Below are 47,114 nucleotides of genomic sequence, written 5' to 3' on the forward strand. Positions count from 1 at the left end.
AAAATGCTGAGGCGATAGCCGCTTATAACCAGCAAATAGCAGAGCAAGGCACATTTGCTGAGCGGTTAGGGCAGATTTAGTGTTAGCGCAATTTAGCGTGGCCTGCGTTGAACAGCAGTTAGTCGTGGTATTAACCAATACCCTGTTCCACGATATTGACAGGTTATTAGTTGCGCTAATTAAACCTGATACAGGCAATGCCTTACTGACATCTTTTCATTTACCTGTGAGTATCAATGGGCAGGCTTATTTTATCGATCTGCTGGATATCGCTTCTGTATCCGCCAAGCGGCTAAAAGCCAACGGAATTAACTTACAACACTGTAGCGGGCAAATTAAAGCCGGTATCGACTTACTTATCGACGGTTTTTGACATTTCAAATTACGTTATCGGCTCTTAACCAAGGCTAAGTTGTGAAGAAATTATTTTGGGCTGCACTTTTACTTATCACTGTACCGCTAATCGATAGCCTGTTTCTTGGCAATGCTTTTGGCATTAACTGGCACAGCCCCAAGTTGATGTATCAGGTAAGCGTGTATCTGGTTCCGATTAAACTGTTGTTAACCATAACGGGTATAGTGCTGCTGTTAAAAATTCCTGCGCAAGGTTGGGCCAAAGCTGGCAAATATAGTGTTGTAACTGTTGGGGTTTTACATTGCTGCCTGCTGGCATTGATATGTCTGGCGTATTTGGTTTTTGGTGATAAAACTAAGTTTTATCAGGAAAATGGCAATATTCATTTGTACACCGCGGATACTGGCGCTATGGGTAAGTCGTACCATTATTTTGATTTTATCTGCCGTGGTAAGTTTGGTTTTTTCACACCTATACCTATCAGCCGGGAAGATTGGCTCGGACAGTTTAGTTTTGAACAAAGCGGTAATCAGTTAGTGATCCGCCAACTTAATAATGACGAGACAAACGTGATTACCCGCGATATACCCACAAATAGCTGTAAATAACCGACTGAGAGCCAACGCTTTGGCTTCTCCTAGCTAAACGTAAGTGTAAGGCATTGAAGCGTACTCTGATGTGTAAACAAAACCCAGTTCAGATACTTAAGGTTGGTAGTTGCCAGACAAATTAAGCGTACAGACAGCTACAAGCCGGATACTGGCTTACTTGCCCAACTTTGGACTGTTTTGAACAACAAGGTGACCGTAAAAGATGCTGAATTCAAAAACACTATCTGCAGACACCTGGCTAGAGCGGCTGGAAAGCTCTAATTACACCTATTTACTGTTGTTTGCGCTGTCGATGGGCGAAACGCTGATTTTACCGATACCAATTGAGGCGATTTTAATTCCGTGGATGCTACGCAAGCCGGAAAAGCGCTGGGTGATTGCCGCTGTTGCACTGGCTGGCAATATTACAGCGGCGTCGCTTGGCTACTGGCTGGGAGCGCTGGCGATGGATCAATGGGGCGACAGCCTGATTCAGCTGTTTGGCGGTGCCGAGGTGTACGACAGTTTTGCCACTGAGCTAAAAGAGAACGGTTTTATGTCGGTGCTGGCGGTCGGTATTACGCCGACGCCCTTGCAAATTGCCATGCTGGCCGCCGGTGCTACCGGCTTTTCATTTGTATTGTTTTTGCTGGCGGTGGCGTTGTCACGCTCGGTACGCTACTTTGGGCTGGCGCTGCTGGTACAATTTGCCGGTGATGCGGCAATGAAGCTGTGGCGGCGTTATTCACGCCAGCTTGGCGCAGTGCTGCTGGTGCTGGCGGGCGTTTGGGTTTGGTTTACCTTCTTCAGGTAAAATGCCAGTGAGTTCATAGCGTTGTAATATTAATTGATGTTAAATGCTGCAGTTGCTGCTAGCATAAGTTGTTCATAGTTCAGGGATGATTTATGCGCTACCTGTTGTTTACCATAACATTACTGCTAACCTCATTACCGCTCGCGGCGCAGCAGCAATATACTGACGGTGCCTGTATTTTACTGCAGCAGCAAATAGATCGTTTTGATCAACAGCGGCAGAACAGTAACTACCGCAGTGCCAAACGCGAATATGACCGCTATTGCCAAAAGCCGGTACACGCCGTGCCGCGTGGCAGCCAGGCGCGCCAGGCCGTGCCGGTAACCACTGCCCCAGCTGAGCCAACAGAAAACGTTACTACGCCGCCCACGCCGGTAAAGGTTGTAACACAAGCTGAAGCTGAGCGCAGCGCTACAGTTTCTGCAGAAGCCCGTGTAAACGGCGCTGACAGCATAAAGCCGGCAGAAATCACCTCAGCAGACGTTTCAGCAGTAGAAGTTAGCCCTAAGCCGGTGATCACGTTACCAGAGCCTGCTAAAGCGGAACCGGTGCAGGCGCAACCTGAAACTGCAGCGCCTGAGCTGGTTTCGCCTGCCGCTGAAACCGTTGCGCTGCCGCACGCTACTGAGCCGGCAGCGCAGCAAGACATGCTTGGACTGGTGTTAAATAGCATACCGCTGATTGCAGCTAACATTGTTGCACTGCTACTGGTGATATTTTTACTAACCTCGTGGCTTGGCTATAACCTGCCAGGGTTTAAAGGGGTGTTTGCCGAGTACAAGTTAAACCAGCTGCTGCGCTGGCGTTTATCTAAGCAATATCTGCATTTTCGCAAGCTTAAATTGTTTACCGCCAAAGATGAGCTTACCGAAATTGACCATCTGGTGTTGTGCCCATACGGTATTTTTGTCATTGCTGTCAGAAGCGATCGTGGCCGTATCGGTGGCAGCGAAACGGCTGCCAACTGGAACCGGCACTACTTTGGTGCTACCAAACAGTTGATGAACCCGCTGCATCAGAACTTTAAAAACGTTGAGGCGGTTAAACACCTGTTGCAGTTGCAGGGCACGGACACCGCACAGGCTGTGCATTCGGTCATTGCCTTTAACCGGGTAGCCCAGTTTGCCAGCAGCATGCCCGCCAATGTGATGTTTGTAGATTCGGCGGCAGATTATATCAAGCAATTTACCGATGTGGTGTTAACCGAAGAGCAGGTAAGCCGCTTTGCTGCTGTGCTAAAACAAGCCAGCACGGCTTAGTGGTTATGTCAGTGACTGCTGGCTTTTAGCGCCGGGCGGCGTTTACGCGGCCTGAAGCGCTGCCACAACAGTACTATGCCGCTTAATGTAAACATCAGCGCCGCGGCGGAAAAGCTGATCAACAGCGGGTTGTTAAAGTTGCTGCGATCCTGGTAATCCATAATGTGTAACATCCAGAGAAAATCAAACAGCCGCCAGCTGTCGGTACGCACCCGTGTCACCGCGCCGGTGGCCGGGTCCAGATAAAAGCGACTGTGCTCGCTGTCATTAAACTGCAGTTGCCACAGCGGGGCCTTCAGATGCTGCACTTCTTGTGGCAATTGCTGCAGCAGCGTAGCGGCGACGATTTCACTGTTGCCGCTGTACTGTGCCAGTGCCAGCTGCCGGATATTCTGCTCGGATAAACTCTCAAGCGGCTCACCATCGACCGCACTGTAGCGGGATAAGCTGTTACCCTCTTCAACCAGATAAACCGGCAGGGCGCTAAGCTGATTGTTTTGCCAGGCCAGGCGCTGACTTAAACTTAAGCTGGCATGCGCACTGTGTTGTTGCAGTACCTGTTGCGGGCTGACACCGGCCTGCTGCCATTGCACTGCTGCCGTTTGGCGCAGATGTTCGCCGCGCACCTGTTCAATCGGTAAAATGGCCATCACCAGGCCACTTAAAAACCACAGCGTAATTTGTACTACCAGAATAAGCCCCAGCCAGTTATGCAGGGTACGGCACAGTTTTAACATGCAATATTGTTCAGCAGATGGTGGATGGGCTATCAAAACAGAAAAGCGCCACCGCTGTAAAGTGGCAAATTGCCGCAGCCGGTGGCGTGATCAGAGGTGTAACGCTTAACCATGGTGGCTACGGCGGTTATCACGTACCAGCCACCAGACCAGATACGCCAGAATAATGTAAGGCAGCAGGCTAAATACCAGCGATACGCCAACGCCAAACAAAGTAGCGGCAATACCAACGGCTACACCAAAAGCGGTGGCAACCACACCTATTAAGGTTGGAAAGCAGTAAAGGCCTAAAACAATAACTAAGATGATGGCGATGGTTCTGTTCATAACGGCTTCCTTTTAAGTGACGCCCTGGGCGTTTACTTAACGCCATCAAATGTTATGCCAGATTTTTTATTGTATTAAATCAATGTCTTGTGGTTTGCCTGGGCGCTAACGAGTGTGCCAGCCCCCAGATATTAGTGTTTTTAACCATTAGTTGGTAAAAAATGGCTATAGCTGTCAGAGCGGCGTAAAGCGTAGCTCCAGCTCACGGTAATACAGCCGGGTTAAGCCTTCAAAGCCAGAGTCGGTGCCAAGAAACACCCAGATGCTGCCATCGGCGTTACTGGTAAATTGCAAAGGTGTATTGCCTGAGCCAGTGACAATTTTGCTGGCAAACTTATCGCTATCACAGCTGATTTCGCCAGAGGCAATGTTACCTATCACACGCGCATTGCTGCCATCCTGGCTTTGATTGCCTTTATCCACGTTCAGATAGTAACCCGATTGCTGTGGCTCCTGGCTGGCATAACCGAACTTCAGATACACTGACTCGCCCGGGGCACCGCCTACGCCCATGCAGTCTGAAGCAGCGTCGGTCAGAAACCGTACTGATACCGACAGCTGATAACGGGTTGCCGGTTCCAGCCCGGTAATTTTGCGTTTGATGTACATAAACAAGTCATCGCTGCGGTTCATGCCCTGCAGATAAAAGCCCTGGCCGGTAAAGCCGGTTGGCAGGTTGCGCACACCGCTTTGTAGCTGATAAATAGTGGCGTTGTCGGTAGGGTAATCTGAAAAGCCTGCCTGCCACTGCTGGTTGCCCTGGCGAAAATCGTAGTAGTGGGCCGGTGAGGTGCCGGTGTCCAATTCACAACCATTGAGTAATAACAGGCTGCTGGTCAGCAGCGCAAGCGCTGGTAGTTTCATGCTGCAGTTTTCCTTATTGCGGGTACTGCAGGAAGCTTAACGTTGCTGCCAGCGCCGAAGTGTAACTGATTGCAACCAAATTGAAGTTAAGTGTTAAATGCTGTGCTGATAGCGGCAGCAGGGCACAGAAAAGGCGCCACAGTATAATAGCTGTGGCGCCTAGAGGCAGAGTTACAATGTCAGGTTATTGCAGGATAACGCGGGCATTGACCGCTTGCAGCGGGCGGTTGTTTTCGTGGTGAATATGATGCACCAGCTGTTTTAACTGTGCGTTACTGGCGGTGACCGGTTGTTTTAACACTAACCAGCGCACGCCCTCAGAGCACGGCGGCGTAGTCAGTGAACCGTTAAAACGGTAGTAGTCACGCTCGGATGGTAGAAGTGCAGCTGCGGGCAGATCTGTTGTCAGCGATGCTTTGCCACCGATGTCGGGGGCTTGTTGCCACACTTTGTCCAGTAACGCATTAGGCTGACCCGCTTCAAACATCACAGCAACAACGGCCAGATGGTTGTCTTTGTCGGCATGAACCAGGTGTGCCTCCATCGGATAGGATTTACCGTTGATATGGTTTTCGCTCGGCACATGAAAATGAAACTGCTTCAGTTCAAAGCTGACACCATCGACCACAATACTGTTACCGGCTTTGGCATTGACCTGCACGGTGTGGCCGTTATTGATAATGTCACTGCTACCGGCCGGGTAATTAAAGCTGATAGGTGCAAGTTCAGCGTCAACAAAGCCAGTCAGATTAACCGGTGACTGGTTGCTGCCGTTACACATACTGAATTCTGCACTCAGTTGTGCCCAGTTTGCCGGGCCTTTGTCGCCGCTGTAATCCCATTCAGTGGCCTGCACCGCTGTTACCAGCGCCGCCGAAGCCAGCATGGCCAATAAAGTAAAAGAATTTTTCACGTTGTGTTCCAGATTGTTGGTGATGTCGGCCAACAGCATAACGCCGCGGGCGTTAAGAACACGTTAAGACGATACCGGGCCTGATGCTGCAGGAAAAGTAATGACAAAACGACTGCCGCCACTATCTGCATCCTGCAGCACTATGTGCCAGCCGGCATGGTCTGCCACGCGTTTTACAATCGCCAGGCCGAGCCCTGTACCTTCGTGTGGCGGCTGAGTGTCGCCATGCACAAAACGCTCAAACAAACGTGCGCGGATTTGGACTGGTATGCCACTGCCGCTGTCTTCAATGATCAGTTGCTGCTGGCTTAACTGCACGCTGATATAGCCCGACTCTGTATGCCGGCAGGCATTACGCAACAGGTTACCAATCATAATGGCGGCCAGTTCCGGGTGTACCGCGACACTGACATTGCTGGTGTCCTGCCGCTGCCAGCTCACCTCTTTACCGGCCAGTAATGGCTGACAACGGCTGATTTCAGCCTCAATAATGGCATTGAGCAAAGTTTGCGGCGCTGACACCGTGTCTGGTGCGCGCGACAACAGCAGCAGTGCACTGACACGCTCGGCTGTTTCTGCCGCAACCCGGCGAATGCGCTCTGCCGCCGCATGCTGCATCGGCTGAGCGGCGGGCAAAGCCGCGAGTAACTCGGCCGCGCCTAGAATAATTGTCAGCGGGGTTCTCAGTTCATGACTAACATCCGCGGTAAATAATTGTTCCCGCGCCAGTACTTGCTGTAACGCGTCAGTTCGCCGGGCAAATGCACGTGACAACACGCCGATTTCATCCGGCGCTTTTAATGATGGCAGGGCGGCGGGCGCCGCGTCACGTCGCACCGCATCGGCCAACGCGGCGACAGGGGCAATGATGCGCCGGCTGCTCCATCTGCCCAGTGCCAGCGCCAGCAGCAAACTGGCGACAAAACCGCAGGCCATGGCAATAAATGCCGCCCGTTCGGTATGTTCCAGCTCGCCCAGATCCTGCACTATGGCATAACGGTGGCCATCCTGCTGTCGTAGCAATGCATAAACCTGGCGCTGGGCAACTTCCAATTTATGCAGGCCATCGGGCAGTTCGCGTAGCGCTAAGGGAATATTGTTGTCAGCCAGTAATGCTGCGCCCGCCGGTTCGGCTCTGTGTGGCGCAGTGACCTGCTTGGGCAGTAACTGCCCGGCAATATTGTTAAGCCTGGCCTGTATCACCTGTTGTTCGATGATATTGATCGTTGTGTACGACACCAGACTGAACGTCGTAGCAACGGCGAATGCCAGCATTAGGTAGGTAAAGGCGATTTGCTGTTTAAGTGTCAGTCTTGGTTTCATCGGCAGTGACCAGGCGGTAGCCTACGGCAGGTAAAGTTAACAGCATCGGATAGGCAAAAGGTTTATCCAGTACCCGGCGCAGCGAGTGGATATGGGTTCTTAACGCATCACTGTCTGGCTGGTTATCCCCCCATACCTGCCGTACCAGTTCATCACGCGTCAAGATCCGCGGTGCCACCCGCAGCAGTGCCAGCAAAATTTTATAAGCGGTGGGTGTCAGTTCCAGTATTTTACCGTCACGGCTGGCCTGACCCAGGCTGGGGTCCAGTTTCAATTCGGCAAACTGCAGTGAGTTTTGTACATGTTCGTTACGTGCGCGCCTGAGTAACGCTTTGAGCCGGGCATCAAGTTCAGGTAGCGAGTAAGGTTTTACCAAATAATCATCGGCACCGGCGGCAAAACCACTGACCTTATCCTGCACGGTGTCGCGGGCTGTTAGCATCAGCACCGGTGTGCTGAGGTGATACTGCTGGCGTAGCAGGCGGCAGACATCCAGGCCATCGGTACCGGGTAACGACAAATCTAGTACGATAGCGTCGTACGATGCGGTCGTTGCGGCGCGCAGCCCGGCAGTGCCGCTGCGGGCGACGTCCAGGGTGTAGCCGTTCGGCTCCAGATAAGCGTACAAATTAGCAATAATATCCGGGTTATCTTCAATGATCAGTATATGCATTGCCGACTCAGTGTTACGGTTGCCGGTTTGTTATAAGGTAAAAACCGGCTGCAGGCAAGGTGTTAGCTACATACCGCCTTGCTGATAGCGGCTTTGCGCTGTTATGGAGGTACAGCTAAGGCCTGCGGTTGTGGCATACTGCCCGCTGATGACATCAGCCAAATTGTTTTACAGAGAGCAGCAATGAAACCCAGCACTGATTTAACTACCACACTGCAACAGATGCTGGCGCAGTGCCAGCCGCTATACACGCAGGGCAAGGTGGCCGATTATATTCCTGCACTGGCACAGGTAGATGGCCGGCAGGCGGCGGTGGCGGTGGCAACACTGGATGGCCAGGTATTCAGTGCTGGCGCGGCTGAGCAGAATTTCTCGCTGCAGAGCATCTCTAAAATATTTGGTCTGGTAATGGCGATGAACCGGCTGGGCGATGAGTTATGGCAGCGGGTAAATATGGAACCTTCCGGCCAGCCGTTTAATTCGATAGTGCAGCTGGAATGGGAAAAAGGTATACCGCGCAATCCGGTAATTAACGCCGGCGCTATTTTGGTAGCCGATGTGCTGGTAAGCCATTACTCAGCCAGTAAAACGGCATTTTTAACCTTTTTGCGTCGCCTGACCGGGGTTGAAGCCATTTATGCTGACCCTCTGGTATATCAATCTGAGCTTGAGCATGGTAACCGCAATGCGGCGCTGGCCTACCTGATGAAAAGTTTTGGCAATATAGAAGCCGAAGTGCCGCAGGTGCTGGAGCATTATTTTCATCAATGCGCCACGGCGATCAACTGTAAGCAGCTGGCGCAGTCGTTGCTGTTTCTGGCCAACCGTGGCGTGCAGCCTGGCTGCAACGAGCAAATATGCAGCCGGCGTGATGCACACCGCGTAAATGCCATTTTATCCACCAGCGGCATGTATGATCAGTCTGGCGAGTTTGCATTTAAAGTGGGGCTGCCAGCGAAAAGCGGTGTCGGTGGCGCCATAGTGGCGATAGTGCCGCAGTTTGGTGTGATTACCGCCTGGAGCCCGCCACTTAACCGCTTTGGTAACTCTGTTGTGGCGATGCAGCTTATTAGCCAACTGGCCGAGGAGCTGGGCTTGTCATTGTTCTGAGGCGACTTGCTTAATCGTCGCCGAAGGTTGAGTTTTTCTCGCTGTGCTGAATACGGTCTATCACGATAACTGCGGCAAGCAGTTGCGCTGTCCATTGCGGGGCGAAGATGTCTACGCCGTAACTGTCAGACCAGCTGAACCATTTTTTTGAGATGCTGGCCAGCAGCTGATCCTGCTGCCGGATTTGGTACTCGTGCTGCCAAAAATTGCCAGTCATTTCCAGCATGCCCTCTGGTGTACTGATGCTGAAACGGCTGGTCCAGAATGGCCAGAACTTCTTTTTAATCAGCCACTCGCTGCCATCGTTATTCAGCAAACGACAGGCTGGCATGATGGTTATGTATTTGCGCTTGATTTTCAACAGCGCAGTGCCGCTTGCATCAGACAAGGTCTGGCTGCTGGATAAGCTAAACAGCTTACCACTGACACTGTAGGCGTTATCGCCGTTTTCATCTTCAATTGAAAAGCTGTCAGTTAAGCTGAAAATTTTCTGTTTAATACGATATTTCATCAGCAAATGTGCCTGTTATTAGCGCTTTGTGCCTTCGCCATGGCATGTACGCCGGTTCTGTTCTAACCATAACGTACTCTATTAAGCAACATTGTTACACTGTTTGTACCTTCTGTTAAAGCGGTTCTTGCTGCAATAGTGTACTTGTACGATTGTTGTAATGGTTCAAGTGATTTTTCTGTACATAAGCGTGGGCATTGATGCAAACAAGTGATGGTAGCTGCTGCGTAAAGGGCTATAGTTTAACTATGTCCTGACAGGAGGTCGTAGCTATGGATAGCTATACTGCACGACAGCGTATACGCCGGTGGCTGCTTTGGCATAGCGCTTTTTTATTGATAGGTCTAATGCTGATGTTGTGCCAACTGCAAGCACAGGCCCTGCGCGTTGCCATTTCGGCAGAAGATTACCCGCCTTTTTATTACCAGCAAGCTGGCAAGCTGACGGGACTATCGGTAGACATATTACAGGTGGTTGCTTCTGAGCTGGGTCTGACGATTCAGTGGCAGCGTTTACCCTGGAGCCGGGTGGTACAGCACGTCGCCAGTGGTAAAGCCGATGTGATTACCGTATTTTATAAAACCGATGCCAGAGCACTGCAGTTTTATTACAGCAACGAAAGTTATTTACGCGATGCGATAGTACTTTTATGTGCGGAGCCCTGCCAACTGAACTTTGACGGTGACCTGGCCAGCCTGGCGCAACAACCGGTTGCAGTAGTAAGGGATTTTTCGTATGGCCCCCGACTAGACCAGGCAGCGTTTAGCAAGATAGCAGTGGCGGAATCGGATCCTATGTTGTTTAAATTGTTGCTGAACCGGCGTTTACCTCAGGGCATCGCCTCGTTAACTACGGTACTACACTCGGCAGAGTTAAAATGGGCTAAAGATAAGATTAAGGTTTTGCATCCTCCACTGGATTATGTCGATATCTATTTTGCCTTTAGCAAGCAAAGTGCTACCACGCCAGAGTTCGTCGCTAAGTTTGATCAAGCTCTGCGTCGCTACAAAAGCTCCGCTGCTTACACTGCTTTGTTACAGCGTTATCAGTTGTACTGAAATAATGCGAACCTGGTTGCCCCGTCCCGTCATAACAAGCGATACCAGTTAATCAACACCGTGCTGGCGGTTAATTAATTTGCTGTCACCTGCTCATAAATGCCGCTAGGCTATTAATCATCTGGTTAATTAAGGCAGTTTTGTTATGGCAAATGCATCCGGACGCCCCTTGTCTGCTGACGACACTCAAAGCCGAGAGCGTTTATTGTGCGCTGCGCGCGGCCAATTCAGTAAGCGTGGTTATGCTGCGACAACTACCCGCGATATTGCCAGAGTAGCAGGCATAAACCCGGCCATGATCCGTTATTACTTTAATAACAAAGCCGGTTTGTTTCAGGCCGTGTTGCACGAGACTATTCAGCCGATGCTGAGCCTGATGCACTCTGCGCCGATGCAAAGTGAGCAGCCGGATATGCTGGCGCTGGTGCAGCAGTATCATCGTATGATGGCGCCGTATCCTGAGCTGCCGCGCATGATCTTTCGTGCGTTGCATAACCCGGCCTCGGCTGAGTATCAGATGGTGAATGATACCTTTAACAGCGTGATCCGCTCTGCGGTTGAACACTTGCTGGCTCAGATGGCAAAAGGCGCCGCGCAGGCCAGCGCTGCTCAGCGCCAGGCGCTGGTTATCAGTGCACTGGCACTGGCGGTGTTTCCGTTTTTAATACCGGATGTGGTGCGGCAGATCTTGCAGTTCAGTGCTACGCCCGACGAGCTGGCGGCAATCGCCAGTTGTGCCGCACCGCTGTTTGCCTGCGCGGTATCCGATACGGCCGGAGGTCAGCATGCGTAAGCTACTGCTATTGAGTATGGTGATTGCTCTGTGCGCCTGTCAGGGGCAGGAGCCCAAAGCTGCCTTTGGTACTGTAGAGCGCGAAGTGGTACTGGTTACTGCCGCTGCCGATGGCCTGATCACTGATGTGACCGTAAAAAAAGGTGAGCAGGTAACGGCAGGCCAACTGCTGGTGCAGCAGGAAACCACAGAGCAGCGGTTGTTGCTGGCACAAGTGCAGGCTGAACTTGCCGCTGCGCAGGCAAAGCTGGAACTGATGCAGCTGGGCAGCCGCACCGAGCAACGTGAACTGGCTAAAGCGAACCTGGCAAGGGCCGAGGCAAAACTGGTTGACGCCAGGTTAACCCAGCGGCGGCAGGCAGAATTATTGGCGCAGCAGTTAAATTCGCAATCCGCTGTGCAGCAGGCTGATGCAGCACTTGCGGTAGCGCTGGCGGAACAGCGGGCAGCACAGCAGCAACTGGCTGAAACACTGGCCGGTAACCGGCAACAGGATATCGAGCAAGCGTCCTGGCAGGTTGCGCAGCTCAAGGCAAGGGAAGAGCAGTTGCAGTGGCAACTGCAGCAAAGCAGTACCTATGCTGGTCGCGATGGTGTTATTGACGATGTGCTGCGTTACCAGGGGGAGCGTGTGCAGCCAGGCAGCACTCTGATGACGCTGGCGGTGTCTGATACTGCATACGCCAGGGTGTATTTACCCGCCAGTGCTATTGCACACTGGCAAGTCGGGCAGCAGCTGAGTGTCTGGTTGCAAGGCCGTGAAACAGCGCTTAGTGGTACTGTGCGTTATATCAGCGCAGAGGCCGCTTTTACGCCGCATTTTGCATTGCATCAGCAAGAGCGCAGCCGGCTGGTGTATCTGACTGAAATCAGCCTGACAGACAGTAAAGATCTTATCAGCGGCACGCCGGTGCGGGTTGAACTGCCATGACTGAGATCGTGATTGAAACCCGTGGCCTGACCAAATACTTCGGCGATTATTGCGCGGTAAATAACCTCGATCTTAGCATTCGCCGTGGTGCTATTTATGGTTTTCTCGGGCCGAATGGCTGCGGTAAGTCGACCACTATGCGGTTATTAACCGGGCTATTAACACCCTGCGCCGGTGAAGTGCGGGTGCTGGGCAATGAACTGCCGCAACAAGCCGAAGCACTGCGGCGCAAAATCGGCTATATGACACAGAAATTTTCACTGTACGACAACCTGAGCGTAATGGAAAACCTGCAGTTCGTAGCGCAAATTTATGGCCTGACAAAACGGCAAAGCCCGCAGCGGATAGCACAGCTATTGGCGTTATATCATCTTGAAGATAAGCAGAAAGTACGCGCCGGCGCCTTAAGTGGTGGGCAGAAACAGCGCCTGGCCTTGGCTGCTGCCACCTTGCATGAACCACCATTACTGCTGCTGGATGAACCGACATCAGCGGTGGATCCGGAGAACCGGCGAGAATTCTGGGAACGGTTATTTGATCTCAGTGACGCGGGTACCACGATATTAGTGTCTACGCACTATATGGATGAGGCAGAGCGCTGCCACGGCCTGGCCATTCTTGAGCTTGGCCAAAAGCGCGCTGATGCCAGCCCGCAGCAACTGATGCGCCAGCTTAAAGCCAGTGTGTTTTTATTACAGGGCGACAACCTGCGCCAGTTAGGCAAACAGCTGGCACCAATGTCTGAGGTGATTTCTACCGCTCAGATTGGCAATACGTTGCGGGTGCTGCTGGCCCCAGCGCTGGCTGAACCACAACAGTGGCTGCAGCGGCAACTGCCGGGCACTTCGCTGCAGCGGGTAGAGCCGAATCTGGAAGATGTGTTTGTTGCGACAACCGGAGTGGGTTATGCCAAGTCTGCGCAGAATTAATGCCATTATGTTTAAAGAGTTGCGTCAACTGGCCCGCGACAGAATCACTTTTGCCATGATAGTGATGATACCGCTGATTCAGCTGGTGCTATTTGGCTATGCCATTAATACCGACGTGCGGCAGGTACCGTCTGCGGTGGTCGATTTGGCGGGTACAGCACAAAGCCGGCAGCTGATATATGACCTGGAAGCGTCGCAGGTTGTGCAGTTTAGCCACCGCTTTGACAGCGTCGTGCAAGCCGAGCAGGCAATGACCAGTGGCGTGGTGGCCGCCGTGCTGGTGCTACCGGCTGATTTTCAGCGCAGGTTAGCACTGCGGCAACAAGGTGTGCTGCTACAGCCTGTTGCGCAGTGGATCACAGACGGCAGCGACCCTTTACTAAGCGGTGCTGTAAGTGTGCTTAGTCAGTTGCCACTCACTCTGCAGGGGATCGATAGCAGTAACAACCCCGCAGCAGTAATGCAGGTAGTGCGTTATTTTAACCCTGAGCAGCGTACAGCCGTGAATATAGTGCCGGGATTAATTGCTGTTATCCTGACGATGACAATGGTGTTGTTTACCTCGGCAGCGGTGGTAAGGGAGCGTGAGCAGGGTAATATGGAGTTTCTGATCACCACGCCGATGCAACCGCTGGAGCTGATGCTGGGGAAAATTGTGCCTTATATTGCCGTAGGCTGCATTCAAACCGGCATCATACTCGGCCTGGGGCATCTGTTGTTTGCGGTGCCATTACCGTTGCATTGGTTGTCACTGCTGGTGGTAACGCTGCTGTTTATTCTGGCCAGCCTGACGTTAGGGCTGATTATTTCGACCCGTGCCACCACGCAATTGCAGGCGATGCAGGTGACGGTGTTTATCTTATTGCCGTCTATATTGCTGTCGGGTTTTATGTTTCCTTATGCGGCTATGCCGTTGGCCGCGCAGTGGCTGGCAGAAGTACTGCCCGCGACACATTTTGTGCGGATGATACGTGCCGTAGTGCTGCGCGATGCGCAGTGGTGGACGCTCAGCTACGATGTGGTGTATCTGGCTGGCTTTACGCTGGTTGGCTTAGTTATCGCCACGCTGCGCTTTAAAAAGCGGTTGGATTAACGCAGCTTTTGTTTAAGCAGGCTACAGCTGGTGAAAACTGACTACAGCGTTCCGGCCACTCTGCTTGGCCTGATACAGCGCGGTGTCGGCCTGTTCTATCAGAGTGTCAGGCTCAGTAAACTGGTGGGTACTGCTGACACCGATACTGACTGTCATTTGTATCAGCTGCCCGGCTGTAAGCGGGTTGGCTTCAATCGCATTCTTTAATCTGTTGGCAATCAGCAAGACGGTGTCTTCTGATGTGTCCGGCAGGCAAATCAGAAATTCCTCGCCACCATAGCGGAATAGCAGGTCGTAATCGCGTAATTGCTGGCTGGCAATGTCTACCACGTGTTGTATTGCCTTATCGCCAGCTCTGTGGCCAAAGGTATCATTCACCTGTTTAAAATAATCGATATCAAACATCAATATGCTTAACGTGGTGTGGTTGCGCTCTGTCCGGTTCAGCTCGGCCAGTAAACGTGGTGACAGGGAGCGGCGGTTTAGTAATCCGGTCAGGGCATCGCGTTCGGAAATATGCAGTAAGGCCAGCCGCTGTTGCGAATGGCTTAACATTATAACACAGCCAAACACCAGTATAGCAAAGGCAGTCAGGCTAAAATAACCAACACTGTGGATCAGCGCACTGTAATGGGTCTGCACCAGCTGATAGTGTTCGGCCAGCATGTAAGCCGAGCGCAGAATAAACTGGATGATATTAAAGGCAAATACGCCGATAAATGCCAGATACACCGGGCCTAGTTCGGTATCACGGTGTCGTGACAACATACGGATGCTCCACAGGTTAAGCATGATAACCGGCGGAATAGCTAACAGCATGCGATTGGCAATGGTTGCAGCGGCAAAGTCGCTCAGCTGTGCCAGATAAAGTGGAACAATTGCCAACAGTAACCACTGCCGTTTCCCCGGTAACTGTAAATGGCGGTGAATACCGCAGGCCAGGGCCAGATGGGCACCAACACTGCTGGTATTAGACAGCGCCGGGCTCAGCCAGTACGGCACTGCATGGGTTGTGAAGCTAAAGGCGCTGATCAGTGCATTTAGCAGCATAAAAATGGCTGCCAGAATAAAGTAACGCTGATACCTAAGCTGGCGCTCTGCTTTATATTGCAGCGCCAGTAAGATAGTAAAAGTGCAGGCAATAAACACATTTACATAGGTGAGCGTCAGTACATCCATTATTATTTTTTAATCTGGCACCGGGCAAAGGGGGGGCAGAAAATAGCACAAAATTTCAGCAGCGGCAATTACCCGGACAGGCAGTCAGACCAGCTGTCCGGGAGGTGATTACGCCAAAGAGTAGGGTAAACCGTCTTTGCAGGTAAATTGCTTATTACCTTTATGTGCACAGCTGACCTGACGGCCTGTCACCATGCTGAACCAGATGCAATCGGGCTCAGAGGTTTGCAGCTGGATATCATCAATGCTGGCCTTGTCCTGGCAGCCATTAATGCCACTGCGGTTTAAAATCAGCTCAACATGGCGACCATTATTGTTCAGCACGATAGAGCAGGGCGCTTCACGGTGGCCGCTTAAAGCCACAAACTGGGCCGGATTTTGTAACCCGCTGGTGCTGCCGTCGGCAAAAAATGCCAGCAGTTGCTGGTAATACACCACGTAGCTGCATACGTCTTTATGCGAGCCTTGCTGCAGCGGAAAGGTTTTATCTAAAAAGCCTTTAGAGTAGTCCATCACCTGCTTAACGTGGCGCTGATTCAGCTCGTTAATCACGCTAAGCTCGGTCGCCATCCAGGCGGTTTGGCTCTGTGATGGGGTGCTGTGTTGTTGGGCCAGTGTTGTCATGATGTCATCCTCGTCTCTTTTTTGTCGGGTACTTTGTTGTACAACCGATATTCAGCTACTGCCATGCTCGGTGCAGCGGGATTTCAGGCAATCCTGCCTTCAATCTGGCGGACCTGCTGGAGCAGGTCACATTCGTTCCTGACGAATGTGGTGTCCGCCTTCGCTATCGCGAAAGTGGTCTGCACCTGTGCTGTCAGCAGTTGAATATCTGTTCTCAGGGTCATCAGTGTTAAACGTCAGACCAGTTGCTATCGGTTAAAAACTAGTCTAGGCTAAAAATCAGCATAATTTCACAATAGAAATTTCACAGTGTGAATTTTACAAAATGAAACTAAACAAAAGCCTGCTCAGAAAGTCGCATTTTCTCGGTACAAAGATCAGAAACCTGAGAAAACGTAATAACTTAACCATGGAAGATCTGTCGACACGCTGCATCAGGGTAAACCCGGAACAGGCGCCGTCGGTGTCTTACTTATCGATGATTGAGCGTGGTAAACGAACGCCGGGTATTGAAATGCTGGAGGTCATTGCCGAAGTATTTCAAAAAGATCTGGACTGGTTTTTAGACGGAGAAGATGCCGGTGAAGACTTAACACCGGAAAAAGGCAGCCGTGGCGGCATCAGCGGCATGGCACTGGAGCCGGGTTTTTTGTTTTCTAACGACATTCTGCAGATTGCTATTCCGGAAATGCTGTCGCAAACCGGAACCAGTGGTAAGCAGTTTGCGCAGTTGTTGATCCGTGCGCATCAGGAGCATAACCAAAACCACTTTCCGGAGCTGGAGCGGGCAGCTGAGGAAGTGGGGCAAAAACGTATGCCACTGAGCGTAGAAGAACTGCTGGCAATAGTGAAACAACTGGGGTTAACGCTGCGCTGGTATGACGAAGCCCCAAAAGAGTTGCTGGACGAGCTGGGCGTACTGTCAAAAAATGTCTCGACATCGTTTTTCAGTCCACCGGCGACATTGCACCTGAATAGCTTGTTAAAAGCTTATCCGACCCGGTTAAAGTACGAGCTGGCGGTACATATCGGCCATGCGGTGCTGCACAATAAAGACGGTGTTAAAAGCAGTATGACAGTGGGCGGCGCTCAGGATGATGAATTATCGCAATCTACTGCTGTGCAGCCGCAGGACATTTTGCATGCCTGGCGTGATTTTGAATCCAGCTTTTTTGCCGGCGCACTGCTGTGCCCCAAGTTGCCGTTTCGGCAGTTGCTGGACCGGCAGGGCTATGAAATCAGCTCTCACCTGCAAGCTGGTGTGTCGGCATCAGTCGCCATGCGCCGGATGACAGCCGTGTCGCCTTATACCCACTGGCATTATTTTGATGCTTATACGCCTGGCAAACTGAAAGCCGTGTACCGCGGCAATGGCATTCCGCTGCCGTGGGGCAATATGCGTAAAGTCGAAGATCCCTGTCAGCACTGGGCGGTATTTCGGATGTTTGATGTTGAAGGGGTAAACAGCAGTGCGCAGTTATCCTTGCTGGATGTAAACGGTGCGCCGCGTATTTATTGCTGTGAATCGACCAAGGTACAGGATCTGGCAGGCAATACGCATGTGTTGTGTGCTGGTATCGACTTAAACCCGGCTTTACTGGCGCAAGGGGTAGATGCCGATAGCATGGCGGGCGAGTTAAAGCAGCTTTGTGTGGGCAGCAGCGGTGGTGCTAAAGTGCCGAAAACCATTCAAACGGCGCTGACCAGTGTGGCGAATATTCTGAACATTAACTGGGTCGCGCGCAGCCTGCAAAAACCGGCGCAGCTGATTTGTGCCCGCGGTAATAGTTGCCCGCGACAACCCAGTTGTTATCAGTGTGAGGGTTATGGCAGAACCACCTAACGAGAGCCGGTTTGCTCTAAGCTAACCGTTGCAGGCCAGGATGGCCGAATCGAGCCTACAGGGACGTATTTACGGCGTGTTAGCGTGAGCAAACCGGCTCGATGCAAGAGCAACACACCGTCAGCGTAAGTTCTCACCCAGCAACTGCAGCTCTCCATCTAATAAAGACGTTAGCAGGGCTTTACCGCTGCTATCTACCTTAAACTGCCCATAGCGCGCGGCTTCGTAAACGGCGGCTGTACCCTCAGCAAAGAAAAAGCCATTTGGGCCAACACTGTAAATGCCATTACGCTGGCGCAGTAACACACCAATCAAACCTTGCTGCTGTGGTAAATCGTTACTCAGGCTATGCAGGCTGGCAATACCCTGGTCAGACAGACTAAGCCAGACGTATATGAACTTACCGGCTTCGTCCGGTAATTCACGGTCTATCGCATAAGCCAGCGCCATATAGTCACCCTGCATAATAGAGCGGGGGTCAACCGGTGCCAGCTGCAGTATCATGTCCTTGCCGCGGCTTAACGTGTGTTCAAAACGCCAGATAGCTGCTGTGGCGGCCAGCAGTATGATCAATAACGCTGCGCCAATTGCCAGACGCTGTGTCGTGCGGTTCATGCAAACCTCCGCTGATAACGCTGCAGTAACAGCCAGGCAGCCAGCAGTACCAAACCACTTAATGCCAGAATGCCCGCTTTGTACAGCAGGGTAAGGTTCAGGCTGTAATAAAACTGACTGGTAGTAAACAGCATGCTAAGCAGGCATAGCCCATACCACAGCCTGCTACAACCATAAAAACACGCCAGCATCAGCGCGGCACTTATCAGCAAGCCCGATGCGCTGTACAGCACAATACTCAGCAACAGCGCCATGCTAAGCAGCGCCAGCCGGCTTGGCACTGTGGCCTGGCGGCTTAGCCAAAACACTGAACTGATAAACATTATTGCGCCTGAGATACTGTAAAAAGCTGAGGCATAGGCGGCAGTATTTTCCAGCCAGAGCAGATTGTCGAACCAGAACAGGCTCTGGCCGGATATTGCCAGTAGCAATGCCGCTAAGGTAGCAACCTCCAGCATACTTTTTACGGTTTGCGCATAGCGCCAGCGAGCCCAGTGTTGTCTGTTGTACCACAGCAAAACAGCAGTGGCAGTGAGACTGGCGCCAGAGACTGATAACACAACCGGAGAGGTAATAAGCGACAGCAGACAAGCCAGCGCAATACTGATACTAAGCCGCTGATGTAATGGTGTTAACGGGCTGAACAACAGTAATACAGCGATTACAGCGCAGCTGTATCGTGCCACGTCATCATTGAATAAGTCATAGCTGACGTACACCAGCATGCCCTGGCCGGCCAGCGCAACAGCAACAGACATCTGTTGCAAGAACTCCAGCGGCTTTACTGCCAGCCAGATAGCGGCACTGATTAACAGCAAGGCAATGACAGCCCTGACCGCATTATGATCCGCCAGTGCCAACACCGGGCCGATAAAAGAGCTGATGATCAGCAATGAGGCTATCCAGGCCGCGATAGCCAGTAAAATCTGCAACCACCAGGGGCTGGCACTGCGTTGCAGTTGCCCTGCCGTTGTCTGGTTAATAATACCGGCTTGTTGTAATTGCAGTGCCAGTTCAGTCTGATTCATGCTGACACTCCTGCTTGCCGCCGTAATTGTTTTTTAAGCCAAAGAGCGGCGGCAACGCTGCTGCCAATGACAAATAACGCCAGCAGGTTCATGGCGAAAAAGCCATCGCTGAGTTCCAGCAGGCGCGCCAGTAGGCTGGTAACCACTGCAATAGCGCTATAGAGCAGTAGCGCCAGCACAAAGATATCACGTCGGTAGCGGTAGTATCTCAGCGCTAAACCGACACTCAGCAGCAGGTAACACAGCAGGTTGGCCTGATAGTGGTTATCCCAGGCGCCGAGCATGCCGCCATAAGTATGTGGCACGATAAACATCACCGCGCTAACGCGCAGTAGCAGGTTGTCAGGTTTTACACCAAGACGTGGCAGGGCAACATCGGCAAACAACATTAGCAGCAGGTTTACCAGTGTCAGGTTAAGTATCATGGGGGCGCTGGCAAACAGCCAGAAAAATTCAGAGCGGGTATGCAGGTAGCGGCTGGCCGCCAGCTCCAGAATAACAAACCACAGCAGGTAGCAGGCGCGGCTTTTCGACACTAATACCAGCAGGGTGATTAACGCTGCCCAACTGGCGAATAACTGCCAGATATCCGCTCCGGTCTGATAGGTTTGGCCGATTAACGCCAGCAAAGCGCCGGTTAAAATACTGGCAGCAAGCAACGCTGAATGTTGCATCAGGCTTTGCGGTGCGCTGCAGACAGCCACCAGGCCAGAGAGTAAAACCGCAGTGCCAGCCAGTGCAAATTTGGTGAAGTAGTGCATATGCGGCCAGTTGTAGGCGAAGAAAAAAATCACTGCTGAACTTAGCAGCACTGTCGTGCCAAAAAGCAGAATAAGGTTTGCCTGTGCCAGCCAGTCGGCGGGGGCCGGTTGCAGCGGGTAGCGTTCAGAAGCTTGCTGCAACTGAGCGGCATTTAGCTGGCGCTGCTCGCTCCATTGCAATAACTGATTGGCGTGGCGCAATTTTTCCATTTGCTTTGTCACCCGGATAACTGAAGGTTGGCTAGCATCATAGCGTTTTTATAACTTGTTACAACTTCGTTGGGTTTGACGTTTGTACTCGTGCTAAAGCTCAGGTTAGTATGTACAAGCGTTAAAGTTTGTAACCTTATCAGGAAAACTACAATGAAAAAGCTTACCTTAGCCGCTGCGTCTGTCGCTTTGGCTCTTGGCCTTACGGCTTGCAACAAGCAGGAACCCACACAAACCGCTCAACAACCCGTCGCCGCAGAAGTGGCTGCGCCACTGGTGTCTGGTATTGACCAACAGTATTTCGACCCGGCTGTTAAATTCAGCGAAGACTTCTTCCTGGCGGTAAACGGCAAATGGCTGGCCGATACGCCTATTCCGGCTGACAAATCATCTTATGGTTCCTTTAACGTGCTGCGTGACAATTCGCAGCAGGCTGTAAAGGACATTATTGATGAAGTGTCCGCCCGCACAGATTTAGTGCCTGGCTCAGATGAGCAGAAGCTTGGCGACTTATTTAAAAGTTATATGGATGAAGCTAAGGTTGAAAGCCTGGGCCTGACACCACTGCAACCACAACTGGATGCAGTGAAAGCATTAAAAGACAAAGAGGGTTTACCAGCTTTATTTGCCAGCTTACAGCGTGACGGCGTCTCTATTCCGTTTGGCTGGTATGTAAACAACGATGCGAAAAACTCTTCGCAGTATGGTGTTTACCTGTATCAGGCTGGCCTGGGTTTACCAGACCGTGATTACTACTTTAAAGAAGATGAAGCCGGCCAGAAGTTAATTGCTGATTACAAAGCGTATCTGACCGATATGTTTACCATGGCAGGCAATAAAGATGCCGCCGCCGCTGCTGAGCGCGTATTAAAGCTGGAAACTGCTTTGGCAGAACATCACTGGACCCGCGTAGAAAGCCGCAATGCTGATAAAACCTATAACAAAACTGCCGCCAGCGACCTGAACACGCAAATGGGTGCATTTGACTGGGCTACCTTTGCCAAAGGCGTAAAACTGGATGCGGTAAACGATATCATTGTACGTCAGCCAAGTTATTTAACCGGTTTTGCCAAGGTACTGGCAGACTCTGATCTGCAAAGCTGGCAGGACTACCTGACGATTAAAACCATCAGCGCCTATGCCGACAAGCTAAGCAGCAACTTTGCTGATCGCCAGTTCGCGTTTTATGGCACTACATTAAGCGGCACCCAGGAGCAGCAACCACGTTGGAAACAAGCAGTGGATGCGTCAGACGAGGTACTGGGTGAGCTGACCGGTAAACTGTATGTAGAACGCCACTTTAAACCGGAAGCCAAAGCGCGGATGGAAAAACTGGTGGCTAACCTGATTAAAGCCTATGAAGTGTCTATCAATAATCTGGAGTGGATGACAGAAGACACCAAAAAAGCAGCGCAGGCTAAACTGGCAACCTTTACCCCTAAAATCGGTTACCCGAACAAGTGGAAAGATTATTCTTCGTTAGAAATTAAAGCTGACGATTTAGTTGGTAACTTTGTTCGTGCCACCCATTTTGCCTATGACGAGATGCTGGCAAAACTGGGGCAGCCAATCGACAAAGACGAATGGCACATGACACCGCAAACGGTTAATGCCTACTACAACCCGGTTAACAACGAAATCGTGTTCCCGGCTGCTATTTTACAACCGCCGTTCTTTAATATGGAAGCGGACGACGCCGTGAACTACGGTGGTATCGGTGCGGTTATCGGCCACGAAATCGGCCATGGTTTTGACGATCAGGGCGCGAAATACGATGGTGAGGGTAACTTACGTAACTGGTGGACTGAGCAGGACAAAACGCAGTTCCAGGAACGTGGTGCCAAGTTAAGTGCGCACTACAGCCATTACGAGCCGCTGGAAGGTCACCACGTAAATGGTGATCTGACGCTGGGCGAAAACATCGGCGATTTAGGTGGTTTAACGGTAGCACTGAAAGCCTATGAAATTTCTCTGGATGGCAAGCCGGCGCCGGTGCTGGATGGCTTTACCGGTGAGCAGCGCGTGCTGATTAGCTGGGCTCAGGTATGGCGTGCCAAGTACCGTGATGAAGCGCTGAAGCAGCGTCTGGCAACAGACCCGCATTCACCGCCATATATCCGTGTTATTGGCTTATTACCGAACATTCCGCAGTTCTACACCGCCTTTGATATTAAAGAGGGTGATGCGATGTACTTAGCGCCAGAGCAACGCGTTAAGATCTGGTAATAAAACTCTGCTAAACTGCACAGGCTGAGTAGGAAACTACTCAGCCTTTTTTATTTACCCGTCAATGAATGAGCAAACTGCCGGTTGCAATTCCCGCTCTGGCTCGCCACAGCAACTCGCCCTCATGCCTGCGGCAGGGCTCAGACACTCTGTGGCGCCCAGCTCGGGATTCCAACCTCTGTCTGCGAAACAGTTGACGGTAAACAAGGTCTGACCACTATCACACAGACTATATAAGGTCAGGCTTTATATTCACAAAGTTTATACCCACTATAACGGTGGTGCTTAACGGCCCGATGTCAATTTGGCCCGAATTTTCATATAATTGTGCCCATTCATTCTGTTGAATGACGCTGCAGTGGCAAGACTGCAGCTAACGACCAAGAGGATCATACTGTGCTACAACAATATCGCGAACATGTGGCCGAGCGCGCAGCGCAAGGTATCCCGCCAAAACCGCTCAATGCAGAGCAGGTAGCCGCTTTAGTTGAACTGTTAAAGAACCCGCCAAAAGGCGAAGAAGACACCCTGGTTGATTTATTAGTTAACCGCGTACCGCCGGGTGTTGATGAAGCGGCTTATGTCAAAGCCGGCTTCTTAGCCGCTGTTGCCAAAGGTGAAACCAGCTGCAGCCTGATCAGCGCCGAGCGTGCGACTGAACTGTTAGGCACCATGATGGGTGGTTACAACATTGAGCCACTGATCAGCCTGTTAGACGATGCTAAGCTGGCGCCTATCGCGGCTAAAGCCTTATCGCATACCTTACTGATTTTCGATGCCTTCCACGATGTAACCGAAAAAGCTGAAGCCGGCAATCAGTATGCTAAACAAGTGCTGCAAAGCTGGGCCGATGCAGAATGGTTTGAAGCCAAACCAGCACTGGCAGAGAAAATCACTGTTACCGTATTTAAAGTATCAGGCGAAACCAACACTGACGATTTATCGCCAGCACCGGATGCCTGGTCACGCCCGGATATTCCGCTGCACGCTTTAGCAATGCTGAAAAATGACCGCGACGGCATTAAACCGGATCAGCCAGGTACAGTCGGCCCGATTAAGCAACTGGACGAGCTAAACAAAAAAGGCTTCCCACTGGCTTATGTCGGTGACGTAGTCGGTACAGGTTCATCACGTAAATCAGCGACTAACTCAGTGCTGTGGTTTATGGGTGATGACATTCCATACGTGCCAAACAAGCGCGGCGGTGGTTTCGTATTAGGTGGCAAAATTGCTCCAATCTTCTTTAACACCATGGAAGACTCTGGCGCACTGCCAATTGAAGTGGACGTATCTAAGCTGGAAATGGGCGATGTGATCGACATTCTGCCATTTGAAGGCAAAGTCGTGCGTCACGGCACAGACGAAGTACTGGCAGAATTTAGCCTGGCAACCGATGTGTTAATTGACGAAGTACGTGCCGGTGGCCGTATTCCGTTAATCATCGGCCGTGGCTTAACTGACCGCGCCCGTGAATTCTTAGGTTTAGGCCATTCAGACAAATTCCGCCGGCCACAAGCCAAAGCTGACTCTGGCAAAGGCTTCACGCTGGCACAGAAAATGGTTGGTAAAGCGTGTGGCGTGAAAGGTGTGCGTCCGGGTACTTACTGTGAGCCGAAGATGACTACAGTAGGTTCGCAAGACACCACAGGCCCAATGACTCGCGACGAGTTAAAAGACTTAGCCTGTTTAGGTTTCTCTGCTGATTTAACCATGCAGTCTTTCTGTCACACGGCGGCGTATCCGAAGCCGGTTGACGTTGACACGCACCACACACTGCCAGATTTCATTATGAACCGTGGCGGTGTTTCATTGCGTCCGGGCGATGGTATTATCCACAGCTGGTTAAACCGTATGTTACTGCCAGATACCGTAGGTACCGGTGGTGACTCGCACACCCGTTTCCCAATTGGTATTTCATTCCCGGCCGGTTCTGGCCTGGTCGCTTTTGCTGCCGCAACAGGTGTTATGCCACTGGATATGCCAGAGTCAGTGCTGGTGCGCTTCAAAGGTGAAATGCAGCCGGGTATTACGCTGCGCGATTTAGTACATGCTATTCCGTACGCGGCAATTCAAAAAGGTTTATTAACCGTTGATAAGAAAGGCAAGAAGAACATCTTCTCTGGCCGTATCCTGGAAATCGAAGGCTTACCAAACTTAACGGTAGAGCAGGCGTTTGAACTGTCAGATGCATCAGCAGAACGTTCAGCTGCAGGTTGTACCATCAAGCTGTCACAAGAGTCTATCGCTGAGTATCTTGAATCTAACATCGTTATGCTCAAGTGGATGATCGCTGAAGGCTACGGCGATGTACGTACTATCGAGCGTCGTATCAACGCAATGCAAGCCTGGCTGAAAGATCCTCAGCTGATGTCTGCTGACGCCGATGCCGAATACACTGAAGTGATTGAAATTGACCTGGCAGACATTAAAGAGCCGGTACTGTGTGCACCGAATGACCCGGATGATGCGCGCTTACTGTCTGAAGTAGCAGGCGATAAGATTGACGAAGTGTTTATCGGTTCTTGTATGACTAACATCGGTCACTTCCGCGCTGCCGGTAAGTTACTGGATAAATACAAAGGCCAGTTACCAACCCGTCTGTGGATTGCACCACCAACCAAGATGGACCAGGCACAGCTAACCGAAGAAGGTTACTACAGCATTTTCGGTAAAGTCGGTGCCCGCACTGAAATGCCAGGCTGTTCACTGTGTATGGGTAACCAGGCGCGCGTAGCAGAGAAGTCAACGGTAGTATCTACCTCTACCCGTAACTTCCCGAACCGTTTAGGTCAGGGTGCTAACGTGTACTTAGCCTCAGCTGAGCTGGCGGCAGTAGCGTCAATTATCGGTAAACTGCCAACCGTGGCGGAGTATCTGGAATACGCCAAGCAAATTGATGCCACGGCAGCCGATACTTACCGTTACCTGAATTTCCACCGTATGCCGCAATACACCAAAAAAGCGGACAATGTGATTATTCAGCAAGCAGTGTAAGTCAGTATCTGCTTAAGAAAAGGCCTGCATTTGCAGGCCTTTTAATTAAGGTATATACCTCAGTTTTCTTCAGTATTTACTAGATCTGGTCCGGTTCTTTCCGATATTTTATTTTCAGGTATAGATATAGGGCTAACTCAAAGCTAAGCATTCCTACCCCTGAAAATAGCGGAAAAGTCTTGAAAAGCAGATCGAATATAGCACCAATTGAAAAACCAAATAAACCTAACATAATCAAGGGTTTTGCATGCTTTATTCCCGGGAAATTCAAACTAACCTCCTGATATAGTTATACAGTTCTGTTATAGCGTACTTTTAGTAAGACGCCCAAGTTCCAATAGAATCACTGATCCCCAGGCCAATAGAAAAGCCTCCGCCGAATGAGAACAGCGTAGCACCTGCCGCACCAACCCAGCCTACAGGTGTCGCAGCAATAGCGACTCCAATAGCAACAGCTCCCAAACCAGCACCTACAGCGCCCCAATCTACATCACCGCCACCGCTCACGGCTTGAACATCATAAAGTGTTATTTCTTTCATAATTTTATCTCCATTAATTTTTATTGCCTCATAAGGAAGCATCTGAATATTATGGAAAATTACTTTGTGGTTGTACTGGTGGATCTGACAGGAGACTTTAGAAGTCTTCGACTGATTTCACGATGTTAGCGTGATCGGCTAAAATCTATTAGGTTTTCTTCAGTGTACGGATAGAAAGTGGAATACGATTTTACTTATGATCGCAATAGCAATAAATTTGGTATCCGCCTGGCAGAAGAGCATGAAGTGCTGGGGCGGTTTTTGCTTGAAGAGTTTGGTCAGCTGGCGGGTGCTTACCAGCCGTTATTGCAGAAATTGTCTGCACTTAATTCACACCAGAGTATGCAGTATCAGGGCCGCGAATATCTGTTAGAGATTGATGCCGGCGAGGTGACGTTAAGCCACAATACGTTGTTTTACACTACTGAGCAGCCACTACCTGAGCGGCAGCAACATAAAGTCGCTGATGATGACCTGCAACTGGATGAGCAGGGTATGAGTATGCAATGCGGTCTGGAAGACTTACTAAAACTGCTGCGCGACTGGCAGCAGTTTCTGTCAGAGTAACCGTTTTACACCTCTAGCGGCAGTAACAGCGTAAAACAGGTACCCTCATTGGGCGCGCTGGTTACGGTAATGCTGCCGCGCAATTTTTGTGTCACCAGGTTGTACACTATATGCAGGCCTAAGCCGGTACCGCCCTGATGGCGGTTGGTGGTAAAAAACGGGTCAAAAATCCGCTCCAGATTGTCTTTGCTGATGCCGGACCCGTTATCAGCAAACACTATCTCAACCTTGTCTTTTAGCTGCCGGCAGCTGATGCTGATTTTGCCACTGGCGCTGTCTTTAAATGCATGTACCACAGCATTCTGGGTAAAGTTGGTAATGACTTGGCCGATGCTGCCAGGGTAGCTGTCCATTTCAATTTCAGGCGGGCAGCTGATATCAAATGTAATATCGCGGTGTTTCCACATCAGGCTCAGGCTTTCCAGCAGCTCGTCCAGATACAGTGCCAGTTTAAAACGGCGCTGATTATCAGCGGTACGATCGACCGATACCTGCTTAAAGTTTGCTACTAACTGTGCTGCACGCTGCAGGTTGCTGTCGAGTAAGCGGGTGGCCTGTTCGAGCTTTTGTAAAAATGAATCCAGCTCCTGGCGGCGGATATTACCGCTGCTGAGTTTTTGTTGCAGCTGGCGGCTTTCCTCGCTGACAACACTGCTGGCTGTCAGCGCCACACCAAGCGGCGTATTGACTTCATGTGCAACCCCGGCAACCAGTTGGCCGAGCACGGCCATTTTTTCTGTCCGCACCAGCTCTTTCATCGTAGAGGCGAGCTGTTGCAAGGTTTGCTCAGCTTTGTTTTTCGACTCTTCCAGTGCACTGGTGCGCTCTTCAACCAACATCGCCAGTTGACGTTGGCGTTTATGCAACTGCCTGAGCCGTAATGTCGGTAAACCTGCCAGCACCGCCACCACCAGCAGCAGCAACAATAATCTGGCCCACCAGGTTTCCCACCATAAGGGCAGCACTCTAACCGCCAGCTGGTATTCATCGCTCCACGGCGATTGCGGCACACCGGCACGCAGCCGGAACAGATACTGGCCTGGTGGCAGGCGCTCAAAACCTGCAGTGCGCTTGCCAGGGTCTTGTGTGATCCAGTTGCTGTCTAAAGGGTCGAGCCGGTATTGAAATTGTACCTGAGCAGTTTCTATAAACTCACGCGTTGAATAGCTTAGCCTGATGCTGCGCGTACCTTCGGCTGGTACAGTAAGTTGATGTTTAGCATGTAGTATTTTTGCCAACGCCGCATCGGCCAGCGGCGCTACAGGATCCAGTGGAGTATTATTTACCTGAATGCTCTGAATATGTGGTTCGGCGACAGGCGTGGCTTGATACTTTAGTACCCGCTCAGGCTGAAATACAGTAAAGCCATCCATGCCGCCAAATACTATGCTGCCATCTCCAAGCCGGCTAACAGAAGCATTGATGTAGTCCCGCTTTAGGGTGCCGTGCCGGTAACCGAAATTGCGGAACTGCTCAGTGCTGGGGGTAAACACCGAAATACCAAACGCTGTACTAAGCCACAGATTGCCCTGATTATCACTGGCGATGCTTTTTAGCTGGCCATTGTTTAAGCCTTGCTTCTCGCCATATTGCACAAAACGGGCTTGTGCCGGTTCAGCGGTATACAGCATTTCATATAAGCCGGAGCCATTACTGGCAAGCCAGTAGCGATTATCGGTGCCAGTGATAAAATCCATTGGTGCGGTTGGCATGCCCGGTGAGCTGTTGTCATCGGTAATGCCGGGCCTGTGGGTAAATAACAGTGTTGCACTGCTGCGGTCAAACCAGCTTAGCCCCAGATAGCTGCCTACCAGTACTTTGTCCTGCCCCAGTGGGCGGATAAAGGTAACCGAGCGGTTAAGCGGATGCACTGCAATCACGCTGTTCAGCTCGTGGTTCATCACGACAATACCGAACTGCTCAATGGCCAGCCAGACATGCTGGTCATCAGCCCACATCCGCCTGACCGGGCCTTTGGCTACGCTGGCAGGTAAGGGCAACGGCTGTCCAAGCCCAGTGATCTTATCCAAACTACTGATGCCGAGCGTATGACCAAACCACCACTGTGAACCTCTGTCCAGTGCACTGTAATAGGTCAGGCTGTTTTGCTGATCGCCTGCGGGCACAAAACCGCTTTGCTTTGCTGTTAGCGTAAACAGGCCATCGGCGGTGCCAGCCCAAAGCTTATCTTGCCAGGCCGCCAGTGTGATTGTCGCCGGGTTACGCACCGCTGCCATCAGGGGCAGGTCTGGTGTAATGCTGGAAAACAGGTTATTTGCCTGATTCAGCCGCGAAACGCCGCCATTCCAGCTACCAACCCAGATACTGCCTTGCGTATCAGCCAGCACTGAGACAACTTTGCCGCTGCCGAGGCTGGTCGGGTTATGGCGCTGATGATAAAACGAGGCGTGTTGCTGCCATTTGCCCTGCTTTAACCTTAGCTGGTTCAGGCCGTGCTGAGTGCCTACCCAGATATCAGCGTTGTCGTCCATGGTGATACTGCGGATTTCGCGGCTGATAAGATCCTTGTCGTAATTAACCAGCTCGATTGATTGCCAGTTTTGCTGCTCAGGCTCAAATAGCAGTAGTCCTTTGTGCTCAAGGCCAGCCCAGAGCCGGCCAGCCTTATCATGGTACAGTGCCAGCACAGAAGCATATTCAACAGGAAAGGCCATAGTGTCGAGCAAGGTTTTGCTTGCGATATCAATACGGTATAACCCCTGTGGTGTACCAAACCACAACTTGCCCGCGGTGTCGGCAGATATTGCCGTAATATTCTGCGGTTGCGCTGACGGGCCGCTGTACCACAGTTGTAATGCCTGGCTGTCATCCTGCCAAAGCGCTATGCCCCTGTCTGTGCCGACCCAGAGCCGGTTTTGCTGATCCAAATGCAGTGACAGCACCATATCATTGCCAGAACTACGCTGCGGCAGCGGCCGAAAGCGCTCGAATACACCACGTTTAGGATCATAACGATTCAGGCCGTTCAGGGTGCCTACCCAGAGCACGCCATGCTGGTCTACAACCAGGGACGTAATAAAGTTATCGCTGATAGTGGTGACATGTTCACCGGGCAAAAACACTTTTACATCAAAGCCGTCATAACGGTTTAAACCGTTCTGGGTGCCAATCCAGATATTGCCGTCATGATCCTGCACCAAAGCGGTCACAGTATTTTGCGATAGTCCTTGCTGAATATCGAGCCGCGAGAAACGCGAGGTCGATTGCACTGATATTTGTGCGGACGCCGCCCAGGTTACAGTCAGCGTCAGCCACAGCACAGCATAAAGCGCAAGATGTTGTCTTACCTGGCAAAGCATAGCTCAGATCCCTGGACACGATGTAGGAACGCCACTACATCTGTTGTAATAACCATAGTAGTACATCTGCCAACTGCCGACAGTGCAAGCAAAAATTTTGTTTTTATGCAGTTACTTATCAATCTGCGGCAGTGAAAGCAGCGTACCGCTGGCTGTTTTTAAAACACCGAACCTGGCACGTTACATAAGGGAGGTTAACTGCACAGACTAAGTGAATAAATGCACCAAATAAGTGCGTTTTTTGAGCGTAACGCCTTTCATGGTTGGTTAACTGCATGATTTTAAAGAATTTAAAAAAGTTGGCACAAGGCTTTCTTAATAAAAGCTGAATCGCTCAGACGACTACTATAGGGAAAACATCATGAAGCTTGTATGTGCCATCATCAAGCCGTTCAAACTGGACGATGTACGCGAAGCAATAGCTGACATTGGGGTAGAAGGTTTAACGGTAACAGAAGTAAAAGGTTTCGGCCGCCAGAAAGGGCACACCGAATTATACCGTGGTGCGGAATACCAGGTTGATTTTCTGCCGAAAGTAAAACTGGAAATTGCCACTTTGGATGATCAGGTGGATCGCCTGATTGAAGCCATCCAAAAAGCGGCTTATACCGGCCGTATCGGCGACGGTAAAATTTTCGTTTATGACCTGGAACAGGCTGTGCGGATACGCACCGGCGAGTCTGACGCTGAAGCCATATAAGGAGCTGTTATCATGCAAGAGCAAATTTATCACTTACAGTATGCCATGGATACCTTCTACTTCCTGATGTGCGGGGTATTAGTTATGTGGATGGCGGCAGGTTTCTCGATGTTGGAAGCCGGCCTGGTGCGGGCGAAAAATACCACTGAAATTCTGACTAAAAACGTCGCGCTTTACTCTATTGCCTGCATCATGTATCTGGTGTGCGGTTACGCCTTTATGTACGGCGGCGAATATTTCCTAACAGGTATCGGCGCAGTCGATGTAGACGCCACGCTAACCAGTTTTGCCGAGCGTGAAGACGGCTTCACCGGTGGTGCTGTGTATTCAACCGCTTCAGACTTTTTCTTCCAGGTGGTGTTTGTTGCAACCGCAATGTCCATTGTTTCAGGTGCTGTAGCTGAACGTATGAAGCTATGGGCCTTTCTGGCGTTCTCAGTCGTGATGACCGGTTTTATCTACCCGATGGAGGGTTCGTGGACCTGGGGTGGCAATGCGGTATTTGGCCTGTATTCACTGGGTGACGACTTTGGTTTCTCTGACTTTGCCGGTTCTGGCATCGTGCATATGGCAGGTGCTGCGGCTGCATTGGCGGGTGTGTTACTGCTGGGCGCGCGTAAAGGTAAATACAGCAAAGACGGCAAAGTCAGTGCTATCCCGGGCGCCAATATGCCAATGGCTACCTTGGGTACCTTAATTCTGTGGATGGGCTGGTTCGGTTTTAACGGCGGCTCAGTATTAAAACTGGGTGATATCAGCAACGCCAATGCTGTCGCTGTGGTGTTCTTAAATACCAATGCTGCAGCTGCGGCAGGCGCGATAGCGGCACTGGCACTGTCAGTGATTTTATTTCGCAAAGCCGACTTAACTATGGCATTAAACGGTGCTCTGGCTGGCCTGGTCGCCATTACCGCTGAGCCTTCAACGCCTACTGCGCTGCAGTCCACGCTGTTCGGCGCCATCGCCGGTGTATTGGTTGTCGCGTCTATTATCGGTCTGGATAAACTGAAAATTGATGACCCGGTTGGTGCTATCTCTGTGCATGGCGTGGTGGGTCTGTTCGGTTTGTTACTGGTACCGCTGTCAAAAGAAGGCACCAGTTTTGTTGGTCAGCTGGTGGGTGCGGCAACCATCTTTGTCTGGGTTTTTGTTACCAGTCTGATTGTCTGGTACGTACTGAAACTGGTTATTGGTATTCGCGTTAGCGAAGAAGCTGAGTATGAAGGCGTTGACGCCTCAGAGTGTGGTATCGAAGCCTACCCTGAGTTCGTCGCGTCGGTAAAGTAAGCAGCCTGGGAAGAGTTGGTGGAACTTCCCGGGAGCGAGTGAGCGAGGGTGAGGCAGTCAATGCCGCAGCCCACGCGAACTGAACGACCCCACCAAACTACGTCTATCCTTGTCCTTTGTCTTTTTATCTGACACCCCGTGCTAATTAGCGCGGGGTTTTTTTATGGCTGTAGCCCGATTGCTCTTAGTGCAGTTGCAGCAGCTGTGCCTGCGGTATATCAAGCCGCTGGTGGCTGACAATAACTAAGATGCCGTTACGCTGGCGCTGCAGTAAAGCCTGCAATACTTGCTGTGTAGTGTCGGGGTCTAGCCCGGCAAAAGGCTCATCCAGTAACAGCACCGGCCGGTTTGTCAGCAGTAAGCGCGCCAGGGCGATACGCCGGGCCTGGCCGCCTGATACCGCCGCGCCGTATTCCCCCAGTACGGTATCAAGCTGTTGCGGTTGGTTTTGCGCCCAATCATGCAGCGCGGTGTCTTTAAGCACCTGCCACAGCTGCGCATCACTGGCATCAGGCGCGCCAAGGCGCAGGTTTTGCGCCAGTGTCAGATCAAAAATATCGGCCTGCTGGCTTAAATAACCCAGCGTCTGGCCAAGCTGCCATTCGCTGTACGGCAAGCCGTTCAGCTGCAATGTGCCGGTTACCGCTAGCTGGTTGGCCAAGGCTTGCAGTAGCGTGGTTTTACCACTGCCGGAAGCGCCGCTTATCAGCAAAACGCTGCCGCTTTGCAATGTGAAACTGACATTGTCCGGGCCATACAGCGCGCCGTTTTGCCGCGCTGATAACTGTATTGCGGTTAAGGTTAATACGCTCTCTGGTTCAGGTTTGCCACTTTGTGACTGCACGGTGCGCTTAGCCAGCTGATTTAACCGGTTGCGGGCCGCCAGGCTCATGCCCAGCGCAATAAAACTCTGACACAGTGGCAGCATCACTTCGTACAACGCCCACAGCGCCAGGGCGGCAGCCAGCAGCAGCGGTACTGTCAGAGCCTGCGCTGCCAGCAGCTGCGCGCCCTGCCACAGCAGTAGCAGCAGGCTAAGTGCCAGTATGCTTTGCTGCAACAACGCACAGCGGCTACTAAGCTGCTGCTGCTGTCGCTGTAACTCTAGGCAGTGCTGATCCTGCGCGCTAAACTGGCGCGTTTTGTCCTGCCAGCGCTGCCAGATCAGCAGTGCCGGCAACATCGTTAAAGGCTCCAGTAGCAGGGTGCGGCGTAACGCAGCAGCGCTGGTTTCGTGCGCCGCCAGTTTGGTGGCGCGTTTAAAGGTCAGCAGCGGCACAAACAGCGCCAGCAGCAAGGGCAGGCCAGCGCTGTAAAGCAGCGCCGGTGCCAGTAAATACCAGAACAACAGTAGCAGAGCGCTCAGGCTCAGAGCCCACAGCCAGGGCGCAATAACCTTTAATGGCAGCTGATCCAGTAAATCAATATCGGCCACCAGACGCTGCAGTGTGTCGGCGGAATGGTGACCACTGCGGCTGTTTGCTAACGCATTAAAGGTTTTTACCCGTAGGTCTTTTAGCAGCCCAAGTGCTGCATAGTGCGAGGTTAAACGCTCGGCGTAGCGCCCGGCCGTGCGGCCGATGGCACACAGCCGGATAATCGCCGCCGGGCGAAAATAGTCAAAGCCATAGGCCGCAGCACTGGCTAAACCCGCCAGCGCAGCCGCGCTGATAAACCAGCCGGACAATGCCAGCAGTGTAATGGCGCATAACAGCGTGACAGCACCGAGCAGCAGTGCCAACAGCCAGCTGCTGCGGCGGCTGGTTAGCAGGGTACGTAAGCGGACAACCGGCTCAGGCGCTGACATGCTGTGAACTCTCGTTAAGGCTGGCACTGGGTGCCGGTAACTTTACTACCTGATCAAGCCAGTCCAGGCCATGCAGCTGATGGCTGACAATAATCAGGCTTTTACCCTGGCTCAGCTTGCCGATTAACTGGTGCAGCCTGTAAGCGGTGGCGCCATCGAGGTGTGCTGTCGGCTCGTCCAGCAGCCAGAGTTTGGTATCCTGCAATAACAGTTGTGCCAGCGCCAGACGCTGCAACTGACCACCGGACAAACCCAGCCCGCGCTCACCCAGCTGCGTCTCTAACCCCAGCGGAAGTTGGCGCACCAGCGGCCACAGCTCAACCTGTTGCAGAATGTCGATAAGTTGCTGATCGCTGGCTGTGGGGGCAGCCAAACGCAGGTTATCAACAATAGACGCTGCGGCAATACTGCTGTGCTGCGCCATATAGCCCAGTTGCTGCTGCCAGTGATTACGCTCAAGCTGCAGCAAGGGGTGCTGATTAACCATAATGCTGCCCTGATAGGGCACAAAACCCAGTAGCGCATGTAACAGGCTGGACTTACCGGTTCCGCTTGGGCCTTGCAGCGCCACACGGCTGCCGGCAGCTACTGAAAAACTCAGTGGTGCCAGGCGCTGGCGGTTGTCATCGCCGCTGATTTGCAGCTGCTCAACGCTTAACTGCGGGGCACTTTGCAGTGTTAGTTGCTGCGTGCCCGGGTGTTGCCAGCTCTGGCTGTGCAGCACGGGTGTCAATTCGCTGATAGCGGCTTCGGCCTGTGCTTTAGCATGATAATCAGTGCCAAGCTGGCGCAGAGGCGCATAAAACTCCGGTGCCAGCAGCAGAATAAACAGCGCGCCCTGGTAAGCTACCGGGATCTCACCTTTGGCCCAGGGCAAAATACCCAGTAAGCCCAGCCCAAGATAAAGCGCCAGCAGGGCAATCGCCAGCGCCGAGAAAAACTCCAGCACGGCAGTGGATAAAAACGCCAGCTTTAACACCTGCATACTGCTGTCACGGTAGTGCCCGGCCGCATTGGCTACTGTCGCGCTGGCCCGTTCGGTGGCCTGCAGCTGTTGCAATGTTGGCATGCCGCGCACCAAATCGAGAAAACGGCCACTCATGCGACTGAGTTTTTGCAACTGACGCTGACTGGCGGCAGCTGCGGCATTACCGAGTAAAATCATAAATACCGGCACTAAGGGCGCGGTGATAAGCAGAATAACCGCTGCCAATGGGCTGTAAAAAAAGGTGGCGGTAACCAGCAATAACGGTGTGATCAACACCAGATAACGCTGTACATAATAACGGCTGATAAAGCCATCCAGCGCATCTACTTGCTCCAGTACCGCACTGCTTAAGCTACCATCACTGCCATACCGGCTCTTGCCCGGCCCGGCTTGCGCCAGTTTATCCAGCAAAGTGGCGCGAAGGTTAAGGCGTACCTGCTGACTGGCACGCAGGCTTAGCTGCTCGCGGCCATATTGTAATAACGGCCGCCCCAACAGGCACAGCGCCAGCCAGGGCAACACTGTCGTTAAAAGTGCCACAGCGTCAGTCGTGCTGATAGCAGACAGCTGGCTGTCGGTCAGCCAGCGGGCAAATAGCACTGATAGCAGATAACTTTGCAGAATGAACAGTAGGCAGGCTGCCACAGCCAGTGCCAGAGCAGCAAACAACTTAGGCTGCTCTGGCCGCAATAGCTGCATCAGCTGTGCATTGGCAGGGTTTGAACTACTCAGCGTCGTTTTCCTCGCCTTCGTAGCCATTTAACTCCAGCCACATGGCATTGATAATGCCAAATGAACAGGCCAGTAATACCCCTAAAATCCAGGCAAAATACCACATAATTGGCTCCTTCTTTATCGGTTATCAGTACAACGAATGGCTGTTATCGCGTATGTGCTGCTCGTTTAAGCGGCCACGCATGACGAAATAACTCCAGGCGGTGTAAGCCAGAATAAGCGGCACAAATATGCAGGCCACCACAAACATGATCATCAGAGTGGTTTCACTGGCGGTTGCATCCCACATCGTCAGGCTGTGTGCCGGTACTGAGCTTGATGGCATCACAAACGGGAACATACTGACACCGGCGGTTAAAATCACCATCGCCATCGCAAGCGCCGAGCTGACAAAGGCCAATACATGGCGACGGCCTTTACTTGCCAGCGCACACAGTGCAAAGCCGGCTATGCCAAGCGCGGGTACCAGCCATAGCAGCGGCCATTTGCCATAGTTGCTAAACCAGGCAGCACTAACCATTGCCACGGTTTTCTCTGTTGTGCGGTTAGCGCCATTAGTATCAATGATGCTGTTTATTACATAACCGTCGATACCCATGTACAGCCAGACACCGGCTAGTACAAACACCACAGCACATAGCAGCGAGGTTAAGGTTGCCAGCTTTTCACTGCGCTGTTTTAAACCACCTTCGGTTTTCAGTTGCAGGTAAGTTGCACCGTGATTCACGAACATCAGCAGGCTTAACACCCCGGCCAGCAGTGCGAACGGATTCAGTAGCGCCCAGAAGCTGCCGGTGTAATGCAGGCGTAGTATATCGTCAAAGTGAAACGGCACACCTTGCAGCAGGTTACCAAAGGCCACACCGAAAATCAGTGCCGGTATCGCCGAGCCGGCTGTTAAGGCCCAGTCCCAGCGGCTGCGCCAGGTTTCACTGTCTATTTTTGCGCGGTATTCAAAGCCGATAGGCCGTAAGAACAGTGCAAACAACGTCAGCATCAGTGCCAGGTAAAACCCACTAAACGATGCGGCATAAACGGTAGGCCAGGCAGCAAACAGCGCGCCGCCGGCGGTGATCAGCCACACCTGGTTACCATCCCAGTGCGGCGCTATAGCGTTGATCATCACCCGGCGCTCATCGTTGCTGTTGCCTATCACTTTGAGCAGCGCAGCAACGCCCATATCAAAACCGTCGGTGACAGCAAAACCAATCAGTAATACACCAATTAACAGCCACCAGATAAAACGCAGTGCTTCGTAATCCATGTTATGCCTCCTTCGCGCCAGCAGGGGTTTCTAAGTCGTATTTACCGGTATGCAGGCTGGAGGGGCCGAGCCTGGCGTACTTGGTCATTAACCACATTTCAATGATCACAAAGATGGTATACAGCACCACTATAGTGCCTAAGCTGATCCAGATGTCGGTGACAGTCAGCTGTGACACCGCCATATGGGTTGGCAGAATTTCACCTATCGCCCAGGGCTGACGGCCATATTCAGCAACAAACCAGCCGGCTTCACTGGCCAGCCAGGGCAAGGGCAGGCTAAACAACGCAAATTTGAGCAGCCATTTAGGTTTTTGTACTGTGCGCCGCGCGCTGTGCCAGAACGCCAGCGTAAACAGTATTAACATCGATACACCACAGGCCACCATCAGGCGGAAACTCCAAAACAGCGGGCCGACAGCAGGAATAGAGTCTTCCACTGCCTGGGCAATCTGCTCGTTGGTCGCGTTGGCAACGTCGTCAGTGTAGGCTGTCAGTAACATGCCGTAACCCAAATCGTCGCTTACCTCATTAAAACGCTCGACTGTGGCAGGCGACTTATCGCCACCACGGTATTGCTGCAGCAACACATAGGCTTCCTGACCGCGGATAATGCGCTCTAGATGTTGCTTTTTCAGATCGGATAAACCGGTAACTTCTTCGTCCAGAGAACGGGTGGCTATCAGCCCCAGTACCGCCGGTATTTTTAACGCATAGTTGGTCTTTTCTGCTTCGCGGTCAGGGATACCAAACACCGTAAAAGCAGCCGGTGCCGGATGGGTATGCCACTCGGCTTCAACCGCGGCCAGTTTGACTTTTTGCACATCGCCAAGCTCGTAACCGGATTCATCGCCCAGCACGATAACAGACAAGGCGCTGGCCAGGCCAAAAGCCGATGCAATAGCAAAGCTGCGCCGGGCAAAGGCTAGGTCGCGGCCTTTTAGCAAATACCAGCTGGATATGGCCAGTACGAAAATGGCGCCGGTGACATAGCCAGCTGATACGGTGTGGACAAATTTCACCTGTGCTACCGGGTTAAGCAGTACATCAGCAAAGCTGGTCAGCTCCATACGCATGGTATCGACATTAAACACTGAGCCGACAGGGTGTTGCATCCAGCCATTGGCGATCAGGATCCACAGCGCAGACAGGTTAGTCGCCAGTGCCATCAGCCAGGTGACCGCTAAGTGTTTTTCTTTACTTAAGCGGTCCCAGCCAAAAAAGAACAGGCCAAACAGCGTTGATTCAAGAAAGAACGCCATCAGGGCTTCAATCGCCAGCGGTGCGCCAAAAATATCGCCGACATAATGCGAATAGTAAGACCAGTTGGTGCCAAACTGGAACTCCATCGCAATGCCGGTGGTAACCCCCAGCGCAAAGTTAATACCAAACAACTTACCCCAGAACTTGGTCATGTCGCGGTAAATGGTTTTACCGGTCATTACATAAACCGATTCCATAATGGCCAGCAAAAATGATAAGCCAAGGGTAAGAGGAACAAACAGGAAGTGGATCATTGCCGTAAAGGCGAACTGAAGTCGGGACAGGTCTACAATATCCATCTGCATACTCCGCGTGCGCAGGTTAATGGGAAGCTGTACCTACAAAGTAGTACAGTGATACCACTATACAAGCTAACGCGGTAAACACTTATGCGCTGGATCAAGCTTTTACCGCATTATATTAGCGGTTTTGCAAGTACTAGCGTTTTCTGGCTAAAAAGGTATCGACGGCTTTATTAGATGCCGCCAGCTTTTTACGGCCCTGCGGGCAGGTTTGGGTTAACAGAATAAACAGCGTATCGATAACCAGTTCCTGCGCATTACGGGCCAATATTGACGATAGCCGGGCAGAGCTTTCATCCGCTACCGTATACAAATTCAGCCCGGCCAGTTTGGCCACGCTGTTGCTGCCATAAGCGGTAATACTGATGATTTGTACGCCGTTAGCGGCAGCCTGCTCGGTAATTTTCACGCTATCGGGTGTCTCGCCGGATTCACTCAGCACCACCAGTACATCTTCATTGGTGTAATTGGCAATATTGGCCAATTGGATATGGGTATCAGTTTCGGCCAATGCCGCCGTGCCGAGCTTTTGCAGTTTGTACGAGAAGTCTTTTGCCACCAGCGCCGAGCCGCCTTTACCACACAATAATACCCGTTTGGCACTGCGCAGCCACAGTGCGGCCTGCTCATAACTGGTTTGCGAGTTAATGGCATGGGTTTTTTGCAGCACATTAATTTTACTGGCCAGCAGTTTTTCCCGCATGGTGCTGAAGGTGTCTTCCAGCGAAATTTCACCATGTAGCTTGTCGCCGCTGATAGCAGGTACCTGATGATGCAGGCTGTCGCTGATGGCAAATTTAAAATCAGGGTAGCCTTTGTAACCCAGTTTCTGTGTAAAACGCACCACGCTTGCCTGGCTGATACCGACGGCTTTGGCCAGCATTTGCGACGGCATATCGCGGATATGATCCGGGTTGGCCAGGATGTAATCGGCCAGTTGCTGTTCAGCACGCGGCAGTTTTTCACGTAAAGCATTTATTTTATCAAGTACAGACATCCGTTCGTCCTGTGTAGGGTATCAGAGCACTGTTTTTGCTATCGGGCCTGATACAGTAAAAACGATATAGTCAGCAGCTTATTATGACAGGAGCAAATTGAAAAGCCCGGCCTGCAATACAGGCCGGGAAACACCGTGTCCGGGATTAGAACGCGGGGGTGTAGCGCAGTGAAATACCTAAAGTGCGGCCCAATACCGGGTAGTCACTTACAGTATTAAAGTGGTTAGCACCTGAGGCCGGCAGTGGTGGCTCTTTGTCCAGCAGGTTGTCAATACCGGCTGTTACGCTAAGCTCGTCCGTTGCCTGCCAGGAGGCGGCCAGATCAATATAGTTTTGCGCGCCGATGCTGATGCTGCGATCGGCGGCATTTTCAACTTCGCCGATACGACGCCAGCCCAGCTGCACACCTACGGTGTCCAGATTCCAGTCCAGTGTCATGCGGTGCTTGTAGTCTGCCTGCAGCACGCTGGCAAAGTCACCCGAACAGGCGCTGCCAAAGGTGCCTTTACAGTCGATAGCCGCGACAGTGGCGTTGTTCTGCCGGGTTTGCTTGGTGATAAGCGTACCCTGGTAGCTCAGCTTCATGGCGCCGCCCATAATTTCAGGAGCGTTAAAGCGGTAGTTTACCGCTAAATCTATACCGTCTTGCTGTACCGCAGCCAGGTTAAAGTCGTTAACAATAGCGGTGCTGATTAAACCGGTTTGCGGGTCACGCAGCACAGCGTCACACAGTGGGTTACCGGCAACAGGGTTATCGATATAGCAGTTTTTCAGTGCAGCAGCTGGCTGGATTTGGCTAACGGCATCGGTAATTTCGATGGTGTAGTAATCCAGCGTAACGTCAAAGCCATTCAGGTAAGACGGTGTATAAACGATACCCACAGTGGTTGATTCTGCCTGCTCTGGTTTGATGTTCGGGTTACCACCATAGGTATAGCTGGCGGTGGAGGCATCAAACGGCGTACCGACAGGGGCTGCACCATAACGGGCACACTGCTCGGCATTACCGGTACCCAGTAAACACGGGTCACCATCGAAGCGGCCGGCAAACCGCGGTACGAACTGATCGCTGGTCTGGTCAAACAAGGCCAGTGATAACGCTGTGATTGGGCTGGCGAACTCGCCCAGGTTTGGTGCGCGGAATGCGGTCTGGTGGCTGGCGCGGATACGCACATCGCTGTTAATTGCCCAGTTCAGGCCCAGTTTGTAAGTGTTTTCTGCATCAGTGTTTGAGTACTCTGAAATGCGGTAAGCACCTTCAAAATCTAACTGGTCAAAGAAAGGCTGATCAAACAGTAACGGCACTAAGACTTCTGCATACACTTCTTTGCTGTCAAAGCCGGCATCCATATCGAATACACCAACTGAGGCATAGCTGGTGCCGTTACGGAATGCATCACCCGGTGTTTGTTTACCGGTTTCTTTACGGTATTCGTAACCCAGTGCATAGCTTACTGCGCCGGCTGGCAGTTCAAACAGCGGGGCTGAATCGCCTGATAAGGTTGCAGCCAACACGCTTTGCGTACGCTCGCGGTTTGAATACAGTAGCGGGGCGCCAAAATTGGTTAAATCCAGCGCCGGGTCAAAAATGTCGCTGCTGTTGGCGATAGCGCCAAAGCGGCTGCCACCGCTGTTATTAATCTTGTAGGCATTGTTATAGATGGTTGAGGTTTCATCGGTACTGCCGTACTGCGCATACACATCGTAGCTTAAGCTGTCGGTTAAAATGCCTTTTAAACCCAGCTGGAACTGGCTGGATTCACGCACGGCTGCGGTGTATTGCAGGCCCAGGCCCAGGTTACGTTCAACATTTACCAGTGCATTGCCGTTGGCATCAAAGGTAATTAAATCACGTGTAGCCGCCGGAATATAAGGGTTGTCAGAGGTCAGGGTGACCTGCTCGTTTACTGTCACGGGCGTCTGGCCAGCTGCACCAGCGCCATCTACTTTCACTTTGGCGTACATGCCGCGGCCGTACAGCTCCGCGTAGTCGCTTAATTCAACACCAAAAAATAAACCGGCTGATAAACGGTCCATCGGTTGGATCAGGTTGCGCTCTCCGGTGACGTTTACTGTGTTGCGGCCTGCGGTAACAGCGCCGCTATCGTCGATACCAAAGGTATTGCCTGAGGCAACATCGGTATAAAAACCGCCGGTATTGATAATGCTGCCGCTGTTTTGCATCGCCCAGCTGCGCTCGCCTGCCAGCAGGTCTTTACGCTCAGAGTAGCCAACGTAACCGGTAATATGACCACGGCCACTGGCAATATCGCCGCCGAAAATCGCTTCGGTATTGAATTTCTCAGCGCCACCATCCGCGGTTTCATAGCTGGCCGACAGTTCAACACCGTCAAACTTGTCGTCCATAATAAAGTTCACGACGCCGGCTACCGCATCGGCGCCGTATACGGCTGCCGCGCCACCGGTTAACACGTCAACGCGTTTAATCAGGCCAGCAGGGATAATATTCACATCAACCGAGTTACGGAAACTAAACGGCACGGCGCGGGTGCCGTTAATCAGCACCAGGGTGCGGTTCTGGCCCAGGCTGCGCAGGTCAATAGTTGATGAACCTAAAGAGTCACCTACCGTTGCGCCTGTGGCGTTGGCTCCGCCTGCCGCCTGTGGCAATTTGGCAGTAATGTCTTCAACGTTTACCGCGCGATCGAGCTGAATTTGTACTTCATCGACAGAAGCCACCGGGCTTGATGCTACCAGTTCAGTACGGGCAATACGTGAACCGGTTATGGTGATCACTTCGGTTTTTTCCGCGCCAGCTTGCGCATCGGCTTGCTGCGCCAGTGCCAGCTGGCTGAATAATGCCAGGTTCACTGCCAGAGCCAGCTTAGATGCGCGGCGCAGGTTCAGCCGGGTGTTTTGTTTGCTGAGGTAAGATGTCATCTGTGTATACTCCCTGTTGCTAACGCAATAGTGTCGGTTAGGGTTTATGAATTATTTATACATTGTTGTTTGTATTTTTATGAATATATACCCCAGAGTTGCTGGATTTGCAATTTTATTTAGTTAATATGTATGTATTGTCGGATAAATTATTCATGTTAAAGTCGCTGCCTATCGACAGCAGTGTTTAAGGAATTTTTATGCACAGCCATATTCAGCAGTTATTTGATATTGCCGCTAAACCCAGCCGTAAGGTAATAGGCCTGATGAGCGGAACCTCGCTTGACGGCCTGGACGTTGCACTGTGTGAGCTTTGTGGTGACGGCCTGGATACCGGCATCAGGCTGTTGCAATTTACCACGGTAGATTATGCCGCCGATTACAAACAGCGGGTTAAGGCGGTGTTTTCTAAACGCGATGTCGACTTACAGGCCGTTACGCTGTTAAACCCCTGGATAGGCATAGAGCATGGCCGGATGATTAACCAGTGTTTAGAACAGTGGCAGTTAAAAGCCGCAGATGTCGATATTATTGCCAGCCACGGCCAGACCATTTTTCACTGTCCGAAACGCCAGCACAATATCGCTGAATATGGCAACGCGACCTTGCAGATAGGCGATGGCGATCATCTGGCAGTCACCACCGGCATTACCACCATCAGCGACTTTCGTCAGAAGCACATTGCCGCCGGTGGCGAGGGCGCGCCATTAGCAGTGTATGGCGATTACCTGCTATTTAGCAGCCGCGATGAAAACCGCATTATGCTCAATATCGGTGGCATAGCTAACTTTACCTGGCTGCCACAAACGCTGGACGCTGAAGCGGTATTCAGCAGCGATATCGGCCCCGGCAATACCATGATGGATGCCTTTATTCAAAAACATTACCCAGGTAAATATTTCGATAAAGACTCTTCACTGGCTAAAGCCGGTAGCGTGAGTGAGCCTTTACTTAACGCATTAAAGCAGGATGGCTTTTTCGCGCTTAATTTCCCCAAAACCACCGGGCCGGAAGTGTTTAACCTGGGCTACCTTGCCAAAGCGCAGCAGCAGTCGGGCACAGAGCAGTTAAGCCATGCTGATATTATGGCGACGCTAAACCGTTTCTCGGCCGATATGATTATCAGCGCGATACAGCAAACCACCGCCAAGCTTGATAACTTTGTGATTTACGCCAGCGGCGGTGGTATTCATAACCCGTTACTGATGAGCCAAATTCAGCAGGCCTTGCCGGATGTCAGCATTAAAACCACGGCTGATCTGGGCATTAACCCCGATGCCAAAGAAGCGGTGTTATTTGCGGTACTGGCTAATGAGTGTTTGGTTGGTGGTAAACAGAAGTTCAGTAACGCCCGCGAAGGTATACCGGGTGTAACCATGGGTAAGATCAGTTTTGCGGATTAAGTGATACCGCTAACAGACGGGAGCGGTTTGCCTGATCTTGCAAAAGCAGCAAACCGCGAACGTTAAACTTATTATTCGAACAACTTAGTATTCGGGCAACTCAGTACTCGAACCAGCAGTCCTGCCACCAGGCCAGGAATTCCGCAAAGTCGATATAGCCATTATCATTGGTGTCGATAAGTTTAAAACCTTCTTCCACATGGCTGACTTTGGTTTTGGGTGCCAACGTGGTTAGCAGCTCAATAAACTCGGGTAAATCAATACGGCCATTGCCGTCGCGGTCGAAAAACTCAAAATGACCTTTTATCTCTGCGATTTGCTGTTCAGACAAACTTTCAGTATTCACGCCTATAACCTTGTTTGTTAATAAATTTACCGCCCCAGTGTACTGCGCGCTGAAAAGCCTGTCTATGCCGCAGGCGGTCTGTTTCGTGTGACACCGGCAGGCGATAGCTTTCTCGTCTTTATTTTCACCCAACCGGTTACTCACTCAGAGCTGCCACCAGGGCCATGCTCATAACAACGTTACTGTTAATTTCTTACTTGACTTAAAGTTAACTTGAAGTCGTATGCTCATCTGGAATTCAAAATTGATGAGGTGATGATATGCAAAACACAGGATTAGAGACCTTTATTGCTGCAGTACAGAAGTATTGGTCCGGGCTTAATACCGAAACCGTAGAAACCGTTCGGCAGTTGTTAGTTGATCTGACAAAGTCTGCGGCTGATGAACTTTGGCTGAAAGAAATAATTGACGAAAGACCCGCAGCAAAAGAGTTATACAGAGATGCGGAACATGGATTTATTTTACTGGCCCACAGCGAAGATCAGGGCCAGTATCGGCACCCGCATAACCATGGAGCAGGATGGGTGTTCTATGCTGTGTTGTCCGGGGAAATCGAGATGACCACTTTTGCGCAGATCACTAATACTTCCGGCGAAACCAGGCTGGTTTCACGAGGTTCGGATGTAATGAGCGGTGGGCAGTGCAGGGTATTTTTGCCAGGCGATATTCACGATACCCGTTGTCTGACGGAGGGCTTTATTCAGTTTCGGCTGACGAGCACGGATTTTAAAAAAGAAATTCAAGAAGGCCGCATGGTCAGGTTCAGTAAATAACAGTGCGGCCTTGTTGCAGCCGGCGTTTCTAAGGGCGTTTGGCTGCAGCAGTTGTTACGGTTTTATGCTTTCGGGCCTGGTCTTTACCAGCAATTCTTAACAGTTTTTGAAACTTGGGGCACTCGCTATGCCTTTCGGCTGTGCATTTTGCTGCATGCTCCAGGCATCTTTGTATTGCGACAAGTTGCTTAACACGCTGAGCAATTTCTTGTGCTCTTGCTGTTAAACTTTCCCGGTTTACTTCGAAGCGGCCTTTGGTTGTTAACATCGACTGTATTTCGTCAAGCGAAAACCCTGCTCTTTGGCCCAAAGCGATAAATTCCAGTTGTTCCAGAACATAAGTATCGAAAGTCCGCTTCAGGCCATTCCTGCCGATGGATTTTATAAGGTTTTTTTCCTCGTAAAACCTAATGGTTGACGCTGGCAGCCCCGACTTTTTTGATAGTTTCGAAATATCTATAGCACCCATCATTCAGGCCTTGACTTCAAGTTTACTTGAAGTAGTACCTTACAAAAATTGCCGCGACTGTGCAATGAAACTAAGCAATTGCTGATTATTTTGGAGCCGGAGATGACCGAAGAAACCGCCAATGCAAATGCATGCTGTGATGAAAATAGGAGCTTCTCAAAGGCAGCATTATTTAGCCTGGCTTTAGCACTGCTGATGCCAACGTTAGGCGTGAGTATCACGAATGTCGCGTTGCCTGAATTGGCCGCGCGTTTTCATGCGTCGGTCGCGACAGTAAGCTGGGTGGTTATTTCATACCTGGCATCTGTCACAACTTTTATTATCGGTGCAGGCGTTTTGGGTGACATTTGGGGAAGAAAACCTTTGCTGTTGCTGGGCGTGGGCATTTTTTCATTCGCCTCATTACTGTGTGCGATATCGGGTAACTTGTGGCTGTTGATCGCAGCAAGATTGGTACAAGGCTTTGGCGCGGCATTTATATTGTCACAAACCCTGGCGCTGGCCAGTGTCGCTTTTCCAAAAGCGAAAGTAGGTTCAGCAATGGGGTTACTGAGCACGACCGCCGCGATAGGAACTGCGCTTGGGCCCGTTGTGGGTGGCGGCTTGCTTCATGTGTTTGGCTGGCAGTCGATATTTTGGCTGTTGTTTGTAATGGGCGGCGTTAGTTTTACTGTTTGTGCGTTATTTATTCCCAATGAGCAGTTGAAGTTTTCCGCTACAGTTAAACAATACGATGTCATAGGTACGTTATTGCTTGGCTTATCTTGTCTGTTGTATGCGTTGTCTGTGACGGCACACAGCACTAAGCTGAGTGTATCGGGCACAGTACTATTTATGTTGGCAATAGCCGTTTTTACCGTTTTTCTGATTAGCCAGCGTAAGCGCCGATTTCCGTTAATCAATCTGGCTTTTTTTCAGCACAAACTACGTAATCTGACATTAGCGGCAAACTTTTTGGTCGATGCGGTGGCAATGTCAACACTGGTTGTCGGGCCCTACTATCTGACTTATGGTTTGGGCCTCTCTGTAATGGAGATTGGTATGTTGATGGCGGTGGGCCCTGTGGTAGCTGCATGTTCAGGCTATCCCTCCGGAAAACTTGTCGACCTGATAGGTGTAAAGCGGGTTATGTTGTTAGGGCTTTTACAACTGATCGTCGGCGTGGTTTGTTTTGCCTGGTTACCGGTGCAATTTGGTGTATATGGCTACATAGCCGCACTTTTCATTTTAACGCCCGGACGACAGCTGTTTCTGACGTCAAATCACACCTTTGTCATGAGTAGTGCTACTAACCAAGAAAAAGGGTTGGCTTCAGGTATTCTCAATCTGGTTAAAAACTTAGGCCTGATGACCGGCGCATCAGTGATGGTTGCAGTGTTTGTCTCACAACTGAAAAATGAAAACATCGCGCTTGCGACGCAACAAGACCTGGGAGCCGCTTTTACATCAACCTTTCTGCTAGCCGGCGCAGTTATTGGTGTATCCCTTATTAGTATTTATCTGTTTAGCGCGAATAATGCTGAATTTAAATAATTATGAGGGAGCGCAAAACTCAAAAACTACTTTTGGAGCCGTTGATGATAGTTAGTCTGACAAAATCTTAGTTTTTTACCTGTGCCAGCTCTGAGCTGGTAATCAATATTGAATTTCTCGCTGCCGATTTTGAAAGTAACCCCACCGGCGGCTAAGTGT

General features: G+C 51.3%; 43 protein-coding genes (1 of these 43 only partly in view). 20 read left to right on the forward strand and 23 right to left on the reverse strand.

Features of this window, described 5'->3' with window-relative positions:
* From LHL18_RS08820 to LHL18_RS08840, 5 genes are all read left to right on the forward strand, one after another.
* Nucleotides 1-80, forward strand: the end of a protein-coding gene (locus tag LHL18_RS08820; protein ID WP_226766678.1) for a type II toxin-antitoxin system CcdA family antitoxin. The gene continues 151 nt to the left of window position 1, outside the view; the window shows 80 of its 231 coding nt (coding positions 152-231); its start codon lies beyond the left edge, outside the window; its stop codon occupies nt 78-80.
* Nucleotides 80-373 carry a CcdB family protein gene (locus LHL18_RS08825; RefSeq protein ID WP_226766679.1) on the forward strand — a complete coding sequence of 98 codons (294 nt, stop codon included), beginning with the start codon at nt 80-82 and terminating at the stop codon, nt 371-373. The genes LHL18_RS08820 and LHL18_RS08825 overlap by 1 nt, the downstream gene beginning before the upstream one ends.
* A gap of 41 nt (nt 374-414) precedes the next feature.
* Entirely contained in the window at nt 415-963 is a 549-nt protein-coding gene (locus tag LHL18_RS08830; protein ID WP_226766681.1) for a hypothetical protein, read from the forward strand.
* Between the two features lie 205 nt (nt 964-1,168).
* Entirely contained in the window at nt 1,169-1,759 is a 591-nt protein-coding gene (locus LHL18_RS08835) for a YqaA family protein (protein ID WP_226766683.1), read from the forward strand.
* 92 nt (nt 1,760-1,851) lie between these two features.
* Complete coding sequence (locus tag LHL18_RS08840; protein WP_226766685.1) at nt 1,852-3,018, forward strand: nuclease-related domain-containing protein; 1,167 nt, start codon at nt 1,852-1,854, stop codon at nt 3,016-3,018.
* An 8-nt stretch (nt 3,019-3,026) separates the two neighbouring features.
* Here LHL18_RS08840 and LHL18_RS08845 read toward each other — a convergent pair whose 3' ends face one another.
* The 6 genes from LHL18_RS08845 to LHL18_RS08870 form a co-directional block, all read right to left on the reverse strand.
* A complete protein-coding gene (locus tag LHL18_RS08845) occupies nt 3,027-3,755 on the reverse strand; it encodes a PepSY domain-containing protein (RefSeq protein ID WP_226766687.1) in 729 nt (242 codons plus the stop codon).
* A 105-nt stretch (nt 3,756-3,860) separates the two neighbouring features.
* A complete protein-coding gene (locus tag LHL18_RS08850; RefSeq protein ID WP_134052192.1) occupies nt 3,861-4,082 on the reverse strand; it encodes a hypothetical protein in 222 nt (73 codons plus the stop codon).
* A gap of 174 nt (nt 4,083-4,256) precedes the next feature.
* A complete protein-coding gene (locus LHL18_RS08855; protein ID WP_226766689.1) occupies nt 4,257-4,946 on the reverse strand; it encodes a hypothetical protein in 690 nt (229 codons plus the stop codon).
* A 184-nt stretch (nt 4,947-5,130) separates the two neighbouring features.
* Nucleotides 5,131-5,859, reverse strand: coding sequence for a carbonic anhydrase (locus LHL18_RS08860; protein ID WP_226766690.1), 729 nt, complete (start codon nt 5,857-5,859; stop codon nt 5,131-5,133).
* 63 nt (nt 5,860-5,922) lie between these two features.
* Nucleotides 5,923-7,182 carry a sensor histidine kinase gene (locus LHL18_RS08865; RefSeq protein WP_226766692.1) on the reverse strand — a complete coding sequence of 420 codons (1,260 nt, stop codon included), beginning with the start codon at nt 7,180-7,182 and terminating at the stop codon, nt 5,923-5,925.
* The gene (locus LHL18_RS08870) at nt 7,160-7,855 is read right to left on the reverse strand and encodes a response regulator transcription factor (RefSeq protein ID WP_226766694.1); all 696 of its coding nucleotides are present in this window, start codon (nt 7,853-7,855) and stop codon (nt 7,160-7,162) included. Before LHL18_RS08870 ends, LHL18_RS08865 begins: the two co-directional genes overlap by 23 nt.
* Nucleotides 7,856-8,038: 183 nt before the next feature.
* Between LHL18_RS08870 and glsB the strand changes: the two genes are divergently transcribed.
* A complete protein-coding gene (gene glsB, locus LHL18_RS08875) occupies nt 8,039-8,965 on the forward strand; it encodes a glutaminase B (RefSeq protein ID WP_226766695.1) in 927 nt (308 codons plus the stop codon).
* A gap of 10 nt (nt 8,966-8,975) precedes the next feature.
* On the opposite strand, the gene LHL18_RS08880 is transcribed toward glsB, so the two are convergent.
* Nucleotides 8,976-9,476, reverse strand: coding sequence for an LURP-one-related/scramblase family protein (locus LHL18_RS08880; RefSeq protein WP_134052181.1), 501 nt, complete (start codon nt 9,474-9,476; stop codon nt 8,976-8,978).
* A gap of 272 nt (nt 9,477-9,748) precedes the next feature.
* On the opposite strand from LHL18_RS08880, the gene LHL18_RS08885 reads away from it, so the two are divergent.
* The 5 genes from LHL18_RS08885 to LHL18_RS08905 all read left to right on the forward strand — a co-directional run bounded on the left by LHL18_RS08885 (nt 9,749) and on the right by LHL18_RS08905 (nt 14,280).
* Nucleotides 9,749-10,534, forward strand: coding sequence for a substrate-binding periplasmic protein (locus tag LHL18_RS08885; protein ID WP_226766696.1), 786 nt, complete (start codon nt 9,749-9,751; stop codon nt 10,532-10,534).
* 145 nt (nt 10,535-10,679) lie between these two features.
* Complete coding sequence (locus LHL18_RS08890; RefSeq protein ID WP_226766697.1) at nt 10,680-11,327, forward strand: TetR/AcrR family transcriptional regulator; 648 nt, start codon at nt 10,680-10,682, stop codon at nt 11,325-11,327.
* Nucleotides 11,320-12,258, forward strand: a complete 939-nt coding sequence (locus LHL18_RS08895; RefSeq protein ID WP_226766698.1) for an HlyD family secretion protein — start codon at nt 11,320-11,322, stop codon at nt 12,256-12,258. Before LHL18_RS08890 ends, LHL18_RS08895 begins: the two co-directional genes overlap by 8 nt.
* Nucleotides 12,255-13,187 carry an ABC transporter ATP-binding protein gene (locus LHL18_RS08900; protein ID WP_226766700.1) on the forward strand — a complete coding sequence of 311 codons (933 nt, stop codon included), beginning with the start codon at nt 12,255-12,257 and terminating at the stop codon, nt 13,185-13,187. The genes LHL18_RS08895 and LHL18_RS08900 overlap by 4 nt, the downstream gene beginning before the upstream one ends.
* Nucleotides 13,165-14,280, forward strand: coding sequence for an ABC transporter permease (locus LHL18_RS08905; protein WP_226766701.1), 1,116 nt, complete (start codon nt 13,165-13,167; stop codon nt 14,278-14,280). Before LHL18_RS08900 ends, LHL18_RS08905 begins: the two co-directional genes overlap by 23 nt.
* 21 nt (nt 14,281-14,301) lie before the next feature.
* On the opposite strand, the gene LHL18_RS08910 is transcribed toward LHL18_RS08905, so the two are convergent.
* Nucleotides 14,302-15,459 carry a GGDEF domain-containing protein gene (locus LHL18_RS08910; protein ID WP_226766703.1) on the reverse strand — a complete coding sequence of 386 codons (1,158 nt, stop codon included), beginning with the start codon at nt 15,457-15,459 and terminating at the stop codon, nt 14,302-14,304.
* 108 nt (nt 15,460-15,567) lie between these two features.
* On the reverse strand, nt 15,568-16,083 hold the full coding sequence (locus LHL18_RS08915) for an aldolase/citrate lyase/malate synthase family protein (protein ID WP_134052167.1): 516 nt from the start codon (nt 16,081-16,083) through the stop codon (nt 15,568-15,570).
* 325 nt (nt 16,084-16,408) lie between these two features.
* On the opposite strand from LHL18_RS08915, the gene LHL18_RS08920 reads away from it, so the two are divergent.
* On the forward strand, nt 16,409-17,926 hold the full coding sequence (locus LHL18_RS08920; protein WP_134052165.1) for a DUF3612 domain-containing protein: 1,518 nt from the start codon (nt 16,409-16,411) through the stop codon (nt 17,924-17,926).
* A gap of 120 nt (nt 17,927-18,046) precedes the next feature.
* On the opposite strand, the gene LHL18_RS08925 is transcribed toward LHL18_RS08920, so the two are convergent.
* From LHL18_RS08925 to LHL18_RS08935, 3 genes are read right to left on the reverse strand one after another with little or no spacing between them, the layout of a single operon-like run.
* Nucleotides 18,047-18,541: a GDYXXLXY domain-containing protein gene (locus LHL18_RS08925; RefSeq protein ID WP_226766704.1), complete on the reverse strand. Its 495-nt coding sequence runs from the start codon at nt 18,539-18,541 to the stop codon at nt 18,047-18,049.
* Nucleotides 18,538-19,569: a DUF4401 domain-containing protein gene (locus LHL18_RS08930; RefSeq protein WP_226766706.1), complete on the reverse strand. Its 1,032-nt coding sequence runs from the start codon at nt 19,567-19,569 to the stop codon at nt 18,538-18,540. Before LHL18_RS08930 ends, LHL18_RS08925 begins: the two co-directional genes overlap by 4 nt.
* The gene (locus tag LHL18_RS08935) at nt 19,566-20,540 is read right to left on the reverse strand and encodes a DUF2157 domain-containing protein (RefSeq protein WP_226766708.1); all 975 of its coding nucleotides are present in this window, start codon (nt 20,538-20,540) and stop codon (nt 19,566-19,568) included. The genes LHL18_RS08930 and LHL18_RS08935 overlap by 4 nt, the downstream gene beginning before the upstream one ends.
* 153 nt (nt 20,541-20,693) lie before the next feature.
* Between LHL18_RS08935 and LHL18_RS08940 the strand changes: the two genes are divergently transcribed.
* Together LHL18_RS08940 and acnB are read left to right on the forward strand one after the other, a co-directional pair.
* On the forward strand, nt 20,694-22,766 hold the full coding sequence (locus LHL18_RS08940; RefSeq protein ID WP_226766709.1) for a M13 family metallopeptidase: 2,073 nt from the start codon (nt 20,694-20,696) through the stop codon (nt 22,764-22,766).
* A gap of 396 nt (nt 22,767-23,162) precedes the next feature.
* Nucleotides 23,163-25,760 carry a bifunctional aconitate hydratase 2/2-methylisocitrate dehydratase gene (gene acnB / locus LHL18_RS08945; RefSeq protein WP_226766711.1) on the forward strand — a complete coding sequence of 866 codons (2,598 nt, stop codon included), beginning with the start codon at nt 23,163-23,165 and terminating at the stop codon, nt 25,758-25,760.
* Between the two features lie 315 nt (nt 25,761-26,075).
* Here acnB and LHL18_RS08950 read toward each other — a convergent pair whose 3' ends face one another.
* Nucleotides 26,076-26,342 carry a hypothetical protein gene (locus LHL18_RS08950; RefSeq protein WP_226766712.1) on the reverse strand — a complete coding sequence of 89 codons (267 nt, stop codon included), beginning with the start codon at nt 26,340-26,342 and terminating at the stop codon, nt 26,076-26,078.
* A gap of 135 nt (nt 26,343-26,477) precedes the next feature.
* Here LHL18_RS08950 and LHL18_RS08955 point away from each other — a divergent pair, with 135 nt between their 5' ends.
* Nucleotides 26,478-26,867, forward strand: a complete 390-nt coding sequence (locus LHL18_RS08955; protein ID WP_226766713.1) for a YacL family protein — start codon at nt 26,478-26,480, stop codon at nt 26,865-26,867.
* Nucleotides 26,868-26,872: 5 nt separating this feature from the next.
* Here LHL18_RS08955 and LHL18_RS08960 read toward each other — a convergent pair whose 3' ends face one another.
* A complete protein-coding gene (locus LHL18_RS08960) occupies nt 26,873-30,187 on the reverse strand; it encodes a two-component regulator propeller domain-containing protein (protein WP_226766715.1) in 3,315 nt (1,104 codons plus the stop codon).
* 361 nt (nt 30,188-30,548) lie between these two features.
* On the opposite strand from LHL18_RS08960, the gene glnK reads away from it, so the two are divergent.
* Together glnK and LHL18_RS08970 are read left to right on the forward strand one after the other, a co-directional pair.
* Nucleotides 30,549-30,887 carry a P-II family nitrogen regulator gene (glnK, locus tag LHL18_RS08965; RefSeq protein ID WP_027672351.1) on the forward strand — a complete coding sequence of 113 codons (339 nt, stop codon included), beginning with the start codon at nt 30,549-30,551 and terminating at the stop codon, nt 30,885-30,887.
* 12 nt (nt 30,888-30,899) lie between these two features.
* Nucleotides 30,900-32,174 carry an ammonium transporter gene (locus tag LHL18_RS08970; RefSeq protein WP_226766717.1) on the forward strand — a complete coding sequence of 425 codons (1,275 nt, stop codon included), beginning with the start codon at nt 30,900-30,902 and terminating at the stop codon, nt 32,172-32,174.
* A gap of 184 nt (nt 32,175-32,358) precedes the next feature.
* On the opposite strand, the gene LHL18_RS08975 is transcribed toward LHL18_RS08970, so the two are convergent.
* The 7 genes from LHL18_RS08975 to LHL18_RS09005 all read right to left on the reverse strand — a co-directional run bounded on the left by LHL18_RS08975 (nt 32,359) and on the right by LHL18_RS09005 (nt 42,431).
* Nucleotides 32,359-33,981 (reverse strand): amino acid ABC transporter ATP-binding/permease protein, encoded by a 1,623-nt coding sequence (locus LHL18_RS08975; RefSeq protein WP_226766719.1) that lies wholly within the window; start codon nt 33,979-33,981, stop codon nt 32,359-32,361.
* Nucleotides 33,968-35,728, reverse strand: coding sequence for a thiol reductant ABC exporter subunit CydD (gene cydD / locus LHL18_RS08980; protein ID WP_226766720.1), 1,761 nt, complete (start codon nt 35,726-35,728; stop codon nt 33,968-33,970). Before cydD ends, LHL18_RS08975 begins: the two co-directional genes overlap by 14 nt.
* Entirely contained in the window at nt 35,694-35,807 is a 114-nt protein-coding gene (gene cydX, locus LHL18_RS08985; RefSeq protein WP_134052141.1) for a cytochrome bd-I oxidase subunit CydX, read from the reverse strand. Before cydX ends, cydD begins: the two co-directional genes overlap by 35 nt.
* A 24-nt stretch (nt 35,808-35,831) precedes the next feature.
* Entirely contained in the window at nt 35,832-36,968 is a 1,137-nt protein-coding gene (cydB, locus tag LHL18_RS08990; RefSeq protein ID WP_226766722.1) for a cytochrome d ubiquinol oxidase subunit II, read from the reverse strand.
* A gap of 1 nt (nt 36,969) precedes the next feature.
* Entirely contained in the window at nt 36,970-38,529 is a 1,560-nt protein-coding gene (locus tag LHL18_RS08995; protein WP_226766724.1) for a cytochrome ubiquinol oxidase subunit I, read from the reverse strand.
* Nucleotides 38,530-38,668: 139 nt separating this feature from the next.
* Nucleotides 38,669-39,529: a MurR/RpiR family transcriptional regulator gene (locus LHL18_RS09000; protein WP_134052135.1), complete on the reverse strand. Its 861-nt coding sequence runs from the start codon at nt 39,527-39,529 to the stop codon at nt 38,669-38,671.
* A gap of 145 nt (nt 39,530-39,674) precedes the next feature.
* Nucleotides 39,675-42,431: a TonB-dependent receptor domain-containing protein gene (locus LHL18_RS09005; protein WP_226766725.1), complete on the reverse strand. Its 2,757-nt coding sequence runs from the start codon at nt 42,429-42,431 to the stop codon at nt 39,675-39,677.
* 200 nt (nt 42,432-42,631) lie between these two features.
* On the opposite strand from LHL18_RS09005, the gene LHL18_RS09010 reads away from it, so the two are divergent.
* Complete coding sequence (locus tag LHL18_RS09010; RefSeq protein WP_226766727.1) at nt 42,632-43,834, forward strand: anhydro-N-acetylmuramic acid kinase; 1,203 nt, start codon at nt 42,632-42,634, stop codon at nt 43,832-43,834.
* Nucleotides 43,835-43,934: 100 nt separating this feature from the next.
* Here the strand turns inward: LHL18_RS09010 and LHL18_RS09015 are convergent, their stop codons facing one another.
* Entirely contained in the window at nt 43,935-44,180 is a 246-nt protein-coding gene (locus LHL18_RS09015; protein WP_134052127.1) for an EF-hand domain-containing protein, read from the reverse strand.
* Nucleotides 44,181-44,440: 260 nt separating this feature from the next.
* On the opposite strand from LHL18_RS09015, the gene LHL18_RS09020 reads away from it, so the two are divergent.
* Nucleotides 44,441-44,953, forward strand: coding sequence for a cupin domain-containing protein (locus LHL18_RS09020; RefSeq protein WP_226766729.1), 513 nt, complete (start codon nt 44,441-44,443; stop codon nt 44,951-44,953).
* Nucleotides 44,954-44,981: 28 nt separating this feature from the next.
* Here the strand turns inward: LHL18_RS09020 and LHL18_RS09025 are convergent, their stop codons facing one another.
* Entirely contained in the window at nt 44,982-45,425 is a 444-nt protein-coding gene (locus tag LHL18_RS09025; RefSeq protein WP_226766730.1) for a helix-turn-helix domain-containing protein, read from the reverse strand.
* A 99-nt stretch (nt 45,426-45,524) separates the two neighbouring features.
* Here LHL18_RS09025 and LHL18_RS09030 point away from each other — a divergent pair, with 99 nt between their 5' ends.
* Nucleotides 45,525-46,955 (forward strand): MFS transporter, encoded by a 1,431-nt coding sequence (locus LHL18_RS09030; RefSeq protein ID WP_226766732.1) that lies wholly within the window; start codon nt 45,525-45,527, stop codon nt 46,953-46,955.
* The last annotated feature ends 159 nt before the right edge of the window (nt 46,956-47,114 follow it).

Origin of the sequence: Rheinheimera aquimaris, from assembly GCF_020531985.1 — a bacterium.
Lineage (GTDB): Bacteria > Pseudomonadota > Gammaproteobacteria > Enterobacterales > Alteromonadaceae > Alishewanella > Alishewanella aquimaris.

Excerpts from the sequence above, each read along its gene's own strand:
- LHL18_RS08835 (WP_226766683.1), top strand. The coding sequence starts at position 1,169 with ATGCTGAATTCAAAAACACTATCTGCAGACACCTGGCTAGAGCGGCTG.
- LHL18_RS08840 (WP_226766685.1), top strand. The coding sequence starts at position 1,852 with ATGCGCTACCTGTTGTTTACCATAACATTACTGCTAACCTCATTACCG.
- LHL18_RS08845 (WP_226766687.1), bottom strand. The coding sequence starts at position 3,755 with ATGTTAAAACTGTGCCGTACCCTGCATAACTGGCTGGGGCTTATTCTG.
- LHL18_RS08850 (WP_134052192.1), bottom strand. The coding sequence starts at position 4,082 with ATGAACAGAACCATCGCCATCATCTTAGTTATTGTTTTAGGCCTTTAC.
- LHL18_RS08855 (WP_226766689.1), bottom strand. The coding sequence starts at position 4,946 with ATGAAACTACCAGCGCTTGCGCTGCTGACCAGCAGCCTGTTATTACTC.
- LHL18_RS08865 (WP_226766692.1), bottom strand. The coding sequence starts at position 7,182 with ATGAAACCAAGACTGACACTTAAACAGCAAATCGCCTTTACCTACCTA.
- LHL18_RS08870 (WP_226766694.1), bottom strand. The coding sequence starts at position 7,855 with ATGCATATACTGATCATTGAAGATAACCCGGATATTATTGCTAATTTG.
- glsB (WP_226766695.1), top strand. The coding sequence starts at position 8,039 with ATGAAACCCAGCACTGATTTAACTACCACACTGCAACAGATGCTGGCG.
- LHL18_RS08880 (WP_134052181.1), bottom strand. The coding sequence starts at position 9,476 with ATGAAATATCGTATTAAACAGAAAATTTTCAGCTTAACTGACAGCTTT.
- LHL18_RS08885 (WP_226766696.1), top strand. The coding sequence starts at position 9,749 with ATGGATAGCTATACTGCACGACAGCGTATACGCCGGTGGCTGCTTTGG.
- LHL18_RS08890 (WP_226766697.1), top strand. The coding sequence starts at position 10,680 with ATGGCAAATGCATCCGGACGCCCCTTGTCTGCTGACGACACTCAAAGC.
- LHL18_RS08895 (WP_226766698.1), top strand. The coding sequence starts at position 11,320 with ATGCGTAAGCTACTGCTATTGAGTATGGTGATTGCTCTGTGCGCCTGT.
- LHL18_RS08900 (WP_226766700.1), top strand. The coding sequence starts at position 12,255 with ATGACTGAGATCGTGATTGAAACCCGTGGCCTGACCAAATACTTCGGC.
- LHL18_RS08905 (WP_226766701.1), top strand. The coding sequence starts at position 13,165 with ATGCCAAGTCTGCGCAGAATTAATGCCATTATGTTTAAAGAGTTGCGT.
- LHL18_RS08910 (WP_226766703.1), bottom strand. The coding sequence starts at position 15,459 with ATGGATGTACTGACGCTCACCTATGTAAATGTGTTTATTGCCTGCACT.
- LHL18_RS08915 (WP_134052167.1), bottom strand. The coding sequence starts at position 16,083 with ATGACAACACTGGCCCAACAACACAGCACCCCATCACAGAGCCAAACC.
- LHL18_RS08920 (WP_134052165.1), top strand. The coding sequence starts at position 16,409 with ATGAAACTAAACAAAAGCCTGCTCAGAAAGTCGCATTTTCTCGGTACA.
- LHL18_RS08925 (WP_226766704.1), bottom strand. The coding sequence starts at position 18,541 with ATGAACCGCACGACACAGCGTCTGGCAATTGGCGCAGCGTTATTGATC.
- LHL18_RS08930 (WP_226766706.1), bottom strand. The coding sequence starts at position 19,569 with ATGAATCAGACTGAACTGGCACTGCAATTACAACAAGCCGGTATTATT.
- LHL18_RS08935 (WP_226766708.1), bottom strand. The coding sequence starts at position 20,540 with ATGGAAAAATTGCGCCACGCCAATCAGTTATTGCAATGGAGCGAGCAG.
- LHL18_RS08940 (WP_226766709.1), top strand. The coding sequence starts at position 20,694 with ATGAAAAAGCTTACCTTAGCCGCTGCGTCTGTCGCTTTGGCTCTTGGC.
- LHL18_RS08950 (WP_226766712.1), bottom strand. The coding sequence starts at position 26,342 with ATGCTTCCTTATGAGGCAATAAAAATTAATGGAGATAAAATTATGAAA.
- LHL18_RS08960 (WP_226766715.1), bottom strand. The coding sequence starts at position 30,187 with ATGCTTTGCCAGGTAAGACAACATCTTGCGCTTTATGCTGTGCTGTGG.
- glnK (WP_027672351.1), top strand. The coding sequence starts at position 30,549 with ATGAAGCTTGTATGTGCCATCATCAAGCCGTTCAAACTGGACGATGTA.
- LHL18_RS08970 (WP_226766717.1), top strand. The coding sequence starts at position 30,900 with ATGCAAGAGCAAATTTATCACTTACAGTATGCCATGGATACCTTCTAC.
- LHL18_RS08975 (WP_226766719.1), bottom strand. The coding sequence starts at position 33,981 with ATGTCAGCGCCTGAGCCGGTTGTCCGCTTACGTACCCTGCTAACCAGC.
- cydD (WP_226766720.1), bottom strand. The coding sequence starts at position 35,728 with ATGGCTACGAAGGCGAGGAAAACGACGCTGAGTAGTTCAAACCCTGCC.
- cydX (WP_134052141.1), bottom strand. The coding sequence starts at position 35,807 with ATGTGGTATTTTGCCTGGATTTTAGGGGTATTACTGGCCTGTTCATTT.
- cydB (WP_226766722.1), bottom strand. The coding sequence starts at position 36,968 with ATGGATTACGAAGCACTGCGTTTTATCTGGTGGCTGTTAATTGGTGTA.
- LHL18_RS08995 (WP_226766724.1), bottom strand. The coding sequence starts at position 38,529 with ATGGATATTGTAGACCTGTCCCGACTTCAGTTCGCCTTTACGGCAATG.
- LHL18_RS09000 (WP_134052135.1), bottom strand. The coding sequence starts at position 39,529 with ATGTCTGTACTTGATAAAATAAATGCTTTACGTGAAAAACTGCCGCGT.
- LHL18_RS09005 (WP_226766725.1), bottom strand. The coding sequence starts at position 42,431 with ATGACATCTTACCTCAGCAAACAAAACACCCGGCTGAACCTGCGCCGC.
- LHL18_RS09010 (WP_226766727.1), top strand. The coding sequence starts at position 42,632 with ATGCACAGCCATATTCAGCAGTTATTTGATATTGCCGCTAAACCCAGC.
- LHL18_RS09020 (WP_226766729.1), top strand. The coding sequence starts at position 44,441 with ATGCAAAACACAGGATTAGAGACCTTTATTGCTGCAGTACAGAAGTAT.
- LHL18_RS09025 (WP_226766730.1), bottom strand. The coding sequence starts at position 45,425 with ATGATGGGTGCTATAGATATTTCGAAACTATCAAAAAAGTCGGGGCTG.
- LHL18_RS09030 (WP_226766732.1), top strand. The coding sequence starts at position 45,525 with ATGACCGAAGAAACCGCCAATGCAAATGCATGCTGTGATGAAAATAGG.